At 64.4% G+C, this 43145-nt stretch carries 38 protein-coding genes (2 of these 38 only partly in view); 25 read left to right on the forward strand and 13 right to left on the reverse strand.

Annotation, left to right across the window (positions count from 1 at the left end; translation table 11 throughout):
* The 4 genes from JG746_RS08490 to secA form a co-directional block, all read right to left on the reverse strand.
* Nucleotides 1–166, reverse strand: partial view of a hypothetical protein gene (locus JG746_RS08490; RefSeq protein ID WP_202357733.1) — the 5' portion only. 14 nt of this gene lie to the left of the window's left edge; only the first 166 of its 180 coding nucleotides appear in the window; it begins with the start codon at nt 164–166; its stop codon lies off the left edge, out of view.
* A gap of 8 nt (nt 167–174) precedes the next feature.
* The gene (locus JG746_RS08495) at nt 175–1455 is read right to left on the reverse strand and encodes a GNAT family N-acetyltransferase (protein WP_202357734.1); all 1281 of its coding nucleotides are present in this window, start codon (nt 1453–1455) and stop codon (nt 175–177) included.
* Complete coding sequence (locus JG746_RS08500) at nt 1455–2855, reverse strand: lipopolysaccharide biosynthesis protein (RefSeq protein WP_202357735.1); 1401 nt, start codon at nt 2853–2855, stop codon at nt 1455–1457. Before JG746_RS08500 ends, JG746_RS08495 begins: the two co-directional genes overlap by 1 nt.
* Before the next feature lie 446 nt (nt 2856–3301).
* Nucleotides 3302–6034, reverse strand: a complete 2733-nt coding sequence (gene secA / locus JG746_RS08505) for a preprotein translocase subunit SecA (protein ID WP_202357736.1) — start codon at nt 6032–6034, stop codon at nt 3302–3304.
* 262 nt (nt 6035–6296) lie between these two features.
* Here secA and JG746_RS08510 point away from each other — a divergent pair, with 262 nt between their 5' ends.
* Nucleotides 6297–7220: a peptidylprolyl isomerase gene (locus JG746_RS08510; protein WP_202357737.1), complete on the forward strand. Its 924-nt coding sequence runs from the start codon at nt 6297–6299 to the stop codon at nt 7218–7220.
* A gap of 67 nt (nt 7221–7287) precedes the next feature.
* Here JG746_RS08510 and JG746_RS08515 read toward each other — a convergent pair whose 3' ends face one another.
* Nucleotides 7288–7887 carry a TetR/AcrR family transcriptional regulator gene (locus JG746_RS08515; protein ID WP_202357738.1) on the reverse strand — a complete coding sequence of 200 codons (600 nt, stop codon included), beginning with the start codon at nt 7885–7887 and terminating at the stop codon, nt 7288–7290.
* A 222-nt stretch (nt 7888–8109) separates the two neighbouring features.
* Between JG746_RS08515 and JG746_RS08520 the strand changes: the two genes are divergently transcribed.
* Nucleotides 8110–9327: an MFS transporter gene (locus JG746_RS08520; RefSeq protein ID WP_202357739.1), complete on the forward strand. Its 1218-nt coding sequence runs from the start codon at nt 8110–8112 to the stop codon at nt 9325–9327.
* A 21-nt stretch (nt 9328–9348) separates the two neighbouring features.
* Here JG746_RS08520 and JG746_RS08525 read toward each other — a convergent pair whose 3' ends face one another.
* Nucleotides 9349–10578, reverse strand: coding sequence for a caspase family protein (locus tag JG746_RS08525; RefSeq protein ID WP_202357740.1), 1230 nt, complete (start codon nt 10576–10578; stop codon nt 9349–9351).
* Nucleotides 10579–10747: 169 nt separating this feature from the next.
* On the opposite strand from JG746_RS08525, the gene argJ reads away from it, so the two are divergent.
* The 5 genes from argJ to JG746_RS08550 all read left to right on the forward strand — a co-directional run bounded on the left by argJ (nt 10748) and on the right by JG746_RS08550 (nt 13900).
* Nucleotides 10748–11989 (forward strand): bifunctional glutamate N-acetyltransferase/amino-acid acetyltransferase ArgJ, encoded by a 1242-nt coding sequence (gene argJ / locus JG746_RS08530; RefSeq protein ID WP_202357741.1) that lies wholly within the window; start codon nt 10748–10750, stop codon nt 11987–11989.
* Nucleotides 11990–12018: 29 nt separating this feature from the next.
* On the forward strand, nt 12019–12771 hold the full coding sequence (locus JG746_RS08535; RefSeq protein WP_202357742.1) for a GNAT family N-acetyltransferase: 753 nt from the start codon (nt 12019–12021) through the stop codon (nt 12769–12771).
* Between the two features lie 8 nt (nt 12772–12779).
* A complete protein-coding gene (locus tag JG746_RS08540) occupies nt 12780–13202 on the forward strand; it encodes a (deoxy)nucleoside triphosphate pyrophosphohydrolase (protein WP_202357743.1) in 423 nt (140 codons plus the stop codon).
* Between the two features lie 105 nt (nt 13203–13307).
* A complete protein-coding gene (locus JG746_RS08545; protein WP_202357744.1) occupies nt 13308–13625 on the forward strand; it encodes a hypothetical protein in 318 nt (105 codons plus the stop codon).
* 95 nt (nt 13626–13720) lie between these two features.
* Nucleotides 13721–13900, forward strand: coding sequence for a Flp family type IVb pilin (locus JG746_RS08550; RefSeq protein ID WP_202357745.1), 180 nt, complete (start codon nt 13721–13723; stop codon nt 13898–13900).
* A 28-nt stretch (nt 13901–13928) separates the two neighbouring features.
* Here the strand turns inward: JG746_RS08550 and JG746_RS08555 are convergent, their stop codons facing one another.
* Nucleotides 13929–14801, reverse strand: a complete 873-nt coding sequence (locus JG746_RS08555; protein ID WP_202357746.1) for a methyltransferase domain-containing protein — start codon at nt 14799–14801, stop codon at nt 13929–13931.
* A gap of 65 nt (nt 14802–14866) precedes the next feature.
* On the opposite strand from JG746_RS08555, the gene JG746_RS08560 reads away from it, so the two are divergent.
* Genes JG746_RS08560 through JG746_RS08575 form a run of 4 tightly spaced genes read left to right on the forward strand, consistent with a single transcriptional unit; the run spans nt 14867 to nt 17261 of the window.
* Nucleotides 14867–15667, forward strand: a complete 801-nt coding sequence (locus JG746_RS08560; protein WP_202357747.1) for a ComF family protein — start codon at nt 14867–14869, stop codon at nt 15665–15667.
* Nucleotides 15668–15692: 25 nt separating this feature from the next.
* The gene (grxC, locus tag JG746_RS08565; RefSeq protein WP_202357748.1) at nt 15693–15962 is read left to right on the forward strand and encodes a glutaredoxin 3; all 270 of its coding nucleotides are present in this window, start codon (nt 15693–15695) and stop codon (nt 15960–15962) included.
* 10 nt (nt 15963–15972) lie between these two features.
* Nucleotides 15973–16839, forward strand: a complete 867-nt coding sequence (locus JG746_RS08570; RefSeq protein WP_202359292.1) for a carbon-nitrogen hydrolase family protein — start codon at nt 15973–15975, stop codon at nt 16837–16839.
* On the forward strand, nt 16836–17261 hold the full coding sequence (locus JG746_RS08575) for a DUF1178 family protein (RefSeq protein WP_202357749.1): 426 nt from the start codon (nt 16836–16838) through the stop codon (nt 17259–17261). The genes JG746_RS08570 and JG746_RS08575 overlap by 4 nt, the downstream gene beginning before the upstream one ends.
* 4 nt (nt 17262–17265) lie before the next feature.
* Here JG746_RS08575 and JG746_RS08580 read toward each other — a convergent pair whose 3' ends face one another.
* The gene (locus JG746_RS08580; RefSeq protein WP_202357750.1) at nt 17266–17751 is read right to left on the reverse strand and encodes a MarR family winged helix-turn-helix transcriptional regulator; all 486 of its coding nucleotides are present in this window, start codon (nt 17749–17751) and stop codon (nt 17266–17268) included.
* Between the two features lie 94 nt (nt 17752–17845).
* Between JG746_RS08580 and JG746_RS08585 the strand changes: the two genes are divergently transcribed.
* A complete protein-coding gene (locus JG746_RS08585) occupies nt 17846–18754 on the forward strand; it encodes a DMT family transporter (protein WP_202357751.1) in 909 nt (302 codons plus the stop codon).
* A gap of 6 nt (nt 18755–18760) precedes the next feature.
* Here the strand turns inward: JG746_RS08585 and JG746_RS08590 are convergent, their stop codons facing one another.
* On the reverse strand, nt 18761–19357 hold the full coding sequence (locus tag JG746_RS08590) for a winged helix DNA-binding protein (protein WP_244730709.1): 597 nt from the start codon (nt 19355–19357) through the stop codon (nt 18761–18763).
* A gap of 109 nt (nt 19358–19466) precedes the next feature.
* On the opposite strand from JG746_RS08590, the gene JG746_RS08595 reads away from it, so the two are divergent.
* Both JG746_RS08595 and JG746_RS08600 read left to right on the forward strand, forming a co-directional pair.
* Entirely contained in the window at nt 19467–20591 is a 1125-nt protein-coding gene (locus JG746_RS08595; protein WP_202357753.1) for an LLM class flavin-dependent oxidoreductase, read from the forward strand.
* 18 nt (nt 20592–20609) lie between these two features.
* The gene (locus tag JG746_RS08600; protein ID WP_446721192.1) at nt 20610–21113 is read left to right on the forward strand and encodes a flavin reductase family protein; all 504 of its coding nucleotides are present in this window, start codon (nt 20610–20612) and stop codon (nt 21111–21113) included.
* Nucleotides 21114–21277: 164 nt separating this feature from the next.
* On the opposite strand, the gene ubiG is transcribed toward JG746_RS08600, so the two are convergent.
* Nucleotides 21278–22027 (reverse strand): bifunctional 2-polyprenyl-6-hydroxyphenol methylase/3-demethylubiquinol 3-O-methyltransferase UbiG, encoded by a 750-nt coding sequence (gene ubiG / locus JG746_RS08605; protein ID WP_202357754.1) that lies wholly within the window; start codon nt 22025–22027, stop codon nt 21278–21280.
* A 183-nt stretch (nt 22028–22210) separates the two neighbouring features.
* Between ubiG and JG746_RS08610 the strand changes: the two genes are divergently transcribed.
* On the forward strand, nt 22211–22780 hold the full coding sequence (locus tag JG746_RS08610; protein WP_202357755.1) for a putative glycolipid-binding domain-containing protein: 570 nt from the start codon (nt 22211–22213) through the stop codon (nt 22778–22780).
* Between the two features lie 129 nt (nt 22781–22909).
* On the forward strand, nt 22910–25141 hold the full coding sequence (locus tag JG746_RS08615) for a diguanylate cyclase (RefSeq protein WP_202357756.1): 2232 nt from the start codon (nt 22910–22912) through the stop codon (nt 25139–25141).
* A gap of 56 nt (nt 25142–25197) precedes the next feature.
* Here JG746_RS08615 and JG746_RS08620 read toward each other — a convergent pair whose 3' ends face one another.
* Nucleotides 25198–27039, reverse strand: a complete 1842-nt coding sequence (locus JG746_RS08620) for a CHASE3 domain-containing protein (RefSeq protein ID WP_202359294.1) — start codon at nt 27037–27039, stop codon at nt 25198–25200.
* A gap of 245 nt (nt 27040–27284) precedes the next feature.
* Between JG746_RS08620 and JG746_RS08625 the strand changes: the two genes are divergently transcribed.
* From JG746_RS08625 to JG746_RS08660, 8 genes are all read left to right on the forward strand, one after another.
* Nucleotides 27285–28538: an aspartate kinase gene (locus JG746_RS08625; RefSeq protein ID WP_202357757.1), complete on the forward strand. Its 1254-nt coding sequence runs from the start codon at nt 27285–27287 to the stop codon at nt 28536–28538.
* 81 nt (nt 28539–28619) lie between these two features.
* Nucleotides 28620–30890: a phosphoenolpyruvate--protein phosphotransferase gene (gene ptsP, locus JG746_RS08630; RefSeq protein ID WP_202357758.1), complete on the forward strand. Its 2271-nt coding sequence runs from the start codon at nt 28620–28622 to the stop codon at nt 30888–30890.
* Nucleotides 30891–30900: 10 nt separating this feature from the next.
* The gene (gene prfA, locus JG746_RS08635) at nt 30901–31980 is read left to right on the forward strand and encodes a peptide chain release factor 1 (protein ID WP_202357759.1); all 1080 of its coding nucleotides are present in this window, start codon (nt 30901–30903) and stop codon (nt 31978–31980) included.
* On the forward strand, nt 31973–32845 hold the full coding sequence (prmC, locus tag JG746_RS08640; RefSeq protein WP_202357760.1) for a peptide chain release factor N(5)-glutamine methyltransferase: 873 nt from the start codon (nt 31973–31975) through the stop codon (nt 32843–32845). Before prfA ends, prmC begins: the two co-directional genes overlap by 8 nt.
* 310 nt (nt 32846–33155) lie before the next feature.
* On the forward strand, nt 33156–34118 hold the full coding sequence (locus JG746_RS08645) for a DUF4167 domain-containing protein (RefSeq protein WP_202357761.1): 963 nt from the start codon (nt 33156–33158) through the stop codon (nt 34116–34118).
* A gap of 220 nt (nt 34119–34338) precedes the next feature.
* The gene (clpB, locus tag JG746_RS08650; RefSeq protein WP_202357762.1) at nt 34339–36945 is read left to right on the forward strand and encodes an ATP-dependent chaperone ClpB; all 2607 of its coding nucleotides are present in this window, start codon (nt 34339–34341) and stop codon (nt 36943–36945) included.
* Between the two features lie 59 nt (nt 36946–37004).
* A complete protein-coding gene (locus JG746_RS08655) occupies nt 37005–37367 on the forward strand; it encodes an MmcQ/YjbR family DNA-binding protein (RefSeq protein ID WP_202357763.1) in 363 nt (120 codons plus the stop codon).
* 148 nt (nt 37368–37515) lie between these two features.
* Nucleotides 37516–39033 (forward strand): L,D-transpeptidase family protein, encoded by a 1518-nt coding sequence (locus JG746_RS08660; protein WP_202357764.1) that lies wholly within the window; start codon nt 37516–37518, stop codon nt 39031–39033.
* Here JG746_RS08660 and JG746_RS08665 read toward each other — a convergent pair.
* A complete protein-coding gene (locus tag JG746_RS08665; RefSeq protein ID WP_202357765.1) occupies nt 39007–39639 on the reverse strand; it encodes a TMEM175 family protein in 633 nt (210 codons plus the stop codon). The two genes, JG746_RS08660 and JG746_RS08665, sit on opposite strands and share 27 nt — an antisense overlap.
* A gap of 153 nt (nt 39640–39792) precedes the next feature.
* On the opposite strand from JG746_RS08665, the gene JG746_RS08670 reads away from it, so the two are divergent.
* Nucleotides 39793–41367 carry an MFS transporter gene (locus tag JG746_RS08670; protein WP_202357766.1) on the forward strand — a complete coding sequence of 525 codons (1575 nt, stop codon included), beginning with the start codon at nt 39793–39795 and terminating at the stop codon, nt 41365–41367.
* Between the two features lie 27 nt (nt 41368–41394).
* Here JG746_RS08670 and JG746_RS08675 read toward each other — a convergent pair whose 3' ends face one another.
* A protein-coding gene (locus tag JG746_RS08675; RefSeq protein ID WP_202357767.1) for a M23 family metallopeptidase crosses the window boundary here: on the reverse strand, nt 41395–43145 show its 3' portion. 220 nt of this gene lie beyond the right edge of the window; the window shows 1751 of its 1971 coding nt (coding positions 221–1971); its start codon lies off the right edge, out of view; it ends in the stop codon at nt 41395–41397.

A 43145-nucleotide genomic window follows, 5' to 3' on the forward strand; every position in this document is an offset into this window, starting at 1 on the left:
AGAGGCTGTCCGCAGACACAACAACCGTTGGAATGCCCTTCGGCCGATCGACCGTCTTGATCTCGTCGTGCCAGAATGCGTGTTTGAATATGATCGCGATGCCGATCAGCAGCGCGGCCCACGGGCCAGGGTGTGGCAATTTCGGGTTGGCACCGTTGCCGCCCAAGGGCAGGCCTACCGCCGTCTCAGCAAGCTCTTCATGCGGTTGCGCAGCAGTCGGGCCATGTTGCGGGTCTCGCGGTAGAGATGCAACTGCGAGGCGGCTTGCCGCGCCAGGCGGTCGGCATCCGGCGTCAGCCCGATCACCAGCGTGCCGATCGGCTTGCGCTCGGCCCACAGCCGGCTCATCACCGGGTGGTCCGGCACCGCGCAGGAATCGGTCATCATGATGTTGGGGTCGTCGAGATGTTGCCGGGTGACCTCGATCATCAGCAGCGTGCCCGGCGAATAGGCTGCCAGCGTCTCGTCATAGGCCGTCTTCCAGGTATAGGCGACGCCTGCTTCGACAAAGACGATCAGGCAGGCGATGGTGCGGCCGTCGAGCGTCAGCGAATGGATGCGGCACATGTCCTGCTCGGCGAGCCGGTGCACGGCCTCGCGGGCGAAGGCGGCGCGGAAGCGGTCGATCGCCATGGCGGTGCGCTCGCGGCCCTTCCAGCCGGACGCTTCCAGCGTCAGGAAGCTCTCGATGGCGTGACGAATCTCCTCGGGGCCGCGCGCCACCACATGCTCCAGCCTGCCCATGTCGGCAAGGCGCCGCTTCAGGCGGCGGAATTCGCGGTAATGGTGCGAGCGCAGCGAAGCCTTGAGATAGTCGTCGCCATCGAGTTCGCTGTCCAGCACGGGGCGTTGGGTCTGGCCGGTGGTGACCAGCGTCAGGCCGCGCGTCTCGGCTACGGTGTCGAGCAGGCTAGCCACCGGACCGTCGAGCCTGAGGTCGGGCAGCACGAAGACCTTCGGCAGCTTGAGGTGCGGGCGCGACAGCATCGAGAAGAAATCCTCGACGACGCCGACCGGATCGTCGCGGTCGATCAGCGGCGTGCCGAGCGGACCGAACGGGCTCGACCAGGTGCGCATCACCGGAACGCCGAGCGGCACCACCGGACGCTCCACCGAAATCGGCACGAGGAGCCGCAGCCGGTTGCGGTATTCGTCGCCGTCGCGGATCACCGCAAGCCGCACCTCGCGATCCTCCAGCCGGGGCATGGCCGGCGCCAGGAAGCGCGGGTTGAAGAAGACGTTCGGCTCGATCGTGCGGGCGCAGAGATAGTCCAGTTCCTCGACCAGGTCGAAGCCGGCGGACGCCGGATAGATGGCAAGCTTGCGCTCCGGCCGGTTGTTGGCGAGGATTTCGATATGGGCGGGATCGGGATCGCGCGACAGCCCGGCAAGGCCGGACACCATGGCGCCGGCGGTGCCGCCGCTGGTTTCCTCGAGCAACGGGATGGCGGCCATCAGGCGGCTCCTTTGGCAGGCACGAAGATAGCCATGACGATGCCGAGCTTGCGCCACACCGTGAAGGACAGCGCGCCGGCCTCGAAGATCATGGCGAAGGCGGTGGCCATGGCGGCGCCCCACAGGCCGAACATCGGGATCAGCACCACGTTGAGGCCGATGTTGAAGGCCAGTGTCATGGCATAGACGGCGGCGCAGATGTTCTGGTTGCCGCTCATGGTGAGCAGGCTTTCGCAAGGGCCTACGGCGGCGCGCGCCACGACGCCGAAGACGAGCAGGAACAGCAGCGGATAGCCCGATGTGAATTCGGGCCCGAACAGCACCAGCATGGGCTTGCCCAGCAGCAGCACCAGCAGCGCCATCAGCAGCGAGGGCCAAAAGGTCCACGACACCGTCTCGCGGGCGAAGGCGGCAAGTTTTTCCGGCTCGCCATGGGTGAACTGCGCATAGCGCTGGGCGACGCCGGCCTTGACGGCGAAATAGACGAAATGCACCAGCGCCAGCGTCTTGACCGTGGCGAAATAGACGGCGACGTCGTTGGGATCCATATAGGCGCCGACCATCAGCACATCGGCATTGGTGAGCAGGAAGAAGAAGCTCTCGACCAGGAAGATCGGCAGCGAGACGATGAACCATTGCGCGAAATGCACCTTCATCGGCCCGGCCGGGATCTGCCTTTCCATGCGGTGCGTGACGCCGATCAGCTGCGCCAGCGTGGTGACATAGGTGGCGGCGATCGAGGCGAAGATCGCCGTCCTGGCATCGGCGGCGTAGCCGGCGAAAAGCATCAGCGCCATGAACAGCAGGATCAGCACCGGCCGTATCAGATAGGTCGGCGACAGGGCGAAAAGCGCCCAGCTGTTCGCTCTGGCCTGGCCTTGCAAGAGGTCCGACAGCGCGATCATAGGCAGGCAGATGACGCCGAGGATGAAGGGAATCACATAGTAGTTTTCGATCCAGGGCGCCGCCAGCCAGACGCCAAGCGCGCCGAGCCCGGCGATGATGGTGGAGGCGATCAGCACGAACAGGCGGCTGGCCACGACGATGCCGCGCAGTTCGTCCATCAGGCCGCGTTCGCGGTATTCGGGGATGAAGCGGATGACCGAGGTGTGGAAGCCGAGGCAGGCGAGGTTGCCGACGATAACCATCGTCACCCAGACCAGCACGAAGATACCGTATTCGAACGAACCCATCCAGCGCGCCATCAGCACCTGGCTGATGAAGGCGATGACGGCGCTGACGATGCGGATGGAGAAGGCGATGACCGACATGCGGCCGGCCTCGCCGCGCTCATCGGCGGTGAACAGCACGGCGTCGATGCGGCCAAGCAACGGCTCGACACGCAGCGCCAAACGCTGCGGCAAGAACCGCCCGGCAGTCGTGGCCGCAGAAAAGCGCACCCCGATCTCTCTCCGTTTTCCGCCTCTTTTTCAGGCTTCGGTGTAGCGGAGACACATTAAGAAACGGTTGGGTGAGGGGGCGGTGCGCAGCGGACGAAAAGCCAACGATTTGGCTTTTCGAGCATGAGCGCCCGGAGCCATAGCGGAGGGCTGGCAGGCCGCTGGTGCGCGGCTAGCGCGTTTTTGATGTTCCGGGGGCATAACGGATGGCGAGAGAACGCCGGGTGCGGGTCAACCAGCTGTCATTCCACGTGCTGTTTCAATGCAAGCGTCGGAAAGGCTCGGACGGCGCAGCGTCGTGCGCGACTTTTGCGGTGCGATGACCGTTGATGAGGTGACATTCGCCGGATTAGCGCCGCCAATCGCCAACGTCAGCGCCGCCCCTCATCCGCCCTTCGGGCACCTTCTCCCCGTATAGTGACGGGGAGAAGGAAGAAGAGGCGTCCTTACGCAAACGCGCCGTGGCAGTGCTTGTATTTCTTGCCGGAGCCGCAGGGGCAGGCTTCGTTGCGGCCGACTTTGCCCCAGGTTGCCTGGTTGTTGGGGTCGCGGTCTTCGGGGGCGACGACGGCGTTCTGCTCCTGGCGCACCAGGAGGGCGGTTTCGCCGCCTTCGAAATCGTTCTCGCCGGTGGTGCCGTCAATATGCGTGCCGAACATGTCGGGCGCTTCCGGGGGCGGGGCTTCGGCGGCCTGGCGGACCAGTTCGACGCGCATCAGCTGCGCGGTGACGGCCTGGCGCAGATTGCCGAGCATCGCCTGGAACAGCTCGAAGGCTTCGCCCTTGTATTCCTGCAGCGGATCGCGCTGGGCGTAGCCGCGGAAGCCGACGACCGAACGCAAATGGTCGAGGTTGACGATGTGCTCGCGCCACAGATGGTCGAGCGTCTGCAGCACGACGGAGCGCTCGACATAGTTCATCACTTCGGGGCCGAAGCGCTCGGAGCGCTCCTTGGCGGCGGCGTCGGCTGCGGCAGTGATGCGCTCGCGGATGTCGTCCTCGGCGATGCCTTCTTCCTTGGCCCACTCCTCGACCGGCAGGTCGAGATTGAGGAATTCGGCGACCTCGGCCTTCAGGCCGGCGACATCCCACTGCTCGGCATAGGCGTTTTCGGGAATGGCCTTGGCGACGATCTCGTCGATGACGCCCTCGCGCATCTCGGCAATGGTTTCCGACAGGCCTTCGCCGTCCATCAGCTCGATGCGCTGCTCGAACACCACCTTGCGCTGGTCGTTGGAGACGTCGTCATATTTCAGGAGGTTCTTGCGGATGTCGAAGTTGCGTGCCTCGACCTTCTTCTGCGCCTTTTCCAGCGCCTTGTTGATCCAGGGATGGATGATCGCCTCGTCTTCCTTGAGGCCGAGCTTCTGCAGCATGCCGTCCATGCGCTCGGAGCCGAATATGCGCATCAGATCGTCCTGCAGCGACAGGAAGAATTTCGAACGGCCCGGGTCGCCCTGGCGGCCGGAGCGGCCACGCAGCTGGTTGTCGATGCGGCGCGATTCATGGCGCTCGGTGGCGAGCACGTACAGACCGCCGGCGGCCAGCGCCTTTTCCTTCAGGCGCTCGATGTCGGCGTGGATTTCCTTTTCGCGGGCCTCGCGCTCGGGGCCCTCAGGCATGTCGCCGAGCTCATCGGCGATGCGCATTTCGGCATTGCCGCCGAGCTTGATGTCGGTGCCGCGGCCGGCCATGTTGGTGGCGATGGTGATGGCGCCCGGCTTGCCGGCCTGGGCGACGATCGCCGCCTCGCGCTCGTGATGGCGGGCGTTCAGCACCTCGAAATCCTTGAAGCCTTCCTTGCGCAGGCGATCCGCCAGCTGCTCTGACTTCTCGATCGAGGTCGTGCCGACCAGCGTCGGCTGGCCCTTGGCGCTGGCTTCGCGGATCTCCTTGACGATCGCCTTGTATTTCTCCTCGACCGTCCGATAGACCTCGTCGTCCTCGTCCTTGCGGATGACCGGCAGATTGGTCGGGATCTCGGTGACTTCGAGGCCGTAGATGTTGCCGAATTCCTCGGCCTCGGTCAGCGCCGTGCCGGTCATGCCGGACAGCTTCTTGTAGAGGCGGAAGTAGTTCTGGAAGGTGACGGAGGCGAGCGTCTGGTTCTCCGGTTGGATCGCCACATGCTCCTTGGCTTCGAGCGCCTGGTGCAGGCCTTCCGAATAGCGGCGGCCGGGCATCATGCGGCCGGTGAACTCGTCGATGATGACGATCTCGCCGTTGCGCACGATGTAGTCCTTATCGCGCTGGAACAGCCGGTGCGCCTTCAGCGCGTTGTTCACGTGGTGGACGATGGCGACGTTCTCGACGTCATAGAGCGACTCGCCCTTCAACAGGTCGGCATCGCGCAGCATATTCTCCAGCTTCTCGGTGCCTTCCTCGGTGAAGATCGAGGTCTTCTGCTTCTCGTCAATCTCATAATCCTGCGGCTGCAGCTGGATGATGAAAGTGTCGATGGTGTTGTACATTTCCGAGCGGTCCTCGAGCGGACCGGAAATGATCAGCGGCGTGCGCGCCTCGTCGACCAGGATGGAATCGACTTCGTCGACGATCGCGTAATTGTGGCCGCGCTGCACCATCTGGGCGCGCTCGTACTTCATGTTGTCGCGCAGATAGTCGAAGCCGAGTTCGTTGTTGGTGGCGTAGGTGACGTCGGCGGCGTAGGCGGTGCTGCGTTCCTCGTCCGACAGGCCGTGGACGATGACGCCGACCGAGAGGCCGAGGAATTTGTAGACGCGGCCCATCCATTCGGAGTCGCGCGTGGCCAGATAGTCGTTGACGGTGACGACGTGGACGCCCTTGCCGGCCAGCGCGTTGAGGTAGACCGGCAGCGTCGCGACCAGGGTCTTGCCCTCGCCGGTGCGCATCTCGGCGATGCCGCCATTGTGCAGGACCATGCCGCCGATCAGCTGGACGTCGAAGGGGCGCATGCCGAGCACGCGGCGTGCCGCCTCGCGCGCGGTGGCGAAGGCCGGGACCAGCAGGTCGTCAAGGCTGGCGCCATTGGCGATATCCTGGCGGAATTTTTCCGTGCGCCCCGCGAGTTCGGCGTCGGACAGCGCCCGCATCTCGTTTTCCATGGCGTTGATCGCCTCGACACGGGGCCGGGTCGATTTGACCCGACGGTCGTTGGAGGAACCGAAAACCTTACGGGCGAGACCGCCGAGACTGACCATCCAATGGTCCTTTCGATAGAATTCTCAATCTTGAGACGGGCGCCGGCCGGCCCCATCAAATCCGCGTGATCGCACCGCCTGAATACGGGCAAACACAAAAAGCGCCCGGAAAACGGTTCTGGACGCAAAGTCGTTGGACAGATAAGAGGGGGCTCAACTGATGTCAACGCCGCGCTGGCCCTGCCGGTCGCGCCAAATTCCGCCACAATCTGGCTGATCTGGAAGCCAACCCTCCTTACAATCCTTCACCGGAGTCATCCTTATGCCCTTGTTGTTCCGCCGTGCGTCGCTCGCCAGCCTTGGTCTGGCCTTCGGCCTGTCGGCTCTTTGCCTGTCGCCTGTGATGGCGCAGGAGGCCGCTCCTGCTGCTCCGGCCGATGCCGCCACGGCACCGGCTGCTGCACCGGTCGACCCGAACGCCGTGGTCGCCACGGTCAACGGCCAGCCCTTGACCGAAGCCGACCTGGTGCTTGCCGAAGGCGAGCTTTCGCAGCAATTCGCGCAGCTGCCGCCCGAGCAGCGCCGCGCCGCTGCCCTTTCGGCGGCCATCGAAATCCGCGTCATGGCCGCCAAGGCCGTTACCGACGGCCTCGACAAGGATCCCGACTTCCAGCGCCGCATGGCCTTCCTGCAGCAGCGCGCGCTGCATGGCGAGATGGTCGAGAAGGGCGTCGTCGACAAGGTTACCGACGCCGAGATCCGCGCCCGTTACGACCAGGAAATCGCCAACACGCCGCCGGTCAACGAAGTGCATGCCCGTCACATCCTCGTGAAGACGAAGGAAGAGGCCGAGGCGATCATCAAGCAGCTCGACGGTGGCGCCGATTTCCAGAAGCTCGCCAACGAGCACACCAGCGATCCCTCGGGCAAGTCCAATGGCGGCGACCTCGGCTGGTTCGGACCTGGCCAGATGGTGCCGGAGTTCGACAAGGCGGCTTTCGCGCTCGAGGTCGGCAAATACACCAAGGAGCCGGTGCAGTCGCAGTTCGGCTGGCACGTCATCAAGCTCGAGGACAAGCGCGCCAAGCAGCCGCCGGCCTTCGACGACGTCAAGGACCAGGCCAAGCAGGCGGTCATCCGTGACAAGTATTTCGCGCTGGTCAAGTCGCTGCGCGCCGGCGCCAAGGTCGAGATCCCCGACGCCAAGCTGAAGCAGGCCGTCGATACGATGGAAGCCGGCAAGTAAGCCTGAACGTTCTTTCAAAAAGGGCGCGGCAACAAAGGGTTGCCGCGCCCTTTTTTGTTGGCCGCCATCATCTGCCTGATGCCGCTATGCCGTGCACGAGATAGCGGACCATCTTGCGTATCGTCGCCTCGGGCTCGTCGAGCCGGTTGGTCAAGAGATGCCGCCACGCGTAGGAAGCGATGAGATCGGCGACCACACCCGGATCGATATCGCCGGCGATCTCGCCGCGTGCCTTGGCGCGCTCGATGATCTGGCCGGTGTGGGTGCGGCGCGCTCCGGCATAGCCGGCAAGGGCGGCGGCCGCGGTTTCATCCGACTGCGCCTCGGCGATCAGCGATTTGAAAACACTGCCCGACGATGTCTCGCGCCAGTGTGTGAACAGATTGATCAGGAAGCCGACGAGATCCTCCTCAAGGCTTCCCGTATCGGGAATGTCGACGCGCTTCTGGCGCTGGTATACTTCGAGCAGCAGCGCCGCCTTGCTCGGCCACCAGCGATAGATGGTCGGCTTGCCGGCACGGGCGCGCCGCGCCACCGCCTCGATCGAGAAGCCGGCATAGCCGGCCTCGATCAGCACGGCTTCGGCAGCCTCCAGAATGGCTTCGGCGCTGTCGGGATTGCGCCTGGCGCCAATCGATTTGCGTGCCGGATCGGCGATTTCGCCCATTGGCCGTTCCTCCTGAAGCGGTTTCTCGTGTAAAACGACAACCGCCGGCAACTGTTTGCCTTTTGCGGACTAAATGAAGCCATTTGGCCGCAAAATGCGCCGCTGCCAAGCGATGCTCTCACATCGAGATGCTCACGCATCGAGACGTTCATACATCATCGCTTGACGAAACGGAACGGTTCGTTCTATTCAACGAAACGTTTCGTTCCGATGAGTATCGTCATGACCACCATTATCGCATCCGGCTCCGCACCCGCCGAGACGACAATTTCGAGTTGGATGACCTTCTTGCTGGCCGCCGCCTGCGGGCTGATCGTTGCCAATATTTACTATGCACAGCCATTGATCGGCCCGATCGGCGCTGAACTTGGCCTCCCGCCGCATGCGGCGGGCCTGATCGTCACGATGGCGCAGATCGGCTACGGGGTGGGCCTGCTGTTCATCGTGCCTCTCGGCGACCTCATGGAGAACCGCAGGCTCGTGCTTGGCATCCTGGCCGTCGCGACGCTGGCCTTGCTGGGCGCGGCGATTTCAACGCAACCGGCGGCCTTTCTGGCGGCGATGCTGTTTGTCGGCCTCGGCTCGGTCGCGGTGCAGGCGCTTATCCCCTATGCGGCACACCTGGCGCCACAGGCGAGGCGCGGCCGCGTGGTCGGCAATGTTTCGGTCGGATTGCTGCTGGGCATCATGCTGTCTCGGCCGTTTTCCAGCTTCATCACGGCGCTGTCGTCCTGGCATGTGGTCTACTTCACCTCTTGCGCCGTCATGATCCTGCTGATCGCGGTGCTGCGGTTCGCGCTGCCCAGGCGCGTACCGACGGCGCGTCTGAGCTATGGCGCGCTGTTGGCGTCCATGGTGCATATTGCGCGCACGACGCCGGTGCTGCGGCGGCGGGCCCTCTACCAGGCCTTCCTGTTCGCGGCCTTCAGCCTGTTCTGGACGACGACGCCGCTGCTTTTGGCCGGACCCGATTTCGGCCTGACGCAGGGCGGCATCGGCCTGTTCGCGTTGGCCGGCGTCGCCGGCGCAATCGCCGCGCCGCTCGCCGGAAGGGTTGCCGACCGCGGATGGAGCCGCCCGGCAACCGCCTTTGCCATGCTGTGCGTCGCCGTCGCGTTTCTCATGACCCACATCGCCAGCAGCGGTTCGACGTTTTCGCTGGCGCTGCTGGTCGCCGCGGCAATCGTGCTCGACTTCGGCGTGCAGACCAACCTGGTCCTCGGCTATCGGGACCTGTTCGCGCTCGGCGCAGCACATCGCAGTCGCCTGAACGGGCTCTACATGGCGACGTTCTTCATTGCCGGCGCGATCGGCTCGGCCGTCGGCGGCTGGGCGTATGCCCAAGACGGCTGGCCGCTGGTGTCCTGGATCGGCCTGGCGCTCCCGGTTGCGGCAGTGCTCTGTTTCGCCACCGAATTCATGCCGCGCGAAAGCGCGTGAATTCGCGCTTGGATCAGGCCATCACTGCATGGCTTGCGAGGTTTCGGACTCGATGCGCCATCCGTCCTCGGCCTTGACCAGTCCGAGTGTGACGCGCGCCTTGCCGGTCAGCCGCGCCGCCGACTTGTCCTTCGGCACATAGTCGTAGCGCATGGCAAAGACGGCCTCAGTGCGGTTTTCGCCATGCGGCGTGATCTCCAGGCTGGCGGGTTCCAGCCCCAATGACCACGAGGCCCATTGCGCGAACCAGTCGGTCTTCACCTTGACAATGGCATCGGCGTCGTAGCGCGTGCCGAAAATGGTGGCCGACGGGCCGTAGATCCGCTTGACCGTTTCAGCCATTGTCCTGGTGTCGGGCGTCAGATAGTCGCGGCGCAGGAATTGTTCGATCGAGGCCTTGTCGTCGCCCACCGAGCGCTCCAGCGCCGCGACCTGCGAGGCTGGTGCTGGCTCAGCCGGCGGCTTGGGCTCCGGGGCAGGCCCATCGCCCGGGACGAATTCGAAGCGCTCAAGCAGCGAGCCCTGTTCCCAGGGGCGCTGGCCTTCGCGGGTTTGCGAAACCACGTCGCGGCGCACCGCGATCATCATGTCGTTGATGCTCTGGCCGGGCTCGGCGATGTGCCGCAACAGGGCTGATGCAAAGGGCGAGTTGCGTCCGGTGCCGTCCATGGCAACCGCGCCCGGCGCCGTCGAGAAGGCGATGAAGGATCCGCGCGTCGAATCGAACTGCGCCAGACCGGCGAGCGCCGTCGCCGAGCGCGTGGTCGCGGTGCGGCTCAGGCTGCGGGCAAACGGGTTGTTGCGGCAGGCATCGAGAAACACCAGGCTGACCTTGGTCTGCTGTTCCATGATGTCGAGGACTTCATCGATAGGCACGGCTTCGAGCTGCAGCTTCACCGGCATGTCGAGCCTGGCGTCGACCGGGACGATGTAGTTGCGCCCGTCGACCTGCAGGCCGTGACCGGCATAGTAGAACAGCCCGACGCCCGCGCCTTGGAGCGCATCGGAGAATTCGCCGATGCTGCGTTCGAGCTCGCGTTTGCCCAGATCGTTGCCTTCGATGACCTCGAAACCGATGGAACGCAGCTTGTCGGCGATGTCGAGGGCGTCGTTGACCGGATTGGCCAGCGTGCCGGCTTCGGCATAGGTGCCATTGCCGATGACGAGCGCCACGCGCCGCGCCGGCTCAGCGTCGGCGCTCAGCAACAGAAGTCCCAGAAATGCCCAAGCGAGGATCGCAAGCCTGCCCATGGGTCGCGATCATAGCGCCACAGGCCCCGGCGACGCCAACAGATTTGAAATGCAGGCTTAATCCGGCGTGGTTCGTCGCCCCGGCAGGCGCGGCGAAAACGCCCTTGCGCCGGCGCGCCGTATCGGGCAAACCGGCCTTCCCCTTGCGATTTTCCCGCCCGAGGTCCCCATGTCCACGACGATTTCGCCGCTTGCGCCGAAGAAATACCCCAAAATGCCTGTCATTGAAGGGGTGCGCATCGCCACCGCCGAAGCCGGGATTAAGTACAAGAACCGCACCGACCTGCTGGCCATGGTCTTCGATGCCGGCACCGCGGTCGCCGGCGTGTTCACCAAGTCGAAATGCCCCTCGGCGCCGGTCGATTTCTGCCGCCAGAACCTTGCCGCCGGCAAGGCGCGGGTGCTGGTCGTCAATTCCGGCAATGCCAACGCCTTCACCGGCAGGAAGGGCCGCGAATCCACCGCGCTGACCGGCGAAGCGGCGGCCAAGGCGGCCGGCTGCACGCCAAGTGAGGTTTTCCTGGCCTCGACCGGTGTCATCGGCGAGCCGCTCGACACGACCAAATTCAGCCACCTGCTTTCCGGACTGGTCAGCGACGGCAAGCCCGACCTGTGGACCGAGGCGGCGAAGGCCATCATGACCACGGACACCTATCCGAAGGTGGCGACGCAGACGGTCAAGCTCGGCGACACCGATGTCACCATCAACGGCATCTCGAAGGGCGCCGGCATGATCGCGCCCGACATGGCGACGATGCTGTCCTTCATCGCCACCGACGCGCCGATCGCGGCCCCCGTGCTGCAGGACCTGCTGTCGCGCGGCACGGCCAAGACCTTCAACGCGGTGACCGTCGACAGCGACACCTCGACCAGCGACACGCTGCTGATCTTTGCCACCGGCAAGGCCGCCAAGCGCGGCGCGCCCGAGATCACAGACCCCAAGGATGCCCGGCTCGGCCAGTTCCGCCGGGCGCTCGGCAAGGTGCTGAAGTCGCTGGCGCTGCAAGTGGTGCGCGACGGTGAGGGCGCCCGCAAGCAGGTTGAAGTCACCGTCACCGGCGCGAAATCGGCCCGCTCGGCCAAGCGCATCGCGCTGTCGATCGCCAATTCGCCGCTGGTCAAGACGGCGGTCGCCGGCGAGGACGCCAATTGGGGCCGCGTGGTCATGGCCGTCGGCAAGGCCGGCGAACCCGCCGATCGCGACCGGTTGTCGATCTGGTTCGGCGACAACCGGCTGGCGCATGAGGGCGAGCGCGACCCGGCCTATTCGGAAGAAAAGACATCGGCGTATATGAAGCGCGACGATATCCGCATCCGCGCCGATATCGGTATCGGCCGCGGCAAGGCGACGGTGTGGACCTGCGACCTCACCAAGGAATATGTCGCCATCAACGGCGATTATCGGAGCTGACGGTTTTGGCTTCCAGGCATCCGGCAAGCATGCTTGCCATCGTGCGCCGCTACGAGGCGGCCGGCTTTCGCGCCTGGCCGGCGGCCGCCGTCCATTATGACGGCACCTGGGTGGTGCGGCTCACCGCCGGCCATCCGGCCAAGCGGCTGAACTCGGTCAACCCGCTCGATCCCGGCGATATCCAGCACATAGCCGACCGCATCGGCCGCGCCAGCCGTCGCTTCGACGCCTATGGCAGGCCACTGACCTTCCGCATGTCGCCGCTGTCGGGTCCTGATCTCGCCAGCCATCTCGACAGAGAGGGCTGGAGCCGGTTCGACGAATCGCTGGTCATGCGGCTGCCGCTGGCCGACGCGCAACTCGATGCCGCCATGGACCAGATTCCGCTGAAGGACATCAGCCGCTTCATCGGCGCGTCGCTCAAGGTCAGCGGCTCGGACGTATCGCTGCGGCCCGGCCTGTCGGAGATCATCGGCGCCATCCAGCCCGAGGCCGGGCTGTTCGCACTGGAAGATGGGGCAGAGGCGCTGGCGACGTTGATCTGCGTGCATGACGGCGATCTCGCCGGCCTGTTCGAAGTCGCCACCGATAAGGCGGCGCGCAACAAGGGCCATGGCCGCAACCTGATCCGGTCGGCGCTGAAATGGGCGCGGCTGCGCGGCGCGCGGGAAGCCTGGCTGCAGGTCGAGGCCGGCAATGTGCCGGCGCTGGCGCTCTATCGCTCGCTCGGCTTCGAGGAAGTCTATCGCTACCATTATCGCCGGCCGCCTGGTCATGAGTGACGTTGGGCATGAATGATCTGGCCAACACCGGCAAGCGCCTGCTCCTGGTCGCGGCTTGCGCGCTGGTCGACACCGACGGCCGCGTGCTGCTGGCGCAACGGCCGCCAGGCAAGCAGCTTGCCGGCCTGTGGGAATTTCCCGGCGGCAAGGTCGAGCCCGGCGAGACGCCGGAACAATGCATCATCCGCGAATTGCATGAAGAGATCGGCATCGAGACCGAGATCCCTTGCCTGGCGCCGCTCACCTTCGCCAGCCATTCCTATGACGACTTCCATCTGCTGATGCCGCTGTTCGTCTGCCGCCGCTTCCGCGGCATCGCCCAGCCCCGGGAAGGGCAGGCGCTGAAATGGGTGCGGCCGAAGCAGATGCGCGACTATCCGATGCCGCCGGCCGACGCGCCGCTGATCCCGTTCCTGATCGATCTGCTCTGAGAAGTGGGCCACGGCCCATATCAGTCAGCGTTAATGGAAGATTTATCTCATCATGAAAAATTGATGCATGGCCGTGTCGTCGCGGCTTGGCTGGGGAGCGATAGGATGAGCCTGGACAGGGATTGGGATTCGATCCGGCCCGACCGCGGCTTTCGCGCCGCCGATGCGGGCATGGGCATCCTGCGCGTGACGCTGCTGTTCGGCTCGGCCGCGGTGGCGCTGGCGTTGATCGCGACCCCTTTCCTCGACAGCCAGACGCGCTTGCAATCGGCGCGCGATGATTTTCCCGGCGGTCTCGACATGACTGCCACCGGCTCGATCAGCCATCGCAGCACCTATACGGTGCGCCGCAGCGTGCTGCAGGCGCAGCCCGGTTCGGTCTGCATCATCGACTCCAACGGCAGGACCAGCGGCGACTGCTGACCCGGATGACGTGGCGGTTTCACCGCCTGTTAAGGCTTTGCCGTTAACCTTTCTTAACAGGTCGGCAGTAAGGTCCTTGCAAGGGGATCGAGGTGATGAAAACAGTGCTGCTGCATTTTCTGAAGGATGAGACCGGCGCTACGGCGGTCGAATACGCCTTGATTATCTGTGTGCTGTCATTGACCATCGTCGGCGGTATCAGCCAGGTCTTCAACTCTATCACCTGGCTGTTCAGCAACAACAGCAGCCGGCTAGCGAACGCCTTCGCAAACTGATTTCGATCTGTCCGCGCCTGCGGACAGGCTAATGCCCTTCAGGCCCTTCCAATATCGTCTTGAGCGAGACCTTGGCTGAACCCGGTTTCAGCGGTTTCTGCTGCGATGCATCGGGCGCCCAGCCGGACATCCAGACCATCGAGAAGCTTGCGCGAATCCGGCCGTCGGGGTCGGAAAACCGCTCGGCATAGATTTCCGCGGCACGAGCAAACAGCTTGCGCGACCCCGGCCGCCGGCTGCGGTCGGTAAGTGCACAGGTCTCGCCCATGGCGCGCAGATCGGCCATCAAGGCAAACAAATTGGCATAGCGCACCGTCACGGTCTCGACATCGGCGACCGGCAAGGCAAGACCGGCGCGTTGCAAAAGCGCGCCGGCATCGCGCACGTCGGTGAAAGGGATGACGCGCGGGCTGGCGCCGCCGTAAAGCTCGGTCTCGGCCGCAAGCAGGCTTTCACGCAACTCACCGAGCGTGCCCACACCGGCGAAGGCGCCGAGAAACAGCCCGTCCGGCCGCAGCGCGCGGCGGATCTGGATCAGCATGCCGGGAATGTCGTTCATCGCCTGGAGCGACAGAAGCGACACTGCCAGATCGAGGCTTTGCGGCTCGAAGGGCACGGTTTCCAGCGGTGCGACCAAGCCGGCGGCCCCCGTCAGGAAAACCGCGTCCGTCTCGACGCGGACGATCTCGGCCACCTTGCCGCTTTCCGCGAGCACATCGGTCGCGGCCGGCGTCTGGCAAAACAGCACCGCCGCCTTGCCGAACCGGCGCTCGACGGCCCCCAGCCGGTCGGCAAGATCCTCGGCGGCGCGGTTCATCAGGAAATCGGCACCGTCGACCGGGTGGCTGAGTGCGCGCCGCTTGTGCGCCAGCCACAAAGAGGTATCCATAATAGGCTGCAACGGGCGGATCCTTGTTTGTCCACGCCCTGATATACTTGGTACACTCGGTGCGGAGAACCAACCACGTGGCCGATCCGATGCCAGAGATCAAGTCTGTTCGGATCAGGAACCTCGCCCGATCGGCCCTCGGCTGGCCGGCGCGCATGCTGTTTCCGCCGGTCTGTGCGGGTTGCCGCCGGCATGTCTCGCAGCCCGGCGTGCTGTGCGGCGCCTGCTGGCCGAAGCTGCGGCTCCTGGAGCGGCCCTGGTGCCCGGTGATGGGCACGCCGTTCACCCACCATATGGGCGAGGGTTTTCTGTCGGCCGAGGCGATCGCCGATCCGCCGCCCTTCGAGCGGGCGCGAGCAGCCGTCGCCTATTCCGGCGTCGCCCGCCAGATGGTGCAAGGGCTGAAATACCAGGATCGCACCGATCTGGCGCCTTGGATGGCGCGCTGGATGGTGCGCGCGGGTGCTGATCTCATCGCCGATGCCGATGTGGTGGTGCCGGTGCCGCTGCACTGGCGGCGTTTCTTCCGGCGGCGCTTCAACCAATCGGCAGAACTGGCGCGTGCGGTTAGCGAGCTCAGCGGCCTGTCTTTCGCACCCTCCGCCATGCGGCGCGTGAAACTCACCCGCCAGCAGGTGGGGCTGGAGCGGCAGGAGCGCGAGGAGAATGTGCGGGCCGCCTTTGGCGTGCCGGCCGAGGCGGAGATCGAGATCGCCGGCCGCAGGGTGCTTCTGATCGATGATGTCTACACCACGGGCGCCACCGTGCGTTCGGCCAGCAAGGCGCTGAAAAGGGGCGGCGCCTCCGCCGTCGACGTGCTGACCTTCGCGCGTGTGTTGCCGGGGGACTTCCGGGCGGACGAGTCCGTGACTATATAAGTCGGCAACCAAAACGGAATTCGTCATGGTCGATGTCACGATCTATACACGCATGATGTGCGGCTATTGCACGGCGGCCAAGCGGCTGCTGGAGCGCAAGGGCGTCGCCTATACCGAGCATGATGCTTCCTTTTCGCCGGAACTGCGCCAGGAGATGATCTCTCGCGCGCACGGTCGTACGACCTTTCCGCAGATTTTCATCGGCGACACGCATGTCGGCGGCAGCGACGATCTCCATGAGCTGGAGGCCGAAGGCCGGCTGGACAGGCTGCTCGCCAACGGCGCGACGATTTGAGGGTTTGATGATGGGTGTTTTCAAGGCTGCGGCGGTCCAGATGCGCTCGGGCGAAAGCCCCGAGCGCAATGCGGTCGATCTCGAACGGCTGGTGCGTGAAGCGGCCGGGCAGGGCGCGACCTACATCCAGACGCCGGAAATGACCGGGGCGCTCATCCGCGACAAGGAAGCGCGTGCAGCCTCCTTCACCTCCGAGGACAAGGACATCATCGTCGCGACCGCGCGCCGACTGGCGCGCGAACTCGGCGTCTTCCTGCATATCGGCTCGACCGCCATCCTGCGCGCCGACGGCAAGCTCGCCAACCGGGCGCTGCTGTTCGGCCCGGACGGTGCTGGGCTCGCCACCTATGACAAGATCCACATGTTCGACGTCGATCTCGACAATGGCGAGAGCTGGCGCGAATCCGCCGCCTATGAGCCGGGCGTCGAGGCCGTCGTCACCGAGATCGAAGGCGCCAGGCTGGGCTTTGCGGTCTGCTACGACTTGCGGTTCCCGCAGCTGTTCCGCGCCGAGGCGCTGGCCGGCGCCGATGTCTTGACCGTGCCCGCCGCCTTCACCCGCCAGACCGGCGAGGCGCACTGGCATGTGCTCTTGAGGGCGCGGGCCATCGAGAACGGTGCCTATGTCGTCGCCGCCGCGCAAGGCGGAGTGCATGAGGACGGCCGCGAAACCTATGGCCATTCGCTGATCGTCGATCCCTGGGGCCGTATCATCGCCGAAGCCGCGCATGACGAGCCGGCCGTGATCGTCGCCGAGATCGACCCGGCGCAGTCGCTTGCGGCGCGCAAGAAGATCCCCAATTTGAAGAATGCGCGGGATTTCACCATCAATGCCGGCGCGGTGGACGCGCCGCTCCTGCGGGGTGCCGCCTCTTGATCCGCTTTTCCCTGATCTGCGAGAACGAGCACGAGTTCGAGGGCTGGTTCCGCAGCAATGACGATTTCGACACCCAGAAGAAGCGCGGCTTTGTCGATTGCCCGAGCTGCGGCTCGCACAAGGTGGAAAAGGCCCTGATGGCGCCCGCCGTCTCGACGGCGCGCAAGCAGGAAACCATAGCGCTCGCCATGGGCGAGGCGCAGAAGCAGGCCCTGGCGCAACTGAAGGCGATGGCCGAGAAAGTGCGCGAGAATGCCGACTATGTCGGCGACAAGTTCGCCGAGGAAGCGCGGAAAATCCACTTCGGTGAAACCGATGCGCGCGGCATCTACGGCGAGGCGACGCTCGAGGAGGCCAAGAGCCTGGCCGAGGACGGCGTCGATTTCATGCCGATCCCGAGCTTTCCGGACGACCGCAACTGAGCGGTCAGCTCAGGCTGCCGATCAATTTCTCAAGCAGCTGCGAGAGCATTTCCCGTTCCGTTGGCGTCAGGCCGGCGAGAATCTCATGCTCGTTGGCGACATGGGCGGTGACAGCCTCGTCGATCAAGGCGAGGCCCTTTTCAGTCAGCTGCACCACAATGCCGCGCCGGTCATTGGGATGTGGACCGCGCAGGATCAATTCGGCCTTTTCCAGCCGATCGAGCCGGTTGGTCATGGCGCCCGATGTCACCATGGTCGCTTCGTAGAGAGCGGTCGGCGTCAGCACGTAAGGCGAGCCCGAGCGGCGCAGCGTTGCCAGAACGTCGAATTCGCCGGCCTGCAATCCGAAACTGGCAAAGAGCGGGGCGAGGCGGTCGCGGGCGATCAGTGACGAGGCTTCGTTCAGCCGTCCGAGCACGCCCATGGGCGAGACGTCAAGATCCGGCCGCTCCCGCTTCCACTGCTCGATCGCCCGCGCTGCCCTGTCCACTATCTCACCATTAAATATCTTGACGTTAAGAATCTTTCTATTATCTTACCGCATGATGCAATGCCGGCCAAGAGCCGCACGACAGGGTTCGACCATGAAATATCTTTGGGAATCGGCGCTCGGCCTGCTGGTCGTCACCGGCGGCCTGCTCGGCCTGACGCTGCCCTTCGGCAAGCTCGCCACGGCGGCCGGCGTGCCGGCCATGGTCTGGGCTTTCGTCATCTCGGTCGGCGCCGGCGGCGTGCTTTTGTGCGTGCTTTTGGCTCGCGGTCAGCGTATCCGGCTCACCGCGCACAAGCTGCGCTATTTCTTCGTCACGGCAGCCGTGTCCTATGCCGTCCCCAATCTCTTGATGTTCTCGGCCATACCGCATCTGGGCGCCGGCTATACCGGCATCATGTTCACGCTGTCGCCTGTCGTCACGCTGGTGTTCTCGATCCTGCTGCGCGTCCGGCGCCCCAACATGCTGGGCATATCAGGCATCGCTGTCGGCTTCGTCGGCGCCGTCATGGTGGCGGTGACGCGCGGCGAGGCCGGCCAGCCGGCTGATCTGTTCTGGGTGGCGATGGGCTTGCTCATCCCGGTCAGCCTCGCCGCCGGCAATATCTACCGCACCGTCGACTGGCCGGAAGCCACCGGCCCGATCGAGCTTGCGGTCGGCAGCCATCTGGCGTCGGCCGCGCTGCTGCTCGCCGGCATTCTCGCACTGTTCGGTCTCAAGGCCTTCGCGCCGCTCGGAGGCGTACCGCTGGTCGTCGTCGCGCAGGTCGCATCCGCGTCGGCGATGTTCGCCTTCTTCTTCCGGCTGCAGGCTGTCGGCGGCCCGGTCTATCTCAGCCAGATCGGCTATGTGGCGGCCGCGGTCGGCCTGTTTGCCGGCACGATCTTCCTTGGCGAGCACTATCGACTGCTGACCTGGGCCGGCGCCGTCATCATCACCGCCGGCGTCTTCATCACCACCAAGGCGCAGAGTCAGGCCGTCGCGAAGCCGCAGCCTGCTTGAACGTCGTCAAAGTTTTCCGCCGCCGTCGGCGTCGCCGCCGGGCTCCGGCCTGGGATGCCGGCGACGGTGCGTGGCCGCGGCCCGCGCCGCCTGCTCGTAGATGCCGGTCATCAGTTCGAGCGTGCGCGCGACATCCCCGAGCTTGTCGGCCATTTCAGGAATACGCGTCACGGCGTCGATCAGCAGAACGGAGCGGATGTCGGCATAGCGCTCGGTCACGCGATGCCCGAGCGGCGTTACTTCGTAGGTGACGCCCGACCGGCCGCTGCCGGTGCGGGTGATCAAGCCGCCCTTCAGCAATTTGCGCAGGCTGTACTGGATGTTGGGGATGTCGTCGCGGTTGGTCATCTGGGCAAGATCGCGCACGCTTTTCGGGCGATCGTTCATGCGGATGATGTGCAGCAGCGCGTTCTCGGGTCCGCTGGCGGAGAACTCGATCACCGTGGCGAGGCATTCAGCCTGCCAATGGCCGAATGCCTCGTAGGCGCGCATCAGCGCGTATTCGACTTCGGTGACGTCGATCTCCAGCGGCGTGCGCGCCAGATGCCAGCCGCGATCCAGCAATTCGGCCTGTGTTTCCAGAGATTTGCGCCGTTCGTTCATCTGTCTGTCCCCTGCCAGAAGCATGCGCTGATCCCGGCGATTGCGTCCACATGAATTTATGATAGACTTTCTATGATAAATTATAAGAAAAAATGAGGAGACCACCACAATGAGCATGCTCGACAAGACCGCGCCTCGGGCGCAGCCCTTCTTTCTAGGCACTTTCGCGTCCAATTGTTCCGGCGGCATGACCGTCACCAAGGTTCCCGAGCGCTGGGCCAGTTCCTGGGACAACAATCTGCGCCTGGCGCGTCTGCTCGACGAGGCCGGCATCGACTTCATGCTGCCGATCGCGCGCTGGATCGGTTATGGCGGCGAGACGAACTTCCACGGCAATGTGCTGGAGACGATCACCTGGGCGGCCGGGCTTCTGGCGCTCACCCGCAACATCACGGTTTTCGCCACCACCCATACGGCGGCCAACCATCCGGTGGTCGTCGCCAAGCAACTGGCGACCATCGACCAGATCAGCCGCGGCCGCATCGGTCTCAACATCGTCGCCGGCTGGAACAAGCCGGAATATGAGGCGCTTGGGCTGACGCTGCCCGACGACCACGTCACGCGCTACGGCTACGCCCAGGAATGGTTCGATATCGTCCAGGCGCTGTGGCAGCGCACGGAAGCCTTCGACTGGGACGGCACCTGGTTCAAGCTCAAGAATGTGCTTGGCGATCCGCGGCCGTCTTCACGGCTGCCGATCCTCAACGCCGCCGGTTCGGAAGAGGGCCGCAAATTCGCGATCCGCAACGCCGATTTCCTGTTCACGCCGGCAATCGATCTGGAGCGCTCCAAGGACGAGATCATTGCGCTGAAGGAGCAGGCGAGGGCCGCCGGCAGCGATGTCGACGTGCTGACCTTCGCCCATGTCGTCTGCCGGCCGACCGAAAAGGAAGCCACGGACTATCTCGAACATTTCGGCCGCGCCAACGCCGACTGGGCGGCGGTCGACAATCTGGTGCGGCTGCAGTTCGCCCATGCGCAGTCGTTCCCACATGATCTCCTGGCGCTCATTCGCGACCGCATGGCGGCCGGCCATGGCGGCTTCCCGCTCACCGGCACGCCCGAGCAGGTCGCCGATGGGATCACGGCGTTGCACGCGGCAGGTTTTCGCGGCTCGACGCTGTCCTTCGTCGATTATGTCGAGGAGTTCCCCTATTTCCGCGACACCGTGCTACCCATTCTCGAAGAGAGAGGCATCCGCATCGCGCCGGCCGCGATGCAGTCGGCGGCTTAGCAAGGAAGCGAAGAGGCAATGTCCATGACAGAAGGTCCGGTCAGCGTCACCGACTTCCGCGCCGCCATGCGGCTCATCGTCGGCAATGTCAGCGTCATCACCGCCGGCGTCGGCGACGACCGTTCCGGCCTTGTCGTCATTTCGGTGGTCTCGCTGTCGGACGAGCCGCCCAAGGTGATTGCTTGCGTCAACCGGTCGTCATCGACCTGGCCGGTTATCGAGCGCTACCGGCATTTCGGCGTCAATTCGCTGGGGCCCCAGCATCAAGCCGTGGCGGAGCGTTTTTCCGGTTTCGGCGGCATCAAGGGCAAGGATCGCTATGAAGGCGCCGAGTGGACGACGCTGAAGACCGGAGCCGCGCTGCTTTCCGACGCCGTTGCCGCCTTCGACTGCAGCCTCGACGAGATGATCGACCGCGGCACGCATTCCATCGTCATCGGCTCGGTCGAGGCGGTTCGCACCCGCGATGCCGGCCAGGCGCTGATCTACTGGCGGGGCGGCTATCGGCCCCTCGACGCGTAGGATGTATCGATATTCAGGTGAGGCCGGTCTGCAAACGGCGGCTTCCTGCGCTTCCGGTGCTCACGTACCAAAAGTACGCTCCGCTCCGGTTCTCGGAAACCACCGTTTTCGACTCGGCCTGACCTGAATCTCAACACATCCTTGGTGCGAATTCGCGAACGTGGTCAGACCGATCCTTTTTCCGCCAGCACCATGTAGTTGACGTCCATGTCCTTCGACCGCGCCCAGCGGTCGGCAAGCGGATTGTAGGTGACGCCGGTGCGATCGATGATCGTCAGGCCGGCGCCGCCGAGCGCCTTTTCCAGCTCTTCCGGGCGCACCAGCTTGCCGAACTGGTGGGTGCCGCGCGGCAGCCAGCGCAGCACATACTCAGCACCGATGATGGCCAGCCCCAGCGCCTTCAGCGTGCGGTTGATGGTGGCCACGAACATGATGCCCCCGGGCCGGACCATCTGCCCGCATTTGGCGACGAACAGGTCGATGTCGGCGACATGCTCGACCACTTCCATGTTGAGGATGACGTCGAATGTCTCGCCGGCGTCGGCGAGGTCCTCGGCCGTCGTGGCGCGGTAGTCGACGCTCACATTGCCTTCGGCGGCGTGCAGTTTCGCCACTTCGATGTTTGTCTCGGAGGCATCCGCTCCCACGACCTCGGCGCCAAGCCGAGCCATCGGCTCGCACAAAAGGCCGCCGCCGCAGCCAATATCGAGGATGCGCAGACCCTCGAAAGGCCGAGCGGCGCGCGGGTCACGGCCGAAGCGCGTCGCTATCTGGTCGCGGATATAGGAGAGCCGGACCGGGTTGAACTTGTGCAGCGGACGGAACTTGCCGTTCGGGTTCCACCATTCGGCGGCAAGGGCGGAAAAGCGTTCCACTTCTCCGGCATCGATCGTCGATCGTCGGGGTTCTGGCATCGGTTGGTCTCCTCGAACGCTAGGAAGTCGGGCGTGGGAGCGGGAAAGTCAAGGTAACAATTTTCCTGTGCCGACAGGGCGATGCATCCTGTCAGGGCATGTCAGCTGTCGAGGGCTGCGGGTGAAACGCAATTGGCCTGGCGGGCGAAGGAAAGGCATCGTTTGGATTCGGGGGAGTGCGCGATGACGGTCATGACGGCTTCGATCCTTTGGCGCCGGCTGGATGTGGAGGGTCACGACGCTTGCCTGCTTTCGCAAGCCGATGACGGGCACAGCCTCAAGGGACAGGCCATCTTCGTCCAGGACGGCAAGCCATGCTGCCTTGCCTATGAGGTGATCTGCGACGCCGGCTGGCGCACTCGATCGGCGCGGGTCGACGGTTTTCTCGGCATGCGCAAGCTGCACTATGGCATTGAACGGCGTGCCGACGGCGAGTGGATGCTGAACGGCGAGCGCCAGCGGGATGTCGCCGGCCTGGTCGATGTCGACCTCGGCTTCACGCCGGCATCGAACCTGCTGGCGATCCGCCGGTTCGCACTCGGCGTCGGCGAGACGACGCCCGCCCCAGCGGCCTATCTGACCTTTCCCGCGCTCGAGATGGTGCCGCTCGAGCAAAGCTACCGGCGTCTCGACGAGGTCCGCTACGCGTACAGCGCGTCTGTCTACGGTTACGATGCGATTCTCGATGTCTCGCCGCACGGCTTCGTCGTCGACTATCCCGGCTTGTGGAGAGCCGTGGCACAGCCTGGCTGACCAGCCAGCCCGGTCGGGACAAGCCAGTCGATCAGGATGCCTTAACAGCAAATTTACGAGATTGGCGGTTTCTTCGAGCACGAGCGGGGATCGGCATGTACATTGCCCTCCCACTGATTGGATGGCTTGGTGCGGATCAAGACCCAGATTGTTGCCACCTTGCTGAGCGCCGCGGTCTTGATCGGCCTGGTGGGCGGGATTGCGATAGTTTCCCAGATATCGCTGACAAGATCCGGTGCGCTCGCCGAAGCGACGAGCGTCGGACGGCAACTGGCCGAAACGATCGCCTTCAAGGCTGCCGACGCGCCGCATTCCTTGTTCGAGAGGCCCGAGGCGCTGCGTGAATTCGTGACGGCGCAACACGGCGGTTCGAAACGCGACCTCGTTGTCGTCAATCAGGACAAGGTTATCCTCGCCGATATCCCGGGCGAAGAAAGAAATGTCGGCACACCGTACGGCCACGATCCCGCCAATGAAGTCGGCCGGACGATCGAGGACGGCGCGCCGCGCAACTTTGTCGAAAGCAGCACCGACCTGTCAGAAGCGATCAATCTGGTTGCAGTGCCGATCAAGGATACTCCCGGCAAGACCGTCGGCGCGGTGCTGTTCGAGTACACGCCGCTGCTGCATGCCGCCCAGCAGCGCACCAATGATATGCTCTGGCTCATCGGTCTGTGCACCGCCGCCGCCGTGCTGATCTCCGCGATCTCGGCCTTCCTATTGCTGCGCGGCTTTGGCGCCGGCCTTTCCGGCCTCAACCGCGGCATCGAATCGCTGGCGCGCGGCGACGCCGGGGCACGCATCGGGCTGACCTCCAACGACGAGTTCGGTCAATTGGCGCGTGGGTTCGACAGTATGGCGACCGAACTCGAATCCTCGCGTGGGCAGCTTGTCGAGCAGAAAGCCTATATCGAGGATATTGTCCGCACCGTCGCCGAAGGCATTGTCGTCATCGACGGTGACGGCCGGATCGTCTCGGCCAATCCGGCGGCCGCCGAGATCGTCGGACTGCGCAACGACAAGATCGAAGGGCAGGATTGGCGGTCGATCCTCGACATCAGGGGTCTGTCGGGAGACAGGATGGCGCAGGCGACATCGCCCATAGAGCTGGCGCTGACCACGGGGCGCGGGCATCAGGCCGAGGTGCGGCTGGCAAAGCCGGACGGTTCGTACCTGCCGGTGATTGCAAGCTGCAGCCCGCTCAATCGTTCCGACGGCGGGATCGTGCTGACGTTGAACGACATCAGCGAGTTGCGCAGTGCCGAGCGAGCGGTCAGCGATCGCGCCGAGGAACTGGCGACGCTCAATCGCGAACTGAAGGAGACCTCCCAGGCAACGACCCGCCTGGTCAAGCTCGGCGAGCTGCTTCAGGCATGCGTCACCTTCCATGAGGCGTTTTCCGTCGTCGGTTCGGCCATGCCCGATTTCTTCGGCGGATTGAGCGGAACCGTGCATCTGACCAGCGCCTCGCGCAACCTGGTCGAGGAAATGGCGCATTGGGGCACTGTGCGTTCGAGCGTCGGCCAGTTCGCACCGGAAGATTGCTGGGCGCTGCGGCGTGGCCAGGAGCATGTTGCCGGCCCCGGCATGCTGACGCCGCGCTGCAACCACATCACCGAGAATGGCGGCCGTGGCTATGTCTGCATGCCTCTGGCGGCGCAGGGGGAGACGCTTGGCATCGTGCATCTGTGCGAGCCGGACGCCGCCGCCAGACCGGACTGGCTGGCCGAGCGGCAACAGATCCTGCGCGGCGTCGTCGATACGCTGGCCCTGGCATTGGCCAATCTGCGCCTGCGCGAAACATTGCGGCAGCAATCGATCCGCGATCCGAACACCGGGCTCTACAATCGCCGCTATCTCGAGGAAACGAGCAGCCGCGAACTGAGGCGCGTGGAGCGTTCCGAACAGCCCCTGGCGATGATCATGCTCGATGTCGATCATTTCAAGCAGTTCAACGATACGTTCGGCCATGAAGCGGGCGATCTCGTGCTCAAGCAGGTCGCCGCCACGCTGCTGGACCATGCCAGGGAAAGTGACGTGGTGTCGCGCTACGGTGGCGAGGAATTCGCCCTGATGATGCCGGGAACGTCAATCGCCGATGCCGCCGAGCGCGCCGAGGCGCTGCGCAAGGCGATCAAGCAGCTGCATCTGACGCATCGCGGCCGCACGCTCGGAACCATCACGGCCTCGTTCGGCGTGTCCGCCTTCCCGGAACTCGGTGCGTCATGGGTCGAAATCGTCAACGCCGCGGATCGTTCGCTCTATCAGGCAAAGGCGGACGGCCGCGACCGCGTCGTTGCCGGATTGGGCCGGGCCGACCCCAACTGGGATCTTCCCACGGTCAGCCAAAGCGTGGCTTAACGCGACAGAATGATCCCGGCATGTCGACTGGACCGGACAGCCGCCAGAAAGCCCAGCTATCCTTTTGCGTCCAGCACTTCGCGCAGCTTGGCCTCCAGTTGCTCGATGGTGAACGGCTTGGCCAGGAAGTGCACGTCATGGTCGAGCACGCCGTTGTGGACGACGGCATTCCTGGTGAAACCGGTGGTGAAGACGACTTTCAGGCCGGGTTGGCGCGCGACCGCTTCCTCGGCGAGCTTGCGGCCGTTCATCGCCGGCATGACGATATCCGTGAAAAGCAGGGCGATGTCCGATGTAGTCGCCAGCTTCTGAAGGGCTTCCTGGCCACTTCCAACGTGGATGACCGTGTAGCCGAGTTCGCGCATGGCGTCTGTCGTGGAGGCCCGCACGCGGGCGTCGTCCTCGACGACGAGGATCGTTTCTGTGACCCTGGCCGTGCTCTTGCCGCGCCCGGCGGGTGCCGCCGGCTCCTCCGGTCCGAAAAACCGGGGTAAGTAAATCCTGATCGTCGTGCCTTCGCCCGGTTCGGAGTAGATCTTGACGTGGCCGCCCGACTGCTTGACGAAGCCGAACACCTGGCTCAGCCCAAGCCCCGTGCCCTTGTTGACCGGCTTGGTCGTGAAGAAGGGTTCGAAGGCCTTGCCGATGACCTCCGGCGACATGCCGGTACCGGTGTCGGTGACCGCGATCATCACATATTGGCCTGGCGTGACTTCGGCATGCGTCGCGGCGTAGGCCTCGTCGAGGTGGCTGTTGGCGGTCTCGATGGTCAACTTTCCGTCATTGTCCATGGCGTCGCGGGCATTGACGGCCAGGTTGAGGATCGCGTTCTCGATCTGGCTGGGGTCGGCGTGGGTTTTCCACAGGCCACCCGCCAGCACGGTTTCGATGCGGATGCCTTCGCCCAGCGCACGGTGCAGAAGGTCGGACATGCCGGTGACCAGCCGGTTGGTGTCGACAACCTGCGGCGCCAGCGGCTGCAGACGGGAGAAGGCAAGCAGCCGGGAGGTCAAATTGGCGGCACGGCTGGCCGCATCCGTCGCGGCCTCGATGAATTTCTCGATGTCATTCTCGCCGCGCTTCAACTTGCGCTGGGCAAGGTTCATGGCGCTGAGGATGACCGCCAGCATGTTGTTGAAATCGTGGGCGATGCCGCCGGTCAGTTGGCCGACCGCCTCCATTTTCTGCATCTGGCGGATCTGGGATTCGGCCTTCTCGCGCGTATCGATCTCGTTGCCGAGCTCGATGTTCTTGCGCATCAACTCTTCCTGCGCGGTGGCAATCTCGCGGAAGCGGCGGCGGGATTGCCGGATCGTGTAGGCGCCGAGCAGGAAGATCGCGATGAGAGCCGCAAGCGAACCGACGCGCAGCCAGGCCTCTACCTGGTCCGTGCGATCGTCGCGCGCGGCAATGTCGGCGGCGCCGATGCGCCGGATCGTATCGACGCTGGCGCGGATATCGTCCATGGCGGCCTTGCCCTGACCGCTGCGGACAAGTTCCAGCGCTTTTGCCGCATCGCCCTTGTCGTAGAGGGCGATCGTCACGGCGAGTTCAGCCTGTTTTTGTGAAAGCGCGTCCTTGATGTGGCTGACCTGTTGGGTGAGCTGATCGTTGGCCGGTGTCATGGCTTCGATGCGGGCAATCTGCCCAGGAATTGCCCCGACAGCCTTCTGGTACGGTTCGAGGTAGGATTTCTCGCCGGTCAGCAGGTAACCACGCTGTCCAGCCTCGGCATCCTGCGCGAGGGAGAGCAGTCCGGAAAGCTGTTGCTGGTATTCGATTGTCTCGCGCGCGGCGGCACGGTTGGCCCTTTGTCCCTCGACGAGCAGGGCGCGGGCGCCGACGATCAGCGCCAGCACGGCGAAGCCGGCGACAAGCGGTAGCGACTGCAATCGCATGGCGCGCCGAAGACGAGCAATCATCTGTTATGCCGAACCAAAAGGAATTCCCCGCGGGAAGCATTTGGTAGGCGGCGCCGGCCGGGAAGGCAATATGCCTCTGCTTGAAGCCGGCAATGCGCCGCCAGCCTTGCGAAACCCAAAGCATTTGGCTAAGGAGGCCGCGCATTCAGCGGCCGGCGCCAGCCGGGCGCTTTCCTTCGTTTCGGCTCCAGGCCGGCTTCAGTCAAAGGCATTTCGCTTCCATGGCGCGTATCGTGATGAAATTCGGCGGAACCTCCGTCGCCGACATCGCCCGCATCCGCAATGTGGCGCGTCACGTCAAACGCGAGGTCGACGCCGGCCATGAAGTGGCGGTGGTGGTTTCGGCGATGGCCGGCAAGACCAACGAACTGGTCGGCTGGACGCGCGAGGCCTCGCCGATGCACGACGCGCGCGAATATGACGCCGTCGTCGCTTCCGGTGAACAGGTCACGGCCGGCCTGCTGGCCATCACCTTGCAGAACATGGGTGTGCATGCCCGCTCCTGGCAGGGCTGGCAGATCCCGATCAAGACCGACAACGCGCATGGCGCGGCGCGCATCCTCGACATCGACGGCGCCTTCCTGATCAAGCGCTTCGGCGAGGGCCAGGTGGCCGTCATCGCCGGCTTCCAGGGCATCGGGCCGGACAATCGCATCGCGACCCTCGGCCGCGGCGGCTCCGACACCAGCGCGGTCGCCATCGCAGCGGCGGTCAAGGCCGACCGCTGCGACATCTACACCGACGTCGACGGGGTCTACACCACCGACCCGCGCATCGAGCCCAAGGCGCGGCGGCTGGCCAAGATCTCCTTCGAGGAAATGCTTGAAATGGCCTCGCTCGGCGCCAAGGTTCTGCAGGTGCGTTCGGTCGAGCTTGCCATGGTGCACAAGGTGCGTACCTTCGTGCGGTCGTCCTTCGACGATCCCGACGCGCCCGGAATGGGGGATTTGCTCAATCCTCCGGGAACGCTCATTTGCGACGAGGAAGAGATCGTGGAACAGCAGGTCGTCACCGGAATTGCCTACGCCAAGGACGAGGCCCAGATTTCGCTGCGCCGCGTCGGCGACCGCCCTGGCGTTGCCGCCGGCATTTTCGGGCCGCTGGCCGAGGCCAACATCAATGTCGACATGATCGTCCAGAACATTTCCGAGGACGGCAAGTTCACCGACATGACCTTCACCGTCCCTTCCGGCGACGTCGACAAGGCGCTGGCCGTGCTCGACCGGCTGAAGGCCGAGGTCGGCTATGATGTCGTGCAGTCGGAAGCCGGCATGTCGAAGGTCTCGGTCATCGGCATCGGCATGAGGAGCCACGCCGGTGTCGCCGCCACCGCCTTCAAGGCACTGGCCGACAAGGCGATCAATATCCGCGCCATCACCACCTCCGAGATCAAGATTTCGATACTGATCGACGGTCCGTACACCGAACTTGCGGTTCGCACTTTGCATTCCGTCTACGGTCTGGATAAGCAGTAGCAAGACTGAATCAGTTGTTGCGCGCATGCCGGCAGCGGCGGAAACTGCGCCGGCAAGTGTTTCATTGGAGAAGAAGCCGCGATGCGTGACCAGGCCAGTGGCCCGCGCGTTTTGCTGAAACGGCTCCGCGAGCTCATGCAAGAGCCGCTGGAGCCGCAGGAGCGGCTTGACCGGATCGTGCGCGATATCGCCTCCAACATGGTCGCGGAAGTGTGCTCGCTCTATGTGCTGCGCGCCGATTCGGTGCTTGAGCTCTACGCCACCGAGGGTCTGAACCCGAACGCCGTCCACCTGGCGCAACTGCGGCTCGGGCAAGGCCTGGTCGGCACCATCGCCGCCAGCGCGCGGCCGCTCAACCTCTCCAACGCGCAGGAACATCCGGCCTTCGCCTACCTGCCGGAGACCGGGGAAGAGATCTACAATTCCTTCCTCGGCGTGCCGGTGCTCAGGGCAGGGCGCACGCTGGGCGTCCTGGTCGTGCAGAACAAGACCATGCGCCATTATCGCGACGACGAGGTCGAGGCGCTGGAAACCACGGCGATGGTCATCGCCGAGATGATCGCCACCGGCGATCTGGCGCGGCTGACCCGGCCTGGGCTGGAACTCGACCTGCGCCGGCCGGTCAGCTTCACTGGCCTGTCCTTCAACGACGGCGTCGGACTTGGCCATGTCGTGCTGCACGAGCCGCGCATCGTCGTCACCAATTTGTTCAACGAGGACAGCGAGGAAGAGGTCAGGCGTCTCGAGACCTCGCTCGGTTCGCTGCGGCTGTCCATCGACGACATGCTGGAGCGTCGTGACGTCGCGTTCGAGGGCGAGCACCGCCAGGTGCTGGAAGCCTACCGCATGTTCGCCAATGACCGTGGCTGGGTGCGGCGCCTGGAAGAGGCGATCCGCAACGGCCTGACGGCCGAAGCGGCAGTGGAAAAGGTGCAGAGCGACATGCGCGCGCGCATGCTGCACATGACCGATCCCTATCTGCGCGAGCGGATGAGCGATTTCGACGATCTTGCCAACCGGCTCTTGCGCCAGCTGATGGGGCGCGGACCGGAAGATGTCGCGGCCTCGCTGCCGAAGGACGCCATCATCGTCGCCCGCTCGATGGGCGCGGCCGAGCTGCTCGACTATCCCCGCGACAAGCTGCGCGGGCTGGTTCTCGAGGACGGTGCTGCCACCAGCCACGTCGTCATCGTTGCGCGCGCCATGGGCATTCCGGTCGCCGGCCAGATGAAGGGCGCCGTTTCCATGGCGGAAAACGGCGATGCCATCATCGTCGACGGCGAGGAAGGCACGATCCATCTGCGACCGCAGTCAGATCTCGAAGCCGCCTATGCCGAAAAGGTGCGGTTCCGCGCGCGCCGGCAAGAGGTTTACCGCGAGCTGCGCAAGAAGCCGTCGACGACCCGGGACGGCGTCCAGGTCGATCTCCTGATGAATGCCGGGCTTGCCGTCGACCTGCCGCAGCTCGCCGAGGCGGGTGCGGCCGGCATCGGCCTGTTCCGCACCGAACTGCAGTTCATGGTCGCCTCGACCTTTCCGCGCGCCGAGGCGCAGGAGAAGCTCTATCGTGACGTGCTGGAGGCGGCGCGCGGCAAGCCGGTCACCTTCCGCACCATCGACATCGGCGGCGACAAGGTGCTGCCCTACTTCAAGGGCGCCATCCAGGAAGAAAACCCGGCGCTCGGCTGGCGAGCGATCCGCCTGACACTCGACCGGCCGGGATTGCTGCGCACCCAGATACGCGCCTTGCTGAAGGCCAGCGGCGGGCGTGAGCTCAAGCTGATGCTGCCGATGGTGACCGAACTCGGCGAGATCGCCCAGGCGCGCGAGATCATCGACCGCGAGGTGCGGCATCTCTCGCGCTTTGCCCACCATCTGCCGACCAGCCTCAAGCTGGGCGCGATGCTCGAAGTGCCGTCGCTGCTGTTCCAGCTCGACGAATTGATGAAGGCGGTCGATTTCGTCTCTGTCGGGTCGAACGATCTGTTCCAGTTCGTCATGGCAGTCGACCGCGGCAACACGCAACTGGCCAACCGCTTCGACACGCTGTCGGCGCCGTTCCTGCGCGTGCTCAAGCAGATCGCCGATGCCGGCATCCGCAACCATACGCCGGTGACGCTGTGCGGCGAACTTGCCGGCAAGCCGATCTCGGCAATGGCGCTGATCGGTCTCGGCTTCCGTTCGATCTCGATGTCGCCGGCCTCGATCGGCCCGGTCAAGGCGATGCTGACGGAACTGCCTCTGGATGAGCTGACGGCGTTCTTCGACGACAATCTGATGGCGCCGGCGCAGGGGCTGCCGATGCGGGCGCTGCTGCAGGCCTTCGCCGACGACCGCTCGATCCCGTTGTAGCGCCCCCATCATGGTCAATCTGCCCCGCGATCGTATGGATCAAGTCGTCAAGCGTTTCGAGATGCTCGAAGCGCAGATGTCGGCCGGCCCGGCGCCGGATGCCTATGTGAAGATGGCATCGGAATATGCCGAGTTGCAGGACATGGTGGCCAAGGTCAGGGAATTGCGCTCGGCCGAGCATGAGCAGGCCGACCTCGAAGCGATGCTCGCCGACAAGGGCACCGACGCCGAGATGCGGGCGCTCGCCGAAGCGGATCTGCCCGGCGTGGAGGAGCGCATCGAGGCACTGCAGAAGGATATCCAGATCCTGCTGCTGCCCAAGGATGCCGCTGACGACAAGAACGCCATCCTGGAAATCCGTGCCGGCACCGGCGGCGATGAAGCAGCCCTTTTCGCCGGCGACCTGTTTCGCATGTATGAGCGCTATGCCGCCCAACGCGGCTGGCGGTTCGAGACGGTGTCGGCCAGCGACGGCGATGCCGGCGGGTTCAAGGAAATCATCGCCACCGTCTCGGGGAAGGGCGTTTTCGCCCATCTGAAATTCGAATCCGGGGTGCATCGCGTCCAGCGCGTGCCGGCGACCGAAGCCAGCGGGCGTATCCACACCTCCGCCGCGACCGTCGCCGTGCTGCCGGAAGCGGAAGAGGTCGACATCGACATCCGCGCCGAAGACATCCGCATCGACACGATGCGCGCCTCGGGTTCCGGCGGCCAGCACGTCAACACCACCGATTCGGCGGTGCGCATCACCCATTTGCCGACCGGCATCATGGTGGTGCAGGCGGAAAAGTCGCAGCACCAGAACCGGGCGAAGGCCATGCAGATCCTGCGCGCCCGGCTCTACGATCTGGAGCGCAGCAAGGCGGACGAGGAGCGTTCCGAATCGCGCAAGTCGCAAGTCGGCTCCGGTGACCGCTCGGAGCGCATCCGCACCTATAATTTCCCGCAAGGCCGCGTCACCGACCATCGCATCAACCTCACGCTCTACAAGCTTGACAGGGTGATGATGGGCGAGCTCGACGAGATCGTCGACGCGCTGATCGCCGATCACCAGTCGAAGCTGCTGGCCGATATCGGCCTTGATGGCTGACCCTCTGCCCGAGGCGCTGGAGCCGCTGCTGCGGGAGGCGCGGGCCAGGCTTGCGGCGGCCGGGGTCGACGATCCGGCGCTCGACGGGCGGCTGATCGTCGAACATTTTTCCGGCACGACGCGCACGCAGGCCATCGTCGACCCCCAATGCTCGATCGACAAGAACGCCATCGCCGCGATCGATGCAGCCCTGAGGCGCCGGGCCGCCGGCGAACCGGTGCACCGCATCCTCGGTTACCGCGAATTCTACGGTTTGCGCCTGTCGCTGTCGCCGGAAACGCTTGAGCCGAGGCCGGATACCGAAACGCTGGTCGAGGCAGTGCTGCCTTTCGTCAAGGCAACGGCCGCGCGGGAAGGCGCCTGCCGCATCCTGGATCTCGGCACCGGGACGGGCGCCATTGCGCTCGCGCTGCTCAGTGCCGTACCGGCCGCGACCGCCACCGGTGTCGACATTTCCGCCGGAGCGCTGGCGACGGCGGCCCGCAATGCCGGGCAGCTCGGGCTCGGCGGCCGGTTTATGGCGGTGCAGTCGGACTGGTTCGAAAAAGTTTCCGGCCGATACCATGTAATTGCCGCAAACCCTCCCTATATACCCTCACGAGACATTGGAAATCTGCAGGACGAGGTCCGCGATTTCGACCCACGCTTGGCCCTGGATGGCGGCGTGGATGGGCTGAACCCCTACAGGATCATAGCCGCCGAGGCGGCAAGGTTTCTTGAAGCCGAAAGCAGAATTGTGGTCGAGATCGGCCACACGCAGCGCAATGAGGTTACGGATATATTCGAGGCGGCTGGTTATGCCGCGACTGCTGCTTTGCATGATCTCGGCGGAAACGACAGGGTTCTTGTCTTTCAATGGGGATAAGCCTTGACGCAGTGCGAAAAAACCGCTTGGCAATACCCGGGAATGCGGCTAGGGTCGCCTCAACCGGATGAGACGAAGCAGGCAGTGCTCTTAGCGATTCGGTCCTCCTTGGAAATAGCTGCCTTCTTGCGCAAACGACGCCCAAGCTTCGTGCGGGAATCGTCCGGCAAGTGATGTAACCGGAACAGGATGGCACGTGGCGCCAACGCAATTGATGCGGGCGAACGCCGGTGAAGAAACGAAACGGCTGGCTGCATGAGCGCCTCCGTTCGTAACGAGTTTTCGAAAATTTCAAGATGAAGAGAGTCGAATGAGGCCACAACAGCAGAACAGGCGCATGCGCGGTCGCAACAACAATGGCGGCGGCGGTGGCAACAACAATAACAACAACAACCGCAAGGGCCCGAATCCCCTGACGCGCAACTACGAGAGCAACGGTCCGGATGTGAAAATCCGTGGATCAGCTCAGCAGATCGCCGAGAAGTACGCCACCCTGGCCCGTGACGCGCAAAGCTCCGGCGACCGCGTCATGGCGGAGAACTACCTCCAGCACGCCGAACACTACAATCGCATCATTGCCGCCGCCCAGGCGCAGATGCCGATCCAGAACGTCCAGCAGAACCGTGACGATTTCGACGATGACGGCGATGAAGATCGCGACGATTTCGACAATGCCGGCAATAATGGAGCCGGCAATGGCGGCAACACCGTTTCCGATCCGCAAATTCCTGTCATCAACCACGGCGCCGGTCCGCAGCCGGTGATCGAAGGCATGCCGGCCGAGGTCGCGCTGAACCGGGAAGGCCGCGATAATCGCGACAATGGCGGGCGCGACAATAACGGGCGCAACAATGGTGGCCGCGACAACAATGGCGGGCGCCACCGCGATCGCCGTCCCAATGGCGGCTATGGTCAGAATGGCCAGCGTGACTACGCTTCGTCGACCGAGCAGGGCGGCCAGCAGCAGCGCAACGAGGCTCCGGCTCAGGCGGAGTTCCAGGTCGAGTCCGGCTCGCCGGCCGAGACCGTTGCCGCAGCCGAGCCGGCTCCGCTGTTCGAGAGTTTTTCGCCGGCGGCTCTTGCCGCCCAGGCCGAGCTCAACGAGGCGGCCGCCGAGAGCGGTGCTGCCCGTCGTCCGCGCCGTCCGCGCCGTCCGCGCACCAATGCCGACCAGGTCGACAGCGGTGGCGACAATGCGAATGCCGGCGAGGTGGCCTCGGCCCCGGCCGACAGCGGCAATGCCGAGCCGGTGATCGTCGACATCGACAACTGATCGAACGGCATTTCAAGACGTTTAACGGCGGGGAGAAATCTCCGCCGTTTTCGTTTCGGCTGACGTGGAATATTATGCATTGACCGATATCAATGCGTCTTGAGACGGCATGGTCCATGCACCATATCTGCGCTGAACAGGACCTGGCTCTAATGGGCGGGTCCGTCACCGCAATCTGATCCGGTGCCGCAAAGCGGGCCGGTGATGGAAGGAGACAGATATGAACCTTGAGAAATACTCCGAGCGCGTGCGCGGCTTCATCCAGTCGGCGCAGACCATGGCGCTTTCCCGCAATCACCAGCAGTTCACCCCCGAACATATTTTGAAGGTCCTCGTCGATGATGACGAGGGTCTGGCCGCATCGCTTATCGAACGCGCCGGCGGCAATGTCCGCGACGTCAAGCTCGGCGTCGAGACGGCGCTCGAGACGATGCCGAAAGTCGAAGGCGGCAACGGCCAGCTCTATCTGGCGCAGCCGCTGGCCAAGGTGTTCTCCACCGCAGAAGAACTGGCCAAGAAGGCCGGCGACAGCTTCGTCACCGTCGAGCGGCTGCTGCAGGCGCTCACCATGGAGAAGTCGGCCAAGACCGCCGACATACTGGCCAAGGCCGGCGTCACCGCGCAGGCGCTGAACCAGGTCATCAACGATGTCCGCAAGGGCCGCACCGCCGATTCGGCGAGTGCCGAGCAGGGCTATGATGCGCTGAAGAAATACGCGCGCGATCTCACGGCTGATGCCCGCGCGGGCAAGCTGGACCCCGTGATTGGCCGCGACGACGAAATCCGCCGCACCATCCAGGTGCTGTCGCGGCGCACCAAGAACAATCCCGTGCTGATCGGCGAGCCCGGAGTCGGCAAGACGGCGATCGCCGAAGGCCTGGCGCTGCGCATCGTCAATGGCGACGTGCCGGAATCGCTGAAGGACAAGCAGCTGATGGCGCTCGACATGGGCGCACTGATCGCCGGCGCCAAATATCGCGGCGAGTTCGAGGAGCGCCTTAAGGCCGTGCTTTCGGAAGTCACCTCCGCCGCAGGCGGGATCATCCTGTTCATCGACGAGATGCACACGCTGGTCGGCGCCGGCAAGGCGGACGGCGCGATGGATGCGTCGAACCTTCTGAAGCCGGCGCTGGCGCGTGGCGAACTGCACTGCGTCGGCGCGACCACGCTCGATGAATACCGCAAGCATGTCGAAAAGGATCCTGCCCTTGCCCGGCGCTTCCAGCCCGTCTTCGTCGACGAGCCGACGGTGGAAGACACCGTCTCGATCCTGCGCGGCCTGAAGGAAAAATACGAGCAGCACCACAAGGTGCGTATCTCGGACTCGGCGCTGGTGGCGGCGGCGACGCTGTCCAACCGCTACATCGCCGACCGCTTCCTGCCGGACAAGGCGATTGACCTGGTGGACGAGGCCGCGTCGCGGCTCAGGATGCAGGTCGATTCCAAGCCCGAGGCGCTGGACGAGATCGACCGCCGCATCATGCAGCTCAAGATCGAGCGCGAGGCGCTGAAGGTCGAGACGGATGATGCCTCGAAGGACCGGCTGGCCCGCCTGGAAAAGGAACTCGTCGGCCTCGAGGAGGAATCGACCGAGATCACCACCAAGTGGCAGGCCGAGAAGCAGAAGCTCGGGCTTGCCGCCGACTTGAAGAAGCAGCTCGACGAGGCGCGCAACGAGCTCGCCATTGCCCAGCGCAAAGGTGAGTTCCAGCGCGCCGGCGAACTTGCCTATGGCAAGATCCCGGAACTGGAAAAGAAGCTCAAGGAAGCCGAGGCCCAGGACGGCAAGGCCGGCATGGTCGAGGAAGTGGTCACGCCCGACCACGTCGCCCATATCGTCTCGCGCTGGACGGGCATTCCGGTCGACAAGATGCTCCAGGGCGAGCGCGACAAGCTGCTGCGCATGGAGGACGAGATCGGCAAGCGCGTCGTCGGCCAGGGCGAGGCGGTGCAGGCCGTTTCCAAGGCAGTGCGGCGCGCCCGTGCTGGCCTGCAGGATCCGAACCGGCCGATCGGCTCGTTCATCTTCCTGGGACCGACGGGTGTCGGCAAGACCGAGCTGACCAAGGCGCTGGCGAGCTTCCTGTTCGACGACGACAGCGCCATGGTGCGCATCGACATGTCGGAGTTTATGGAGAAGCACTCGGTCGCCCGGCTGATCGGCGCGCCTCCCGGCTATGTCGGCTATGAGGAAGGCGGCGCGCTGACCGAAGCGGTGCGGCGCCGGCCCTATCAGGTCGTGCTGTTCGACGAGATCGAGAAGGCGCATCCCGATGTCTTCAACGTGCTCCTGCAGGTGCTCGACGACGGCCGGCTCACCGATGGCCAGGGCCGCACGGTCGATTTCCGCAACACGCTGATCATCATGACGTCGAACCTTGGCGCCGAATATCTGGTCAATCTCGGGGAGGACCAGGATGTCGACGCCGTGCGCGACGAGGTGATGGGCGTGGTCAGGGCATCGTTCCGGCCGGAGTTCCTGAACCGCGTCGACGAGGTGATCCTGTTCCACCGGCTGCGCCGCAAGGACATGGACCGCATCGTCGAGATCCAGCTCAAAAGGCTGGAAAGCCTGCTTGTCGATCGCAAGATCACGCTGTCGCTGGATCACGAGGCGATCGAGTGGCTGGCGGCCAAGGGCTACGACCCGGCCTATGGCGCGCGGCCGCTGAAGCGGGTGATGCAGAAGGAACTGCAGGACCCGCTGGCGGAGAAGATCCTGCTCGGCGAGATTCTCGATGGTTCGACGGTCAAGGTCACGTCCGGTTCCGACCGGCTGAACTTCCGCTCGAAGCCGACGGTCGTCGCGACTGAAGCGGCGGCCTGATTTTCAACGCCGCGCGTCTACCCTGGACGCGCGGCGTTTTCATAAGTGATTGGGGGCGGATGACGCTGGACGACTACAACGGCTTCTGCGCTTCGCTGCCCGCGGCGAACCACGTCGTCCAATGGGGCGGCGCCCATGTCTGGAAGGTCGGGACCAAGATGTTTGCGATCGGCGGCTGGGATCAGGGCCAGCAGCTCTTCGTCACCTTCAAATGTTCCGACATTGCCTATGACGTGCTGAAGGAACAGCCGGGCCTGCGGCCCGCGCCTTACCTTGCCTCGCGCGGCATGAAATGGATCCAGCGTCGGACAAGCCAGAGCATGGATGATGGCGCACTGAGGGACTATTTGCGCGAGAGCCATCGCCTTGTCGCCCTGAAGCTGACCAAGCAGGCGCGCAAGGAATTGGGACTCGCAAGCTAACTAGTATTCGTCGGTACGCCGAAAAACCGCCATCTTCATGCCCGGTTCATATTGGAACCATAGGGTGGGGTAACTGGTTTGCTGGCGAAGGGTTCGCCCAGCGAACAATGCCGGGCGGCGGCAATTACGGACCGGAGAGTTGGCCACGATGTTCCGCACGATTTTTGCCCTTTCGGCACTTGCCACCGGGCTTATGCCTTTCGGTGCGCTTGCCGCGCCGACACAGGACAATGCGCCAAGGGTTGTCCGCGCCGCCAAGGACGGCGGAATTCTTGTCGCGCAGGACGGGAATCTGGACATCTACTACGACGCCCGCGGCAATCGCGTCATCGTCGATGCGGATACCGGCAAGGTCATCGCTATCCAGCCGCCGCAGACACGGCTTGACCGCCGTGCGCTGCGCCGCGAGACGAGGCTGCGCGAGTTGGGCCGGGCTCCCGCCGACGATGACCGCTACTATCTCGACGATCCGCAAGACATGGCGCGGTTCCGCCGCAAGCAGTTGGAAGAGGAAGGCCGGGTAATCCCGCCGCCGGCGGACGAATATGACCCCAATGGCGACAATTCGGTCGAAGCCTATCCGCCGGCGCCGCAAGACGACGGCAGCTACGACAACAGCTATCCCGATGCGCCGCAGCCGGCAAAGCCGCGCACAATCAAGCGCCAGCCGCTGAACGAGGCCGCGATAGACCCTGTGCAGCCGGACGTGGAGCAGGTCAATCCGGACGCGCAGGCTTCCCTGCCGCCGGACACTGGCGGCAAGGCCGCCGTCGATCCGTCGCTGTCGCTCGGCGTACGCCAGGACGTGGCGGCGCTGCAGGTGCTGCTCGACCGCGGCGGCGCTTCGCCGGGCGTGATTGACGGGCGCTTCGGCTCGAATGTCGACAAGGCCTTGGCCGCCTATAACCAGATCAACGGCAGCAGCCTGAAATCGACGGACGCGGTCGGTATCCAGGCGGCACTCGCGCAATCAGGCGGCGATGCTTTCGCCAGTTACACCATCACAGCGGAAGATGCGGCTGGCCCCTATGTCGCCTCGATCCCGGAAGACTACGGCCAGAAGGCGCAGCTCAACTGCATGTGCTACACCTCCGTCACCGAGGCGCTGGCGGAGCGCTTCCACATGGACGAGAACTATCTGAAGTCGATCAACAAGGGCCTCGATTTCAATCGTCCCGGCACGATCGTCAAGGTCGCCAATTTCGGCAAGCTGGTCTCGACGCCGGTCGCGCGCATCGTCGCCGACAAGACCAAGAAGGAAGTGTACGCCTACGATGCGGGCGGCAAGCTGGTCGCGGCCTATCCCGCGACCATCGGCTCGGCCGATACGCCGTCGCCCACCGGGATACACGCCGTGTCGCGCATCGCGCTCGATCCCAACTACACCTACAATCCGAACATCAACTTCAAGCAGGGCCAGAACGACAAGATTCTGACCATTCCGCCGGGCCCGAACGGCCCGGTCGGCTCTGTGTGGATCGCCCTGGACAAGCCGACCTACGGCATCCACGGAACGCCCGAGCCGTCGAAGATCGGCAAGACCGAAAGCCATGGCTGCGTGCGCCTGACCAACTGGGACGCGCGCGAGCTCGCCAAGCTGGTTTCGCCCGGCGTCACCGTGGAGTTTGTCGGCGGACCTTCAGCCGATGATTTTGCGCAGCAATGAGCCGCGCAGCGCGGTGGCGTAGATCATCTGCACCACCAGGATGAAGCCGACGCTGAGCAGCGGGGTGATCAGGCAGAGTGCGGCACCGATCGCCCACAGGATCTGCGCCTTGACGATGCGCAGATAGACCGTGCGCTTCGTTTCAGTATCCACGTCTTCGGCGACAAAGCCGTTCTTCTCCGCATAGCGCCAACTGGCGAACAGCGTGACGCCGAGCATCAGCAGGTTAAGCCAGTAAACCAGCACCGCGGTCCTGAATTCGAGGAAGTCCGCCAGGAGGTCGGTCGAGAACGGCAAGAGCGCGATGAAGGCGAGGAAGCAGAGATTCAGCGTGGCAAGCCGCCTGTCGGATTTGGCGATCAGCCCATGCTGCGCCTGCTGGCCGAACCAGAAGATGGTCAGCGTCAGGAAGCTCAAGGCATAAGTCAGGAAGCGCGGTGCCAGTGCCGCAATGGCGGCAAGCAGATCGTGCTCGGAATGCACGGTTTCATGCGCCGGCACCCTGATCTCGAGCACGATGAGCGTGAGCGCGATGGCAAAGACGCCGTCGGTGATGCCGACAATGCGGCCGCGTCCTTCCGCTGACGCTTCGAGTGGACGTTTCATTGATTTTCCCCCGGCTGCCGTTTTCCGGAAAACCTAGCATGACTGCCGGCGTTTGCATCCGGACAGGACGCATCCTGGCCAATTGGCTGGTTTCAAGGACTGCAAGCTGCTGGCCGGTTGTTGCCGGCGCGCTTGGGGTCTAAGCAAGGTGTCATGCATTCGCCAAACGAAGCCGCCGCAGTCCCGCTGATCAGCCCGGTCACGAACGGAACCTTTTGTCCGCAATCGCAGCGGCGATTCGTCTTGATCGCGGCGATCCTGGCCTCGGCGCTCGGCTTCATCGACGGTTCGATCTTGGCCATCGCCATGCCGGCGATCCGCGTCAACCTCGGCGCCAGTCTTGCCGAGGCGCAATGGATCTCCAATGGCTATGCCTTGACGCTTTCGGCGCTGATCCTCGCCGGCGGCGCCGCCGGCGACCGGTTCGGGCTGCGCCGCGCCTTCGTGGCCGGCATCGCGCTGTTCATCGTTGCCTCGCTCGCCTGTGCGCTTGCGCCGAATGCTGTCGTGCTGATTGCGTTTCGCGCCCTCCAGGGTATCGGCGCGGCGATCATGGTGCCGGGCAGTTTGGCCATCATCGCCAAGGCCTACCCGAAAAAGGAACGCGGCCGCGCAATCGGCATCTGGGCAGCGGCCTCGGCGCTGACCACGGCCCTCGGGCCGGTGCTCGGCGGCCTGGTGCTGTCGGCTTTCGGCGACGGCATCTGGCGGGCGATCTTCGCCGTCAACCTGCCGCTCGGCCTGATCTCGATCTACCTGCTGCTGGTCAAGATTCCGGCCGATGCAGCGACCGAAAAACGCAGCCTCGATCTCGGCGGTGGCGCGCTCGCGACATTGGCCTTCGGCGCGCTCGCCTATGGGCTGACCTCGATGAGTTCGAGCGGCGAGGACCACATGGCCGGGCCGAGCATTGCCGCCGGTGCGGTGTTGCTTGTCGTCTTCATCCTGTTCGAACGGCGGCAGCGCGAGCCGATGATCGACCTCTGCCTGTTTCGCATCGGCGCTTTTGCCGGCGCCAATGTGGCGACCTTCTTCCTTTACTTCGCGCTGTCGGCCAATCTTTTCTATCTGCCGATGCTGCTGATCGCCGGCTGGGGGCTGAGCACGGCCGAGGTCGGCTTCATCTTCCTGCCGTTGTCGGCATCGATCGCGCTTCTGTCGGGACCGGTCGGCCAGTTGTCGGACCGGATCGGGCCGCGTTTCCCGATCGCCTGCGGCAGCCTGATCGTGGCTTTCGCCTTCACTGGACTTGCTTTGCTCAGTCATGCCGGCATTCACCATTTCTGGACCGGAATATTTCCGCTGATGGCGCTGATGGGCCTCGGCATGGCCCTGGTCGTCTCACCGCTGTCGACGGCGATCATGACGGCGGTGGAAGACAAGGATACCGGAGCAGCCTCCGGCATCAACAACGCCGTGTCGCGCATTGGCGGCCTGATCGCGGTGGCGGCGATGGGATCGCTTGCCACCTGGGTCTATTCAACAATGCTCGACACCAGCGTCAGGCCGGGCATCCCAGGTTTTGGCGAACCGGTATTGGCATCCCTGCCACCTGAACTCGAAGCAACGCGGCTTGCCGCTAGCGACATGGCTTTTTTTGCCGTATCCGTGACGACCGCCGTGCTTTGCCTGCTTGCCGCGATCATCGCCTGGATGACCGTTTCAGGTCAGGCGCTGCCCTGGCCGCGCCGGGCCGATGAATCGTCGGCCGATTCGTCTCGACCCTGATTCGCCTATGTCGGGATCTGTCGAGGCTCAGCCCTCGATCTTGGCGCTCGCAACCTTAAGCGAATTGCCGTCTTCCTGCTTCAGCAGATCGTCGATGCGCTCGCGCTCGCGCTTGAAGGCGACGAGGTCGTCGCCCTTCAGTACCTTGCCGACGGGCAGGCGGACACGCATGGGGTCGACCTTGGTGCCGTTGACGATCAGCTCGTAGTGAAGGTGCGGGCCGGTGGCAAGGCCGGTCTGGCCGAGATAGCCGATGGTCTGGCCCTGGCGCACGCGCATGCCGGGCTCGATGCCTTTGGCAAAGGCGCTCTGGTGATTGTAGGAGGTCTCGTAGCCATTGGCATGACGGATGATGATCTGCTTGCCGTAACCGCCGGCCCAGCCCACCTTCTCGACGACGCCATTGCCGGCGGCGATGATCGGCGTACCGATCGGAGCTGCCCAGTCGACGCCGGTATGCATGCGGACATAGCCGAGGATCGGATGCCTGCGGGCGCCGAACCCAGAGCGGAACTTTCCGGCGGGCAGCGGATTGCGCAGCAGGAACTGCTGGGCGCTCGATCCGTCCTCATCGAAATAGTCGGTGCTGCCATCCTCCATCTGGAAGCGGTAGAAGTTGCGCGTCGTGCCGCCGAATGTCGCCGAGACGTAGAGAAGTTCGGAATTGTCCGATGTCTGGTCGTCGCCGTCGGGCTGCGAGAACAGCACTTCGAGGCGGTCGGAAGGATTGAGCCGGGACTGGAAGTCGACATCGGATGCCAGGAGCTTGATCAGCCGCTGGGTCATCGCTTTGGACATTCCGTAGGAATAGGCTGCGCGGTAGATGCCGTCATAGACATTGGGCAGGTTGCCACGCACCACGACCGGTGCCGACGAATCGTCGAACGCCGTCAAAAGTTCGGGATTCGGCTCCGGTTCCTGCGCCGGCACATATTGGCCGCGATCGTCGAGCGCGATGGTGACGATATGCGTGGTCTTGTCGTAGACGCTGGTGCGCACGACCTTGGCGGCGTCGCCGTGAACCTCGAGGCCGACGCGCAGCACGGTTCCAGCCTTCAACGTCGGTGCGTTCAGGAGTTTGGCGATCGCTTCGGCCATGCCGGTGGCGTCATCGCCCGTATAGCCTGAATCGGCAAAGGCCTCGGTGAGGTCGGTGTCCTTGGTGAAGGGAATGATTTCTTCGGCGAAAGCCGGCGCCTGGTCGTCAGTCGCAGCCCGCTGCGACACCGAGACGTTTTCCGGCACGATCTTGACGTCATAGGAGCCGGCCATCGATTCGGCGAACGCTTCGCCGAATCGCTGCGGATCGACATAGTGGAGTGAAGCGACCTGGACGGCGCCGTCGCTGAGATCGGTGCCGGCCTCGCGCACCACCTTTTCCACCTCGTCGGCGGACAGATCGCTCTTTTCGTCGAAGGAGGCCGTCTCGATGGGGAAGTCGACGGTCTTCAGGCTCATCTCGCTTTCGACCTTCGCGCCATAGATCTGGCCGGAGGCGGCGGAGGCCGTCGCCGGTTGCGCCGGAGCGTCGTCACCGTCGTCGCCGAACACCTGCATCGGATCGAAAGGCGGGTAGGGCCGGCTGGTGGTGTGGCCCGCGGCGAGCGCCATCTTGATCTGTACGAAAGGCATTGTGTGGATGACGTCACGGTCGCCGACCTTGGTGACCATCGACACTTCCATACGGCGGCGGTCCTTGGCCTTGGCGATCTGACGCGGCGCCACCAGCCTGGTCGTCTTGGCCACCTCGCCGGAATCGCCATTGCTGGCAAGGCCGA

The organism is Mesorhizobium sp. 113-3-3 (assembly GCF_016756495.1).
Classification (GTDB): domain Bacteria; phylum Pseudomonadota; class Alphaproteobacteria; order Rhizobiales; family Rhizobiaceae; genus Mesorhizobium.

Bases quoted from the DNA above. Each gene is read 5' to 3' on its own strand.
- JG746_RS08495 (WP_202357734.1), bottom strand. From the start codon at position 1,455: ATGGCCGCCATCCCGTTGCTCGAGGAAACCAGCGGCGGCACCGCCGGC.
- ubiG (WP_202357754.1), bottom strand. From the start codon at position 22,027: ATGCCAGAACCCCGACGATCGACGATCGATGCCGGAGAAGTGGAACGC.
- JG746_RS08510 (WP_202357737.1), top strand. From the start codon at position 6,297: ATGCCCTTGTTGTTCCGCCGTGCGTCGCTCGCCAGCCTTGGTCTGGCC.
- clpB (WP_202357762.1), top strand. From the start codon at position 34,339: ATGAACCTTGAGAAATACTCCGAGCGCGTGCGCGGCTTCATCCAGTCG.
- grxC (WP_202357748.1), top strand. From the start codon at position 15,693: ATGGTCGATGTCACGATCTATACACGCATGATGTGCGGCTATTGCACG.
- JG746_RS08645 (WP_202357761.1), top strand. From the start codon at position 33,156: ATGAGGCCACAACAGCAGAACAGGCGCATGCGCGGTCGCAACAACAAT.
- JG746_RS08550 (WP_202357745.1), top strand. From the start codon at position 13,721: ATGAAAACAGTGCTGCTGCATTTTCTGAAGGATGAGACCGGCGCTACG.
- JG746_RS08655 (WP_202357763.1), top strand. From the start codon at position 37,005: ATGACGCTGGACGACTACAACGGCTTCTGCGCTTCGCTGCCCGCGGCG.
- JG746_RS08670 (WP_202357766.1), top strand. From the start codon at position 39,793: ATGCATTCGCCAAACGAAGCCGCCGCAGTCCCGCTGATCAGCCCGGTC.
- prmC (WP_202357760.1), top strand. From the start codon at position 31,973: ATGGCTGACCCTCTGCCCGAGGCGCTGGAGCCGCTGCTGCGGGAGGCG.
- JG746_RS08620 (WP_202359294.1), bottom strand. From the start codon at position 27,039: ATGCGATTGCAGTCGCTACCGCTTGTCGCCGGCTTCGCCGTGCTGGCG.
- JG746_RS08600 (WP_446721192.1), top strand. From the start codon at position 20,610: ATGTCCATGACAGAAGGTCCGGTCAGCGTCACCGACTTCCGCGCCGCC.
- JG746_RS08585 (WP_202357751.1), top strand. From the start codon at position 17,846: ATGAAATATCTTTGGGAATCGGCGCTCGGCCTGCTGGTCGTCACCGGC.
- JG746_RS08610 (WP_202357755.1), top strand. From the start codon at position 22,211: ATGACGGTCATGACGGCTTCGATCCTTTGGCGCCGGCTGGATGTGGAG.
- JG746_RS08535 (WP_202357742.1), top strand. From the start codon at position 12,019: ATGCTTGCCATCGTGCGCCGCTACGAGGCGGCCGGCTTTCGCGCCTGG.
- JG746_RS08515 (WP_202357738.1), bottom strand. From the start codon at position 7,887: ATGGGCGAAATCGCCGATCCGGCACGCAAATCGATTGGCGCCAGGCGC.
- JG746_RS08570 (WP_202359292.1), top strand. From the start codon at position 15,973: ATGGGTGTTTTCAAGGCTGCGGCGGTCCAGATGCGCTCGGGCGAAAGC.
- secA (WP_202357736.1), bottom strand. From the start codon at position 6,034: ATGGTCAGTCTCGGCGGTCTCGCCCGTAAGGTTTTCGGTTCCTCCAAC.
- JG746_RS08660 (WP_202357764.1), top strand. From the start codon at position 37,516: ATGTTCCGCACGATTTTTGCCCTTTCGGCACTTGCCACCGGGCTTATG.
- JG746_RS08665 (WP_202357765.1), bottom strand. From the start codon at position 39,639: ATGAAACGTCCACTCGAAGCGTCAGCGGAAGGACGCGGCCGCATTGTC.
- ptsP (WP_202357758.1), top strand. From the start codon at position 28,620: ATGCGTGACCAGGCCAGTGGCCCGCGCGTTTTGCTGAAACGGCTCCGC.
- JG746_RS08525 (WP_202357740.1), bottom strand. From the start codon at position 10,578: ATGGGCAGGCTTGCGATCCTCGCTTGGGCATTTCTGGGACTTCTGTTG.
- JG746_RS08595 (WP_202357753.1), top strand. From the start codon at position 19,467: ATGAGCATGCTCGACAAGACCGCGCCTCGGGCGCAGCCCTTCTTTCTA.
- JG746_RS08540 (WP_202357743.1), top strand. From the start codon at position 12,780: ATGAATGATCTGGCCAACACCGGCAAGCGCCTGCTCCTGGTCGCGGCT.
- JG746_RS08590 (WP_244730709.1), bottom strand. From the start codon at position 19,357: ATGAACGAACGGCGCAAATCTCTGGAAACACAGGCCGAATTGCTGGAT.
- JG746_RS08545 (WP_202357744.1), top strand. From the start codon at position 13,308: ATGAGCCTGGACAGGGATTGGGATTCGATCCGGCCCGACCGCGGCTTT.
- JG746_RS08625 (WP_202357757.1), top strand. From the start codon at position 27,285: ATGGCGCGTATCGTGATGAAATTCGGCGGAACCTCCGTCGCCGACATC.
- JG746_RS08520 (WP_202357739.1), top strand. From the start codon at position 8,110: ATGACCACCATTATCGCATCCGGCTCCGCACCCGCCGAGACGACAATT.
- prfA (WP_202357759.1), top strand. From the start codon at position 30,901: ATGGTCAATCTGCCCCGCGATCGTATGGATCAAGTCGTCAAGCGTTTC.
- argJ (WP_202357741.1), top strand. From the start codon at position 10,748: ATGTCCACGACGATTTCGCCGCTTGCGCCGAAGAAATACCCCAAAATG.